This window comes from Martinezella lusitana, from assembly GCF_014207095.1.
Classification (GTDB): domain Bacteria; phylum Pseudomonadota; class Alphaproteobacteria; order Rhizobiales; family Rhizobiaceae; genus Rhizobium; species Rhizobium lusitanum_B.
The window spans coordinates 793,626-848,120 of the sequence record NZ_JACHBG010000001.1 but is presented as its reverse complement, the minus strand read 5'-3'; the positions used below and the strand labels follow the sequence as shown (position 1 = coordinate 848,120).

The window sequence follows — 54,495 nt, the reverse complement described above, 5'->3', positions numbered from 1 at the left end:
GCAATATGAGCCCGCTTGGCCGCATGAGTGAAGCCGACGAAATCGCCAAGGCGGCGCTCTATTTCGCCTCGGATGATTCCGCCAACGTCACGGCCATCGAAATCACCGTCGACGGCGGCGCCATCAACGCTCCATCCGGCGCCAAGATGTTTCGTGTGGCTTAAGCCTGAGCGAAAATCCAATCAGCAAGCGATTTGAATGAGTATCATGGGCCGCCATAGCCATTGCGGGAGGCGGCCCGGCGATCATACGGGTATGACAGAAACCCGATGCCGATCAGACCTGGCGAACCTTTTCGCCGTCGCCGAAGAGACCGGTGCCGTTCTGGTCGATGATCTGCTGTGCCTTGCGGAAGGTCGATTCCACGGCATCGTCCGACGAGGTGAAGACATCGGCACGGATGAAAGTACGCACCAGAATCTCGCCGTTCACGTCCCTCTCGATCCGGCCCATGAGGCGGAACTGGTTACCCTCGCGCTGCGGGGTCGCATGGATCGTGCAGCCGGCATGAACCTGCGGCTCTGCGCTGACCGTAGAGCCGCCAGATTTCTCAGCGCCCGGCTGTGCCGGACCACCGGTGAAGATCGAGATGATATTTGAAAAGAACGAAGCCATGGATCGCCTTTAGCATGAAGGTTGTAGGCTCGCAAAGTCAAATGATCAGGTTTGCCAGGATCTCGTTTTCAGTGATGTCCTCGTAGCCCATGCCGGAGCTTTCGAAATTGGCGATAAGCTGTTTGAAATTATCCGGATTCTTCGTCTCGATGCCAATCAGGATGGAGCCGAAATTGCGGGCGCTCTTCTTCAGATATTCGAAGCGTGAGATGTCATCCTCAGGGCCGAGCATGTTCAAGAAATCACGAAGCGCGCCGGGGCGTTGCGCCAGACGCAGAATGAAATATTTCTTCAGCCCGGCATAGCGCATGGCGCGTTCCTTGACGTCAGGCAGGCGCTCGAAATCGAAATTGCCGCCGGAAACGACGGCAATGACGGTCTTGCCGCGAATGCTGTCTCGATCGAGCTTTTCGAGCGCCGTGATCGCCAGCGCCCCGGCCGGCTCCAGCACTACGCCTTCGACGTTCAGCATATCGGTGATCGTGACGCAGATGGCGTTTTCCTCGATGAGGTGGACCTGCCCCGCCGAAAATTCCTTAAGCGCGGCGAAGTTCAGATCGCCGATCCGGCCGACGGCAGCGCCATCGACGAAATTATCCACCTTGGTCAGCACAACGACATGCCCTGCCTCGATGCTACGGCGCAGGCTCGGAGCACCGGCCGGCTCGGCGAAGGTGAAGGCGTCGCGGGCAACGGTGTCGGCAAAATAGCCGGTGATCCCTGCTGCGAGACCGCCGCCGCCGACGGGCAGCAGGATGCGATCGGCAACGACGCCATCAGGCAATTGTTCGGCGATTTCGGCAGCAACGGTCGCCTGCCCTTCGATGATGTCGGCATGATCGAAGGGCGGCACCATCACGCCATCGATGCTCTCAACATGCTCGCGGGCTGCCTGATAGCATTGATCGAAAAAATCGCCGAAGAGCTTTATCGTGATGAACTCGCCGCCGAAGATGCGGGTTTTGTCGATCTTCTGCTGCGGCGTGGTAACCGGCATGTAGACCACGCCTGGCACGCCGAAATGGCGGCAGACGAAAGCAAAGCCCTGGGCGTGATTACCGGCGGATGCGCAGACGAAGGTCTTTCCCGTGCCGCCCTTTGCAATCACCTTGCGGAAGAAGTTGAAGGCGCCACGGATCTTGTAGGAACGCACCGGCGTCAGATCTTCACGCTTCAGCCAAATATCGGCACCATAGCGGGCGGAAAGGTGCTCGTTCAGCTGTAGCGGCGTTGCGGGAAAAAGGCCACGCATGGCCTCGGTTGCTTCGAGAACAGTCTGTTTGTCCACGGCTTATCCGTCCTTCTTCAATAAGCACCCGCTATGACACAGGAAACATGAGCAAAGAAAGCCTGTTTGTGGTTCTTTCGGACCTGTCGCAGCGATATTGCCGCCGCTTACCGGCAATTAACTATTTATGTCTCTGACAGCGGAATTCCCAAAATCTGCGAGTTGACAGCAAAGCTTCCCCTGCGTCCAATATGACACAGCCATCATGATGATGGTCAGAGGCCCGCCCCAACACCGATCCGTCGGCGCAGGCGGGCTTCGCCTGAGCCTATCCGGCCTCTTCAGGAGCCGCTGTGGCCTCGCAGGACATAAATCCGTGCGCGGCAGGCACATAACTTGGCTTGCCTTGAAAAACATTTCCTTGACTGAATCGCTCAAGTGCTTGAAGGGAAAAAGCACGCGGACGTGGCGAAACTGGTAGACGCAAGGGACTTAAAATCCCTCGACCTTTGGTTGTACGGGTTCGACCCCCGTCGTCCGCACCAAAATCAAGCTCCATCGAAATTGAAACGAAAAAGGCGCAGCTTTCGCCGCGCCTCTCTCATGAGTGCAGAATTCGAATTAAGCCGTGAGCTTGGCGGCGATCTTGGCGACGTGGGCGCCCTGGTATTTTGCTGCTTCGAGTTCGATTTCCGAAGGCTGGCGCGAGCCGTCGCCGTTGGTGATCGTCGAAGCGCCGTAGGGCGAGCCGCCCTTGACTTCTTCCGTGCCCATCTGGCCCTGGAAGGCATAGGGCAGGCCGACGACGACCATACCCTGATGCAAAAAGGTTGGGACGAAGCCAAGAATGGTCGATTCCTGACCGCCGTGCTGGGTCGCGGACGAGGTGAACACCGAGCCGACCTTGCCGACGAGCTTGCCGTTGAACCAGAGGCCACCGGTCTGATCCCAGAAATTGCGCATCTGCGAGGCAACCGTGCCGAAGCGGGTGCCGGCACCGACGATGATCGCATCGTATTCGGCCAGTTCATCCGGCTTTGCGATCGGCGCGTCCTGATCGAGCTTGAAGTAGGAAGCCTTCGCGACTTCTTCCGGTACGAGTTCCGGCACGCGCTTGACGGTGACTTCTGCACCCGTGGACTTTGCGCCTTCTGCGACGGCATAGGCCATCTTTTCGATGTGACCGTAAGCGGAATAGTAGAGAACCAGAACCTTAGCCATGAGAACGTCTCCTGTTTGCTAGACGCGTTAAGTGTTGCATTCGGTTTTATCAGCGATGCGACGGTGGAGCAGCCCCCGTGCTCAGAACGCACTGTTCATTCTGCGTAGACGAAAATTCATTTGCAACATCTTGCGATCGCCGACGACGACATGAAAACTCGCGTTTGCATTCGCTGTAAACAGCGCTACCTATTTGGAACCTTTTTCTGCGATCGCGCCCACGCGCATTTTCCTGGATATCTTCATGTCAAACGAAACCATTGTCACAGCCGCCATGCTGGCCATCGGCGACGAACTGCTCTCTGGCCGGACGAAAGACAAGAATATCGGCCATCTCGCCGATGTACTGCTGCTGGCTGGCATCGACCTGAAGGAAGTTCGCATCGTGGCCGATGAAGAAGATGCCATCGTATCGGCACTCAACGCTCTGCGCAGCCAATATGATTACGTCTTCACCTCGGGCGGCATCGGTCCGACTCATGACGATATTACCGCCGATGCTATCGCCAAGGCGTTCGGCGTGGCCTGCGAGCATGATGCCGAAGCCATGCGGATCATGGGCGAAATGTATGCCCGCCGCGAGATGGAGTTTACAGAAGCTCGTCAGCGCATGGCGCGCATGCCTCTGGGATCGAAGCATATCGCCAATCCGGTCTCGACGGCGCCCGGCTTCAACATCAGCAATGTCTATGTCATGGCCGGCGTGCCGCAGGTTTTCCAGGCGATGCTCGACAACGTCATCCCGACGCTCAGGACCGGCGCGCGCGTTTTGTCCACGGCCATTTCCTGCCCGTATGGCGAGGGCGAGATCGGCACGCCGCTCGGCCTCATCCAGAAGGCGCATCCGGACACCAGCATCGGCTCCTACCCGCGCTATGTCGGCCAGTTCTTCTCGACCGAGATCGTCGTGAGAGGCCGTTCCGCTGAGCTGGTTGAAAATGTCGCAGCCGAAGTACGCGCGATGATCGAAGCCATCCGACAGTCGAAAGCCAAGGAAAATCAGTCCGCTGAGGCATGATGTTCAACGACGGCGTGCATTTGTCGGGGAACAGAAATGAACTCGGCGCATTATTCCGAAGCGGAATGCTGATATAATATAGCGATCCAACCCTTCCGCATGGGAGATCACGTCATGTCGTATAAAACAATTGTGACCGTTCTCGACAATCCCGACAATACGCGCATCGCCGCAGACTTTGCAGCTGATATCGCCAAGGAGCATGGCGCGCGTATTGTCGGCCTGCATGCGGAAGTCGTCTCGACCGTGCCACTCGTGGCGCCGATGGAAATTCCGGATCCTGTAGCCGTGCAGGCGCTTCAGGAAGTCGTCCACAATCAGGCGATCGAGATCGAGCGGCTGTTTCGCTCGAAAATGGAGCAGACCGGCCTCGACTATGAGTGGCACAGCTTCGCCAGTACCGTTGGCTACGGCACCGAGCCATTGGTCGAAACCGCCCGCAGCGCCGATCTGCTGTTAGCAGTGCAACCCAATCCATCGAAATATTCCGACACGCAGGTCGATGTGGAAACGTTCCTGTTCGACAGTGGTCGGCCGGTACTGCTGATCCCCTACATCCTGAAGGAACCAAAGCCGATCCGCCGCATCCTGATCGCCTGGAACGGCTCGAGGGAGGCGGCGCGCGCCACCTTCGATGCGCTGCCTTTCCTGAAGGCGGCGGATTCCGTCGAGATATTGTCGGTCAGTACCTCCGAGAAGGAAACGCACCCGTCGAAGGAAAGCGGCGTGCAGATTGCAGCGGCCCTCACCCGGCACGGCGTGCGCGCCAAATTCGAAACGGCCGCTTGCTCCGGCAAGTCGACGCCGTCGCAAGTGATCGAAAACCGTCTTGCGGATGATAGTATCGATCTTCTCGTCATGGGCGCCTATACGCACTCCTGGCTCTGGCAGATGATCTTCGGCGGCACGACGCGCACCTTGCTACAATCCATGACCGCGATGACGCTTCTGGCGCGCTGATCGAGCGAAGGCTGGGAAATCACAGGTTTCTGGCGGGAATGTACACCGTCTCGTTGGCCTGCGGCTCTTGCCTTTTGACGGTAAATCCAGCAGAAAGCAGCGACCGATGACAGAATTCCCGCCAGGGAACCGTTCGCGCGGTCCATGGAACATGATCCCGAAAAGCCGGTGCTTTTCACTGTTGAGATCCTGTTCAAGTCGATAGCAGCGAATCGCGTTCCGGATTTGGTTCATGGTCCGCGCCCGCCGCGGGGTCTGCTCAGGGTCGCCGGTGCTGCCGGTGCGTCGTTATTCCATGCCCCGGAGCCTTCTGCCATGTCCCTGCCCGATAAAGCCTTTCCCGTATCCTGGGATCAGTTCCATCGCGATGCCCGCGCGCTTGCCTGGCGGCTTGCCGGCCTCAACCGCGAATTCAAGGCGATCGTCTGTATCACCCGCGGCGGTCTGGTGCCGGCCGCCATCATCTCGCGCGAGCTCAACATCCGCCTGATCGATACCGTCTGCATCGCCTCCTACCACGATTATTCGGAGCAGGGTCAAATGAACCTGCTCAAGGGCATTGCCCCGGAACTGGCCGCCGATGGCGGCGAAGGCGTGCTAGTGGTCGACGATCTTACCGATACCGGCAAAACGGCGCTTGAAGTTCGCGCCATGTTGCCGAAGGCACATTTCGCCTGCGTCTATGCCAAGCCGACCGGCGTTCCCACAATCGACACCTTCATCACCGAAGTCAGCCAGGATACCTGGATCTACTTCCCCTGGGACATGGGTTTCACCTATCAGGAGCCGATCGCCAAGGGCCATCGCGGCTGAAGCAGATCGGTTTCGGCGCGAATCACGTTCGATTCCATCCGCCGTTTGAGATCGACATATAAACGAGAAAATAGAGGTGGGCGCTACGGCGCCCACTAGATTTAGTGGGCTCTGGATGCCGAGAACACGTGGAATTCAAGGCATTCGGGCCGAATCATAACGCGCTACAGCACGCTTTTGCGCCACAGCCAATGGCCTGAAGGTCACGGTCACAATTTTGTCGCTTTTTATTCCGGTCGTGATGACATTTGCCGCATTCACCATCGCACCGAAGGCGAACATCTCTCCTCAAGCTCTTGAATCTCTTAGCCTCCTGGCATTTCCCCAATTTCCACAGACCCGCCCACAAGATATTGTGGTTAACAATCCCTATCAAACCAGCCCTTGACGAAATCGGGTCTTTCAAAGTTAATGGACGACGTTGCGGCGGCGACTGAACCAGGCGGGTTAGCGAGGGCTGGTTCTCAATTCGAAATCGGATTTTGGTTCAAGGCGATGCACTTTCATCGGTGGCCGCCGTGAGTGTTTTTGTGCCGGTATCGATGCTGCCAAAAAAGACATGCGGGGACTGGCGGCAATAAGCTGTTAATACTATATTTAGTGTTTGCAGCCACCATCACCACAAGATACAGGAGCACATCTCCGGATGACATCTCCTGTCAGAAAGCGGATCGGAAGCTGGCTGCGCGTTGAAATCGCCATGCCGGAATGAGAATTTCTGCGCCCTGTTTTCACGCAGGCGCATCAACGAATAAGGATCGGGACCATGCGCATCGAACGCCGTTTTACGAAGGCCGGCCAGTCACCCTATGCGGACATAGAATTCCGCAAGGCGACGAGCGAGATCAAGAACCCAGACGGTTCGATCGTATTCCGCCTCGAAAACATCGACGTTCCCGCGCAGTTTTCGCAGGTCGCAGCCGACATTCTCGCGCAGAAGTACTTCCGCAAGGCCGGCGTGCCTGCCAAGCTCAAGAGAGTTGAAGAAAACGACGTTCCCTCCTTCCTGTGGCGCTCCGTTCCCGACGATGCTGCCCTGAAGGATCTGCCCAAGGAACAGCAGAGCGGCTCGGAAACCGATGCCCGCCAGGTTTTCGATCGCCTCGCCGGCACTTGGACCTACTGGGGCTGGAAGGGCGGCTATTTCTCCTCCGAGGAAGATGCGTCCGCCTTCTGCGACGAGCTCGCTTACATGCTCGCTACCCAGCGGGTCGCCCCGAACTCGCCGCAGTGGTTCAACACCGGCATGCACTGGGCCTACGGCATCGATGGCCCCGGCCAGGGCCATTATTACGTCGACCCATTCACCGGCAAGCTTACCAAGTCCAAGTCGGCCTATGAGCATCCGCAACCGCATGCCTGCTTCATCCAGTCCGTCGAAGACGACCTCGTGAACGAAGGCGGCATCATGGACCTCTGGGTTCGCGAAGCCCGCTTGTTCAAATACGGTTCCGGCACCGGCTCGAATTTCTCGATGCTCCGCGCTGAAGGCGAAAAGCTTTCCGGCGGCGGTCGCTCCTCCGGCCTGATGAGCTTCCTCAAGATCGGCGACCGCGCCGCCGGCGCCATCAAGTCGGGCGGCACCACCCGCCGCGCCGCCAAGATGGTGGTCGTTGATATCGACCATCCTGACATCGAGGACTACATCAACTGGAAGGTCAAGGAAGAGCAGAAGGTTGCGGCCCTCGTCACCGGCTCGAAGATCGTCGCCAAGCATCTGAAGGCGATCATGAAGGCGACCGTCAATTGCGAAGGCGATAATGACGATTGCTTCGACCCGGCCAAGAACCCTGCCCTGAAGCGCGAAATCCGCGCCGCCAAGAAGGACCAGGTTCCGGAAAACTACGTTCAGCGCGTTATCCAGTTCGCTCGCCAGGGCTACAAGGATCTCGAATTCAAGACCTACGACACGGACTGGGATTCGGAAGCCTACCTCACCGTATCCGGCCAGAATTCCAACAACTCCGTTTCCATCAAGGACGACTTCCTGCGCGCTGTCGAGAATGATGGCGACTGGAACCTGACCGCCCGCAAGGACGGTAAGGTCATCAAGACACTGAAGGCCCGTGACCTGTGGGAATCCATTTCCTACGCCGCCTGGGCATCGGCCGATCCGGGCCTGCACTTCAACACGACGATGAACGACTGGCATACCAGCCCGGCTGCCGGCGCGATCCGCGCCTCCAACCCGTGCTCGGAATATATGTTCCTCGACGACACGGCCTGCAACCTCGCTTCGCTGAACCTGATGACCTTCAAGGACGCAGCGACGAAGCGCATCAACATTGCCGACTACGAACACGCCGTCCGCCTCTGGACCGTCGTTCTCGAAGTCTCCGTGATGATGGCGCAGTTCCCCTCGCGCCGTATCGCTGAACTCTCCTATGAATACCGCACGCTCGGCCTCGGCTACGCCAATATCGGCGGCCTGCTGATGTCCTCGGGCATCCCCTATGACAGCGACGAAGCCCGCGCCATTGCCGGCTCGCTGACCGCGATCATGACCGGCATCGCTTATGCGACCTCGGCGGAAATGGCTTCCGAACTCGGAACCTTCCCGATGTTCAAACCGAATCGCGAGAGCATGCTGCGCGTCATCCGTAACCATCGCCGCGCCGCTTACGGTGAGACCTCAGGCTATGAAGGCCTTTCGGTCGACCCGGTGGCGCTCATCCATTCCGACAATCCGGACCAGGATCTCGTCGCTCATGCCAAGGCGGCCTGGGACAAGGCGCTGAAACTCGGCGAAAAGCATGGCTACCGCAATGCGCAGGCAACCGTGATCGCACCGACCGGCACGATCGGCCTCGTGATGGATTGCGACACGACCGGCATCGAGCCGGACTTCGCTCTGGTGAAGTTCAAGAAGCTCGCCGGCGGTGGCTACTTCAAGATTATCAACCGCGCCGTTCCGGAAGCGCTGCGCACGCTCGGCTATTCCGAAAGCCAGATCGCCGAGATCGAAGCTTACGCCGTCGGCCATGGCAATCTGAACCAGGCTCCGGCCATCAACCCTGCCTCGTTGAAGGCCAAGGGCTTCACCTCCGAGAAGGTCGATGCCGTCAACGCCGCACTCAAGAGCGCCTTCGACATCAAGTTCGTCTTCAACCAGTGGACGCTCGGCGCAGACTTCCTGAAGGGCACGCTGAAGGTTTCCGACGAGCAGATGGCCGATATGAGCTTCAACCTGCTCGACCATCTCGGCTTCTCGAAGAAGGACATCGAGGCCGCCAACATCCACGTTTGCGGTGCGATGACGCTGGAGGGTGCGCCGTTCCTCAAGAACGAGCATCTCGCCGTCTTCGATTGTGCCAATCCCTGCGGCAAGATCGGCAAGCGTTACCTCTCGGTCGAAAGCCACATCCGCATGATGGCGGCTGCCCAGCCGTTCATCTCGGGCGCCATCTCCAAGACGATCAACATGCCGAACGAGGCGACCGTCGAGGATTGCAAGAACGCCTACATGCTGTCGTGGAAGCTCGGCCTCAAGGCCAACGCGCTTTATCGCGACGGCTCCAAGCTCAGCCAGCCGCTGAATGCTTCGCTGATCGAGGACGACAGCGACGAGGACGCGCTGGAGGAATTCCTGCAGGCTCCGGCTGCTGCACAGGCCGTCACCATCACGGAGAAGATTGTCGAGCGCGTGATCGAAAAGGTTATCCGCACGCAGGAGAAACTGCCGGGCCGCCGCAAGGGTTATACCCAGAAGGCCAAGATCGGCGGACACACCATCTTCCTGCGCACCGGCGAATATGACGACGGCCGTCTCGGCGAAATCTTCCTTGACATGAACAAGGAAGGCTCGGCTCTGCGCGCCTTCATCAACAACTTCGCGATCTCCGTCTCGCTTGGCCTGCAGTATGGCGTGCCGCTTGAGGAATATGTCGACGCCTTCACCTTCACCAAGTTCGAGCCGGCCGGCATCGTCACGGGCAATGACGCCATCAAGAACGCGACGTCGATCCTCGACTATGTGTTCCGCGAACTGGCGATCTCCTATCTCGGCCGTCACGACCTCGCTCATGTCGACACTTCGGATTTCAACAATACGGCGCTCGGCCGCGGCGTTTCCGAAGGCAAGGCAGATGTCGTCTCCAAGGGCCTGACCCGCGGCTACAAGCCGACGCTGGTGCCGACATCCGGCGAACGTCCGGCAGCCGAAGTCAAGGGTTCGGCAACGGCAGCCCCGGCACGCGCGGCATCACTTGCGACCGTCACCGCCTTTGCCGGAAACACGGTCCGCAAGCTGGAGCCGACCAGCGCCGCCTCGACCTCAGAAGTCGTCGCCTTCAAGCGCGATTATGAGGAGCGCGCAAAGGAACTGGCGGAAGAGATCGCCGAGGAGCAGGCAAGCGAAGCCGCCGAATCCACCGGCCTCTTTACCGACAAGGCCGCAAGCGACGCCGCAGCGGCCAAGACGGACGCCAAGAAGCTGGAATCGGAACGCCGCGCCCGCTCCATCATGCAGGGCTACACCGGCAACATGTGCACCGAGTGCCAGAACTTCACGATGGTACGCAACGGCACCTGCGAGAAGTGCGACACTTGCGGCGCCACGAGCGGCTGCAGCTGATTACGGAAGTTCTCAGCCCGATTAAAAACTCTAAATCCCAGGCGTTTCGACGCCTGGGATTTATCTTTTAGAGCAAACGGTGAAACATATCCTGTTCGATAGCTAGATGCTCTGATGTATGCCAAAGCGCGTATGACCTCGACGGCGTCGGTCCACGCATTGTGCCCTCGGTTGATTGGTAAAAGAAGCTGATCATATCCGGCCTGGGTTTATGTTCATGGCTCACCGAATGACCACAGCCAGCATCATCCTCAAGCCTGAAAAATAAACTTATTGCGCGATAATTTTATTGACGGTTATCGCCTGGCGCGCATAGTGTTTTCCCAGGGCTGAGGGAAAATTCAATGAATTTCAAATATATACTGGTTGCCACGATGGCAGCCGGATTATCGTCGTGCACGACAAACTACGCGTATGAACCGATCATTCCCAATCCACCGAACATGGAGATGACGCAAGCGCGATGTCAAATGATGGCCAGCAGTGTCGACCAGGGATATTTTGCCTATGGGAGCACAAGCTATGTAGCAGGCGCGGCAATCGGAAATGCGCTCGGCAATGCCATCCGCGAAGATCAGTTCATGCGGCAATGCATGACCATGAGCGGCTGGCGACGCGTTCCCGGCCCGGGACAGGGCAAGGTCACCAAAGCTCACTCGGCAACTCCCAAATGGACGCCGCCAAAGCCAAGGCCAGCCGCGCTGGGTGGCAAGTTTCCATCTGCACCAAAATAACCAGGAGGCGCAGTTGCACCTTCCGCCATCGACGGCACATGAGGCGGCGCGAGGTGCAACGACTGCTCCGAATTGCCGGTGCGGCCACTCAATTGGAAATGCCCGATTTCAGCCATGAAACCGGCGGGAAATGATCCATTTTCATTGAAATTGTTGCCGCAGCAACATTCAGCCTGCTTCGCCCGCTAAGCCGTTGTGTAGGGCGCGGCCCATCAATGCATTCTATCGCTAAACCCGGCCGGCAGGCGCTGACGATTGGATTCCTTTCGCGTGAGGCACCGTCTTGAAAATAGGCAGTGATATTGCAAGCGTTCAGTATCTGCGGGCCATCGCCGCGATCTCCGTTCTTTGCTTCCATGTCAGCGAGACCTATGGCCTGGAATTCAAGGTCGGAGCAGCAGGTGTCGATGTATTCTTCGTCATCAGCGGCTTCATCATGTGGATCACGACCGCGGGCAAACCGATCGGCCCACGAACATTCATGTGGCGGCGGCTGGCAAGAATAGTGCCGCTCTACTGGATTGCGACCGCGGCGACCTTTTCCGTGGCCGTGTTGAAACCGCAATTCTTCTTCAACACGGATGCAAGCGTCGACAATCTGATCGCCTCGCTGTTTTTCTTGCCCGTCATCAAGGACGAAGCGCTGCATCCCGTCGTCGAACAGGGCTGGACCCTATCCTATGAGATGTTCTTCTACCTCATCTTCTCCATCTCATTGCTTTTGCCGGAATTCCGGCGACTTTGGTTCCTGATCACCGCACTGGTCGCCGCCTCCATCTCACATTACCTGCTGCCCGCCGGCTATGTCAGTGTGTTCACGCAGCCGGTCATTCTGGAATTTTCGGCAGGCGTCATTGTCGGCTACCTGTGGAAGCAGGGATTTCGGCTGTCTTTGGGTGCCTCCATCGGCCTGATGGTCGTCGGTATCCTGTTGCTGGCAAGCGACCCTCTGTCTCATTTCGACCGCGCAGTCCGCTGGGGCGTGCCGGCGGTGCTGCTATTGTCGGGCGCTGTTTTCGCGGAGCGCGAGCGAGCCGCTCCCAAATTGCCATTCCTGCATTTTCTGGGAGATGCGTCCTATTCCATCTACGTTTGGCATGTGCTTACGGGCATCCTGACGACCGCATTGCTTCTGCGTGTCGGGGTGCCGCATGCAGCGCAACCTGCACTGATCGCGGCGGGATCTCTGGCATTCGCCATCATCTGCTATCTGTTCATAGAGCGCCCGATCCTTCGCAGGATGCGGCCTGTTCGACCGCAGCCGGCATAGCGGGGTCAAAGTCGAGGCGATCATGAGAGGATCCGACCGGTATCTCCACTCCCACGCAACACCTTCTCCTGGGGTGTTCCGGCCGTCTCCGGACACTAGGCAAATGACAGAACGCTATGGTCACACACATTCGTGTAGCGCCAGCGTCCAGAGTGAATTTCGGCCGGCAACGTTCTATCCAGAAAGCGCCGGAGCCTCGTCAGGGTCGCAGGCTGTTCGGAAAAAGTGGTCAGGAACAGCTTGTTCTGAAAAATCAGAAACGGAGCGAGCCGGCGATTCGCGATCTGCATATATTTGTAAAAGCCTTCCGTCACCGTCGGCCAATGGACTCCGAGGAAATCGTCAAGCAGGACGACGCCACCCGAGACGAGAAGCTCCTGTGCTATCTCCATATCATTGATGACGTGTGCGACCGTGTGCCCGCCATCGACCGACATCAATCGCACGTTTTTCACACCTAGCCGCTCGCGCGCCGTGGCTGGGGTCAGCGACATGCTGTCCGCCGAGATCGTCGTAACCTTCGAAGCAAAATCCGGAAAGAGTTCCAGCAGATGGCGATTGAATGTGGCGAGCGATCCCTTGCCGCTATGATCGAGGTTCTTCTGCTGGTCCTCGAAAAGATCGATGGCAACACAACGTTCGCTGGCCCGCGACGCCGCGGAAAGCAGGAAGAACAGTTTGCCATGGTGAACGCCGATCTCCAGGATATCGCCTTCCACCTTATCGGCCTCGTGCAATTCCCGAACGAACTTGAGAATATGTGGAATTCTGTCGCCGACCCAACCTTGAATGGCGCTCCATGACCGATTGTGCGCTTCGTCCAGGACGTCGACTTCATTTGCGCTTGCGACCATTTGCATGCGTACTCCCTCCCCGCGCATAGTCCAAAGCTCGATGCAGACGACCTCATCGAAGCGTCGCCGTTGTCTTTCCCAACGCGTCTTGCTCCCATGGAACATGGCGTCCATGCGCACACTATCCCCAGCGCCATAGGGCTGCGCCAGCCGGAAACTGCCCGCATTATACGGATTGAGACGTTCGAGAAGCATCTCCTGCGGGAGTCGGATCCGCGACGATCATTCGCGTCTGCGATCGAGACCTGCCGATCTTACGGCTTCCCGCCTCCAAAAACCTGCGACAGAGCCGGAAACCCGTGGCATAAGGCCCCCAACAATTTCTACCTAGGCCTCGCGTAACCATGATTCGTATCGAGAATATCAGCAAGCAGAACAGCCACCGCATCCTCTTCATTGAGGCATCTGCGGCGCTCAACAGAGGCGAAAGCGTCGGGCTCGTTGGCCCGAACGGAGCGGGCAAGACAACGCTCTTCCGCATGATCACCGGCCAGGAACTGCCCGACGAAGGCCAGGTCTCCGTCGATAAAGGCATTTCCATCGGCTACTTCAATCAGGATGTCGGCGAGATGGAGGGCCGCAGCGCCGTCGCGGAAGTGATGGAAGGCGCTGGCCCCGTCAGCGCCGTTGCCGCGGAACTGCGCGAGCTGGAAGCCGCCATGATCGACCCGGATCAGGCCGACAGGATGGATGAGATCATCGAGCGCTATGGCGAGGTTCAGGCGCGCTACGAAGAACTTGACGGCTATGCGCTCGAGGGCCGCGCACGCGAAGTCCTCGCGGGCCTGAGCTTCAGCCAGGAGATGATGGACGGCGATGTCGGCGCGCTCTCGGGCGGCTGGAAGATGCGCGTGGCGCTGGCCCGCATCCTGCTGATGCGCCCCGATGTCATGCTGCTCGACGAGCCGAGCAACCATCTCGACCTCGAGAGCCTGATCTGGCTGGAAGCCTTCCTGAAGGGTTATGAAGGCGCGCTTCTGATGACCTCGCACGACCGCGAATTCATGAACCGCATCGTCACCAAGATCATTGAGATCGATGCCGGCAACCTGACCAGCTATTCGGGCGATTATGAGTTCTACGAACAGCAGCGCGCGCAGAACGAAAAGCAGCAGCAGGCGCAGTTCGAACGCCAGCAGGCCATGCTTGCCAAGGAAATCAAGTTCATCGAGCGCTTCAAGGCGCGCGCCTCTCATGCATCTCAGGTGCAGAGCCGCGTGAAGAAGCTGGAAAAGATCGATCGCGTCGAGCCGCCCAAGCGCCGACAGACGGTTGCCTTCGAATTCCAGCCAGCACCGCGTTCCGGCGAAGACGTGGCCGTGCTGAAGAACGTTCATAAGAAATACGGCAGCCGCAGCATTTATGAAGGTCTGGACTTCATGGTGCGCCGTCGCGAGCGCTGGTGCATCATGGGCATCAACGGCGCCGGCAAGTCCACCCTGCTCAAGCTGGTGGCAGGTACGGCAGAGCCGGATGAAGGCAGCGTCAACCTCGGTGCCAGCGTGAAACTGGGATATTTCGCCCAGCATGCCATGGACCTGCTCGACGGAGAGCGCACAGTGTTTCAGCAGCTCGAACACGATTTCCCGCAGGCAGGCCAGGGTTCTCTCCGCGCACTCGCCGGCTGCTTCGGCTTTTCCGGTGACGATGTGGAAAAGAAGTGCCGCGTGCTGTCGGGCGGCGAGAAGGCGCGGCTCGTCATGGCGATCATGCTTTTCGACCCGCCGAACCTGCTGGTGCTGGACGAGCCGACCAACCACCTCGATCTCGACACCAAGGAAATGCTCATCCAGGCGCTGTCGCAATATGAGGGCACGATGCTGTTCGTCTCGCACGACCGGCATTTTCTGGCGGCGCTCTCCAACCGCGTTCTGGAGCTGACGCCCGAGGGTATCCACCAATATCCCGGCGGCTACACGGAGTATGTCGAGCGCACCGGCTACGAGGCCCCCGGCCTGAAGAGCTAATAGCCGATTGGGCAACGCTACTGCGTGTCGACCGAAGGTGCGGCGCCGGCATTGATGACGGCAACGGGCGCCGCCCTGCCCCGCACGCGGATTTCGATGCGGCGTCGTGACTCGACGGCGCCGCGCTGGCCGGAGGTGATGGTGTCGCCCGGCAGGATCAGCTGGGCGGCCGACATCGGCAGGATCGTGGCGTCCTTGAGCTTGGGATTGGCCTTGAGCACGTTGGCGACGGCGATGGCGCGAGCAAGCCCAAGCCCGGCATTATCGGCCGGCTGAAGCGCCGATACGGGCAGTTTGCCTGATATCGCGCTGATCAGCGTATCATCGAGATTGGATTTTTCGCGCGATACCGGCTGCTCGTCCGTGTGGCCGATCACTTCGACGATATTGGCGCCATAAAGGTTCAGATTGCTGGCAATCTCATCCGTAATGGTGCCGTCGAGCAATTGCGCAAAGGTGCCGGTGAGTTCGGCGCTTCCGGATTGGAAATAGTTCTTCTTGGCATCGTCGAGATTGATGATGGGCGGCCAGTCGTGCATGCCGTTGCCGCCGCCATTGCCGGCCAGGAGCTTACTGATCTCATCGGACGCTGACGCCAGCGCGACGTCATGCTCCTTTAAAACCGCGGCCACCTTGGCAAGAGACTTCAGATCGTCCGGTGTCGCGCCCTGGTCTGCCATGTTGTCCAGTGTATCTTTCGCCAGCACCAGCTCCCGCCATTGCTTATCCACGACGGCCTTGTCCTCGGCAGAGAGATGGCCGGAAACGACCTTGGATTGGAGAAGCACGAGTTCAGCGGCCTGTTCCGCCCGCTTCTTCTCGAGCACGGCAACCTGTTGTTCGGCTTTTTCAAGCTTCCGTTCGACTTCGTAGCGCTTGCTGCGCTCCGCAGAGATCAAGGCGGCCGCGACGAGCAGCAGGCAGAAGACGAGGAGCAGCATGGATTCGGCCATCGTCAGGCCAAGGATCAGGCCGCGATTGTAGCCCTTATGCTCCAGTTTCGGCGTGCTGTCCGAGCCTCCTGCTACCATAGATGCCACCAGCGTTTTCGCGGCACCGCTTCCCCTGTCGGAGCGACACCGCGATCATCGCCGGCGGCTCGCGACGGCGTCTGTCCCATCGCTTCCGCCATACGTCCGAGCGCCACCTCAATATTTCGCAAAGGCTGCAACTGCGCCTCAGACATCTCCTTGATCGCAGTGATCGCCGGCGCCAGTTCGGCCCGCACGACGTCCTCCGGCGAACGGATTTCCTCCAGCTTCTTGCCGACATTTTCGACGGCCGCGCCGAAGGTGCCGATGATCTCCGAAAGCTGCGAGGTCGTTGTCGTCAGCTGGGCAGCGGCGTCGTTGATGGGGGTCACCGCCTGCTTTGCCAGCATTTCGAGGATCTTGTTGATCTCCTGGCCGTTGCGCTCGGCCTGGCGCGCGATTTCTTCGAATCCCTCCGACAGCATCTGATTGCTGACGCGACGGTAGTGCGAGAATTCGCGTGAAGAAGAATCGAGTTCGGTCCGCACGCGCCGCGTCATCTCCGCAAGCTCGTGGCGTACGCTGCGCTCGATGTCGATCGGGTCGCGGCGCATCTGGTTGAAGAGGATGCGCAGCGTCACGCCGGCAATAGTCGAGGTGACGGCGATGCCGAAATTGCGGACGATGGTCTCGATCGAGGTTTCGCCGGCAAAGAGATAAAGCGATACACCGAGGCTCGACAGGGTGAACAGGAAGCCCATATAGTAGAGATTGTCGCCCGCCTGCTCATTGTGCAGCCGGAACCCGGCGAAGGCGAGCGACACGATGAAGTAGATCGCCATCAGCACGAGCGGAATGCCCGTCACGATCGGTAGCGACAACTCCATGAGCTTCGACGACCAGATGAAGATCATGCCGCCGATGGTGATGGTGGCGAAGAGCACCATCGGCCCATAGTCGCGGATAAGGTATCTCGCCTCGCTGTCGGCCATCAGCGTATCCCCTCCAACCGCACGAAGCCGTCGAAATAACCGTTGTTGTTCTTGATCCACTGCGCCCAGAAGTTCGCCAGATCCTCCATGCTGAACTTCATGTTCGGCCTTTGAAAGGCGAGGATCTTGACCGTGACACCATCCAGTGACGTGCGGAAACGGTCGTTTGCCGGGCTGCGCTGGTACTTCTGATAGGAAGCGCCGTCGCGATAATTCGAGAAGGCGGCGGTGTGCTCGATCATGTCGGAGGCGATGTAGAGGCGCTTCGGTAGCCCATGCGGAGCGCTGGCGAAGACTTCCAGATTGATCTTCTGGATGGCAGCCATGATCGGCGATAGCCGGCCGGATTCGCCCTCGGTCAACTTGCCGGCGATATCGGCGAGCGGCTTCTGGAACCCCTTCTCCCATCGCGCCTGCGCCAGACGCGGGTTGCTGGTCCATTCGTCGACGCTCGCGCCGCTGCCCGGATTGCAGCCGTGGAAGGTCTGGATCAGCTCGCCTTCCTTCTCAGTCAGCGCATAGATATCGATGGCGCCGCCGATCGGCACCTCCGTCACGATCTTCTGGAACTGGTTGCGCAGGTCGAGCGCCGTCGTGTCGGCGATAGGGTCGGTCACATCGAGCAGGATGGCCGTTTCCGCCTTCGGGCCGTCCACAGGGCAAAGCGATGCCTGATCGACGGCGACATTGCCGTTCGCCTTGTAGCGCAGCCAGCCATAGGCGCCGACGATCCCGAGCGACAGGACGGCGAGGCAAACCGTTGCGATGATGAGACCGGCGGATCCGCCGCGCCGGCTACGCCGCTTGCGTCGCGCCAAGGATGCTCTCCGGGAAAAGATTATCGAGCTGATGGTATTTCTCGATGGCGCGCTCGAATTCGTCGCCGATCCGCTTGATCTGCTCCGACAATTCCGTCTGGGCACCCTGGATACGCGAGCCCAAGACCTTGTCATCCCACTCCTCTTCGGTGCGGATCACAGGCGTCAAACGTTCCATCTTATAGGCCGAATTGAAATAAGATGGTTCTGGCTCGGTGCGTGCGGCCCGGTCGGCGTCGCGGTAGGAAGTGAGCAGCACATTGGCGGCGCGCTCTAGGTGGTTTTGATGCTCGGCAAAAAGGCCTGCGGTCCTCGCTCGATGGGCGATGATGGCCGATGTCTCCTGCCGGCGCAGCGAGAGGTCGCGGATGATCTCTTCGATCTTGCCGTTGTGGTCGTTGCGGATCTCGCGAAGATCTTCGATCAGGTCGAGCTTGCGATCGATATAATTGTCTCTCGCCACATCGAGACGCTTCTGCACGCCGGCAAAGCCCGGATAGGGATCGGTAAGGTAGCAGCCGTCAATGAAGGCGACGAGCGAGAACATCAGGCCGATGGCAAAAAGCATCCAGGAGTTCAGCTCCGTCAGCCCGAGCGGTGCGGCCTTCAGGCGCTGGATCACTTCGGCACCGGCTCCGCTCAAAATCGTTGCCGAGACCTCGCGGTAGTGCGCGAGCGCGATATTGATACCCAGCGCGACGGCGACATAGGCGACGAGCCCGAGAAGGCCGAGCAGCTTCAGCGCATACGACCGATGCACCAGGAAACGGACGCAAAAGAAGGAGAATATCAGCGCCATGCCAATATTCAGGAAGGCGAAGGCCGCTGCCTCCGTTACCCCGCCGACCAGGCCCTGCTCGCTGCCCTTGGCAAGGAAGCTGCCGTTCATCACCATTTCGACGAGGACAAGGAAGACGATGAGCGAGACCTTGAAACCCCAGGCCGCTCTGCTGGAAACCTTCGCGGCGCGCTGCAGCTTGTGCGTAGCCTTGAAGCCCACCATCTCATCCTCGGCGGTTTTCAGCTTGCGGCGCAGGCCGTGAAGCTCATCCACGCCGCTTGCCACTTCCGCTTTGAAATCCGAGACGCTGGAGGCATTCGCCTGGCGGATGAGCCCAAACTGCCCTTCGAAATCGAGGTTGCGCAGCCGGCTGTCGAAGGTCTGAAACTGGTCTTCGAGAACCTGGTAGGAACTCTTCTTCTCCGCCTCGACCCAGGCGACGATGCGCTGTTCCGTTTCGTCGAAGGATTGCGCGTCCGGAGCCGGCCGGTTCTGCCGTCCTGCAGCGGCACCCTTCTCTTTAAGGTCGAGAGTGGAGCCGAGCTTCTCGATATCGACGACCGGAAAGACGTCCGTCGAGGCGCGGAAGTCATGGCTGGTCTCCCGAACGCTGTCCCAGAGACGGTTGAGGGCTTCGAAACGCAATGATCTTCCCCGGTGATTTCATCAACTTAGAAAGGACGAGCGACAAACCGATACCGCACCGGTTGTTCTCGGTCCAGAGCGATATCGTCGAGGTTAGGATGCGATTGTGGTAAAGAATAGCCCGAGCACACGGCGATTGGAAAACATGTGCTTGAATGTCGAGCTGTCACGACACATGCCGCATGTCGTTGTGAAACGGCGTTCTAGTTTGCGCTATCTCTCCAGAAGCCTGCTCGATGAAGCCCCTCTCGGTAGATGTCGCGCTGCCATTGCTCCTTAAACGGTACGACGGACACCCAGCGGTCTACGTCGAAATCCGGTGTGGTTTTGTGCACACGCCGAACGAAGAACCCCGCCCTTTCTTCTTCTCCAAGCATCGCCCAGCTCGCGGCAGAGATCCGGTCCGCCAGACGAGCGTCGGCCATTCGGTCGATGTAGTCCAAAGCAGCTTCAAAACGGCCAAGCGTGTAGCTCGCCACGGACGCCGTCCAGAGATAGGTGTCGGGGCTTACCGGATTGAGCGCGATGGCACTTTCGATTTTCTCCAGCGCCAGGTCCGGCCGTGACGAATGAAGCAGCACCTCGGCATGGTCGGCAATGATGCCGGCATGGCCGGGATTGAGGACCTCGGCCAGCTTCAGAGCCTCTATGCTCTCGTCATTTGCTCGCTGAAAGCTCTTCGTCAGGCCAAGCTCGCGATAGCCGTCGGCGATATCGTGCCGAGTGGCGATCGCCCGCATCGCATAATTCTCGGCTTCATCCAGCAGTGCCTTGTCACCACCTGATGTCAGCACCCATTCCTTGGAAAAGGTTCGAGCTACCAAGCTCAAGCCCGGCGCGAAATCTCCACCTCCCCGTAGCGCCGCAACCAGCTCAGATCGCGCCCTCTGCAGGTTCGGGACCGAGAGGCGCTCCAGATAGCGCTTGCCGGCAAGGTAACGCTGATAGGCCATCGGGCTTTTCTCGAAATGAGATTGCACCATTTCCCGGCGTTCGATCTGCCCCGCAACGGAAAGGACGATGTGACGCGTGATCGCCTCCCTTTCCCGCTTCGGCGAGAATTGCCCGACATCAATTCGCTCGGCCCAAAGAACTTCATCCGTGCCGGCATCGACCAGTTGCAAAAACAGCCGAGGCTCATCGGCCCCGCCGCTCGGGCGCATATCCAGAATGTAGGAGCCGTCCCCTTCGTTGAAGGTTGTGGCCGCATTCTGTTCGACCCTGCTGACCTGGACAGAGGTGCAACGATCTCCCATGTCCAGGCTTTCCAATGCGTACAAGCCGACGGTGATACCCTGCAGCAAGGATGAAGCATCGTGGCCTGCGACCGGCCTGTCCCAGGAGGACAGAAGCAAAAGCGGAATCTGCAGTTTCCGGGACGCGGACGTGGCCTTCCTCGCCGGCCGGATGGTGCTCTTGCCGATCGGTCGTAGCATTTTGTCCTGCCGACGCAACCACGAGGCCAAAAGTGCATTTCGCCTTTCGAAAACCTGCCGAAAATGCTCGACCTCACCCGCCGCGTCGAATATCCGCAACAGAATTCGATGCATATCCGGATCTTCCGGATTGCTGCCGAGAAGCAAGGTCGCCACGTCTTTCACCAGAGCGATCTCGTCCCTGCTGTTTGCCTGCTCCGCCGCAACCTTCAGCGCCTCCTTCAACCTCAAGCTCTGCCGGTGCTTCTGCGCGTCCCGCCACTCCGAAAAAATCGCGCTCTGGCAATCGACCCCTTTCAGAAACTCCGCCTTCTGCGCCTCCGCCAGCAACTTTAGCTTCGCAAGCGCCGATCCGGCATCGACGCCCTTGGAAAGCGAGCAATCGACCAACGAAGGCGGTGACACGAGTTCGACGGTGCTTTCAGTGAAGTGGAGAAACGATCTGCCCAGTGCGGCTTGGCGACCCCTTATCCGCGAAACGAGCTTGCGCAGGTTTACTTGCGCGCCGCCATTGTCATCGCGCCCCCACAAAAGCCAGGCAATCGTGCTGCGCGGCGCATGCAGATTGGGGGCCATCATCAGATAGGCCAGGATCAGCAGGCCCTTCTCAGGAAAGGCAACTTCTCGCCCGGCACCATCCAGAAGCTTCAAACCACCAAAGACATGCAGTGAAAACATGATCTTGTTCGCGACCCGCATCAACCGATGTCGGCGGAACAAACCGAGGCCGACTTTCGCTTACGCATTGATTTCATTCCAGTACGAACGAGCATGGCTCAATCTTCATACGATTGCAATGTGCAAGAAGGCTCGGCGATTTTCAATCTCGATCGCAGCGCGGTCGAAAAACCTCTCGCCAAATTGTCGCCATGGCATATTTTGCAGCGCATGCGATCTGACCCGGAGCATCATTCCATGACGCCTTTCCCCTTCAAGAACATCTGCATCTACGGCGCCGGCGCACTCGGCGGTGCAATTGCGGCAAAGCTTGCTTCATCGCTTGAGCAGGCACAGGTTTCCGTCGTTGCGCGCGGGGCACATCTGGCGGCAATCCGCTCGAGCGGCATCCATCTTTGGGAAGCAGAGGCGGAACAACCGCTCGTGGCGCGGATGGCAGCGACGGACGATGCAGGCGAATTGCCGCCACAGGATCTGGTCATCACCGGGCTCAAGGGGCACCAGCTTGCAGCAGCCGTACCCGGAATTGCCAAACTCCTGCATGCCCGCACCCGCGTCGTGATGATCCTCAACGGTGTACCCTGGTGGTATTTCCACAGGGACCGAAAGAGCGGCCATGCCGAATATCAGATGGAGGAGCTGGATCCGAACGACGATCTCTGGCGGCTGATCGGCCCGGAACGGGTGATCGGCTGCGTCGCCTATCAGGGCTCGGAAGTCATCGGCCCTGGCGAGATCAAGCTTGCCAACAACGGCTATTTTATCCTGGGCGAACCATCCGGCGAGACGACGACAGATATCGAAGCCATCGCGGCATTGCTGCAGAAGGCCGGGGTCAAGATCTCGGTCTCCGCGAACATTCGCGACGATATCTGGAGCAAGCTGATGGGCAACGCATCGTTCAATCCGATCAGCGCACTGACCAGAGCCTTGATGTCGGAGATCATGGACGATCCTGCGCTCGCATCCATGGTCGGCCAGGTCATGAGCGAGGTTAAAGCAGTTGCCGAGGCTTTGGGGGCGCATGTGGCGATGTCGGTCGAGGAGCGGCTGGATCGTTCGCGGCAGATCGGGCCGGTACGCACCTCCATGCTGCAGGATCTGCTGGCCGGCAAGGCATTGGAAATAACACCGCTCGTCGGCGTAGTCGTTTCTCTCGGCAAGCTGACAGGCGTGGCGACACCCGTTTCCGCAACGATCCTCGCCTTGGTGACGCAGCTCGACCGCACGAACCAGCAGGCGGTCGGCTAGCCCCACCTCCCGTCTTTATCGGTACAGCAAGCGCCTATACGCACGCGGTTCCCGGCCGCTCCGCTCTTTATATCGCGCTTACTTTCTCGCCTTCCGCGGGGAATGGATTTCCTATGCCACCAGGAATTACGCTTGCGTGGACATATGGAGACCATTGCCATGATTGAGACGCACGCAACCAACCTGGCCGAATCCATTCGGATCCTGGTTCATAGCAGCGACGAGAAACACCATCGCAGAGCCGCATCGGCGAAGGTCGCAAAGATCCAACCAAAGCGACAGTTTCCTGATCGCGAGATTCGCGAGAAGCGCACATTCTGGGCGATGCTCGCCTTCGGACTGCTGCTCGGCGGTCTCGAGCTCTTCATCGTGCTGCACTATCTCTGAGCGTCGAGACATGGGCAGGCAAGGCTTGCAGAAGCGTATCGGCGGCGCGATTACCGCCCTCGTTACGCCTTTTCGTGACGGTGCACTCGACACCGTCGATCTCATGGCACATGTGGAATGGCAGTCGCTGAGCGGCATAGATGGGCTGCTGGCCTGCTCGCTGACCGGCGAAGGGCCGACGCTGACCGATGCAGAGCGAATGCGGATCATTGAGATCTGCGTCGAACTTTCCGAAGGCAAGACGCCGGTCATCGTTGCAACCGGCACGAATGACACGGCAACGACGATCGAAGAGACGCTGCAGGCGCAGCAGCTCGGTGCCGACGCCGCCTTCGTGACCGTGCCCTATTACTCGAAGCCGACGCAGAAGGGTGTTCTTCATCACTTCGAGCAAATAGCCGCGCAGACCGACATGGCGCTTATCATCCATAACCAGCCATCGCACACGGCAATCGATCTCGCTCCCGCAACAGTCGAACGACTTGCCGAAATTCCCGGCATTGTCGGGATCGCGGATGGAAGCGGCGATATCGAGCGCATAGACCTCTGGCGCGCCTTTCTGCCGCAACAGGTCGGCCTCTACACGTCAAGCGACACAGGCGCGCTCGGCTTCACAGCGGCGGGCGGGAATGGCTGCTTTTCCACTGCCGCCAATGTCGCTCCTCGTCTCTTTCATTCGATGCAACACTCTGCCGCCTGCGGCAACCTCGACGTAGCACATTCGATCGACAGGCGCTTGCGACCGCTCTTCAAAACGCTCGCGCGCGAGAGTGAGCCCGCCACCGTAAAGCACGCCCTCGCCGCCATGAGAGACATGGAACCGGACGTGCGTCTGCCGCTGGTCGGCATCGCGCCCGAGACTGCAGCGGAGATCCAGACCGTCATTGCTCCTTTTCAGGTCGACGGCAGCGGTCGGCTAGCTTCCCGTCAAGCTTTCCGGCTCGGCTTGTAAAATCCGATCTATCCCTATGAGATTTTTATATTTTCTCGATTTCGGACAAATGGAAATCCTAGCAACTCACCCATAGATTCAACAGCGTAGCACCGGAAGACGTCTCTCAGACCGCGGTGCTGGTGACACTGGAAAGGAACTATGATGTCACGCCATACGCATGCCGGCCTATCCGCCGATCCCCTCCAACGTCCTCGCGCCATCACTTTTGCCAGGGGTGAGCGGCACCTCTCTTCCGACACGCTGTTGCATGGCCTTGCCGCCGTCGCCCCGCGTCTCGGACTTGTCTTTTTCATCGCCGGCGCTCTGCAGCTCGTGCTGCATCTGGCCGGACGTTGAGCAGAATTGAAGAGATCCAAGAGGAAAAACACGATGGCAAACGCCCTGCACAGTCAACGCCGCACATTTCATAATCGCCTTGCCTCTACTCCGGCCCGCTTCATGATCGGCCGTGACCGTCGTGGCAGCTGGATCGTCCAGGACCGAGAGGGACTGGTCGGCGGTCTCTTCCGCAACGAGGCAGCCGCCCTGCACTTCGCTGCAGAAGAATGCAACCACAACCCGGCCGACATCTGCCATGCGCCCGAAGGCGCAGTCCTCGATCTGGATGGCTTCGCCCCCACCTCGTCAAATCTGCACTGAACCGCCCTTGGCAGGCTTCGACACCAGAGCGTGATGTCGTCCGAGAACTGCCTACACTTTCGGCATCACGCTTTATCCGACCGAACGCTTCCTTAACCCGCTTTCGAGTAAGCTTTCGGGCGAGATACGCAAAGAACAGAAGCACAATGTCGAAGCCTGCCTTCCGCTACAGCCACTACGATCTCAAGGAACAGCGCGCCGGAACGGTGATCGAGATCACGCTCTCGGCAATCGCCAATGTCAGGCTGATGAACGGCTCGAACTTCGAGCGTTTCACCGAAACCCTCAAGCACCAATTCCTCGGCGGCGTCGCCAAGAAGTCACCGATCCGGCTGTCCATTCCGGAATCGGGCCATTGGCATCTGGTCGTCGATATGGAGGGGCACAAGAGCCTGGCGGAATCGAGCGTGAAGATGGTCAATCAGACATCTGCGCCGCGCATGCAGAAAGCACCACAGGACGTCACCGCCGAGTGATGTAGAGATCAGCGCTCGCCGCGCTCCTTGCGCAGCTTCGCCCACCAATCCAACCGCTTGCGGATATCGCGCTCGAAGCCACGTTCCGGCGGATCATAAAAGGTCTGGCGACCCATCTTTTCCGGGAAATAGTTCTGGCCTGAAAACGCATCCGGCTCGTCGTGATCGTAGCGATAGCCGTCACCATATCCCTCGGTGCGCATCAGCTTCGTCGGCGCATTGAGGATGTGCTTGGGCGGCAGGAGCGAACCATTCTGCTTGGCGGCCTGCGTCGCTGCCTTGAACGCGGTGTAGACCGCATTGGACTTCGGCGCGGTGGCGAGATAGACGCAGGCCTGCGCCAGCGCCAGTTCTCCCTCGGGCGAGCCGAGATAATCATAGGCATCCTTGGCTGCGTTGCAGATCACAAGCGCCTGCGGATCGGCGAGCCCGATATCCTCCACCGCCATACGCACCAGCCGGCGTCCGAGATAAAGCGGGTCCTCACCGGCATCGAACATGCGGGCGAGATAATAGAGCGCGGCGTCCGGGTCGGAACCGCGAACCGACTTGTGCAGCGCCGATATCAGATTGTAGTGCCCGTCCTGCGCCTTGTCGTAGACCGGAGCGCGGCGTTGCACGATCTTGACCAGCATGTCGGGATCGAAACGCTCATCCCTGCGTGCGGCACGCCAGACTTCTTCCGCAAGCGTCAGCACCGAACGGCCATCACCATCGGCCATACGGATCAGGCTGGCACGGGCATCGTCAGTCAGCGGCAGCGGCTTTGCCTCTACCGCCTCTGCGCGGCGCAACAACTCCTCCAGACTTTCCTCATCATGCGAGCGGAACGTCAGGACACGAGCGCGGGAGAGAAGAGCGGCGTTGAGCTCGAAAGACGGGTTCTCCGTCGTCGCCCCCACCAGAATGACGGTGCCGTCTTCCATGACGGGCAGGAAGCTATCCTGCTGCGCCCGATTGAAGCGATGAATCTCGTCGACGAAAAGCAGGGTCTGACGGCCATCCATGCGACGCAAACGAGCCGCCTCGAAAACCTTCTTCAGATCGGCAACTCCGGAAAAGATCGCCGAAATCTGCTCGAAGGCGAGACCTGCCTCACCCGAAAGCAGACGGGCCACCGTGGTCTTTCCCGTTCCGGGAGGTCCCCAGAAGATCATCGACCCGAGCGAGCCCGCCTCTATCATCCGGCGCAGAACACCATCCTCGCCAGTCAGATGTTCCTGGCCGGTGACTTCAGCCAGGGTTTGCGGCCGCAAGCGGTCGGCCAGAGGCCGCTTGTTGGCGACCTCCTCCGGTATTCGCGGTGCAAACAGGTCGTTGCTCATCGGAAGAACTGCCGGATGCGCTGGCCGTCACGTTCGATCTCGACGCGCCAGAAGCTCGGCTTCGAAGTGACCGTCTTCTCTAGAACCTCCGTCGTGTTGATGGCGACGCCATTGATGGAAATGACGATGTCGCGCGCCGCAAACCCGAGGCGATCAGCCGGCGAGTTCGGCTTCAGGCTCTCGATCACCACACCGCTCGAATCGGGCGGCATATGGAGATCATCGGCGACGCGCGGCGAGAGATTGGCAACGGTCGCGCCGGCGAAGGGATTGTTGCCCTCGATCACCCTTTCGTCGCGTGGGGTCGATTCCGGCGCCGCCGCAAGCGTCATGGTGGCCTGATGTTCCTTACCGCTATCAAGCACCGTCAATGTAACGGTGGCGCCGAGCCCTGCCGTTGTCAGACGGTAACCGAGTGCATCCGGATGTTCGACCGGAATATTATTGAGCGCGGTAATGACCTCGCCCGGCTTCAGGCCGGCCTTGGCTGCCGGACCGCCGTCGACGACCTTGGTCACCAATGCGCCACGCACCTTGTCCAGGCCAAGCGCCTCGGCGACATCCGATGTCACCGGCTCGAACGAGGCCCCGATATAGGGACGCTCAAAGGCTTTGTCGCCGCGATCGGCAGCGGCGAGGAAAACCTTGACCAGATTGGCGGGAATAGCGAAGCCGATGCCGTTCGAGCCGCCGCCCTGCGAGAAGATGGCCGTGTTGAGGGCGATCAGCTCGCCACCCATGTTGACCAGCGCGCCGCCGGAATTGCCGGGGTTGATCGACGCATCGGTCTGGATGAAGAAACCGACCTCGTTCTTCACCTGGTTTCGCGCGAGAGCCGAAACGATGCCGCTCGTAACAGTCTGCCCGACGCCGAACGGGTTACCGATCGCAAGCACCAGATCGCCGACCTCGACCGCATCGGAATTGGCAAGCGGCAGAATCGGGAAACTCTCGTTCTTCGACTGAATCTTCAGAACGGCCAGATCAACGCGATCGTCCTTCAAGACGACCTTGCACGGAAACTCCCGGCCGTCGGACAGTGCAATCTTGATATCGTCCGCGCCGTCGATGACGTGGTTGTTAGTAATGACGGTGCCATTGGCTTCGACGATGACGCCCGATCCCAGCGACGACTGCTTCTCAGTGCGATTCGGCATGCGCTGGCCGAAAAACTGCTCGAAGAAGGGATCACCGGCAAAAGGCGACTGACGCTGCACCACGCGCTCGGCATAGACGTTCACCACGGCACCGGAGGTCTGCTTGACCAGCGGCGCAAAGGAAAGCTGCATCTGCACCTGGCTTTGCGGCAGCGTTTTCGCCGTCTGCGCCTCGGCGGAAAGCGGCATCGCCATGATGAGGGCAATCATCGAAACGGCGGTGCGCTTCAGGAGGACTTGCATGGAAACTTCCTTCTTTAATGCTCTTGAAACAACGTTGTAGCGCCCGACGCTAGAAAGAAAAGAGGGCGGAAGCATGAAGCATAAATGGACGTTTGCGGCGATAAAAAACAGGTTCGCTGAACAAAAACATGCTGTCATGCATTTCGCGTTGGGAATCGTCAAAAGGGAAGCAGACATGCGATTGAACAATCTTGCCGCCACCGTCCTCCTGATCTCTTTCGGTATAGCCGGCACCTCACAGGCCGCCAGCTTCGATTGCGAGGCGCAGAACCTGAAACCCGACGAAAAGACGATATGCGACGTCAGGGCGCTCAACGATGCCGACGTGAAGATGGTGACGACGTTCGACCTGCTCTCCGGCCTTCTCGCCATGGGCTCGCGCGGCACACTGCAGGATCAGCAGACGGAGTGGTTGAAGAAGCGGCAGTCCTGCAGCGCTGACGTGGGTTGTCTCAAATCTTCCTACGAGGAGCGCCTGAAGCAGCTGAACGAGGCCTACAAGCAGATCAACCGACCGCTGTAAGGATTTGGTTTGCAAAGGCTTGGAGACTTTACCGGAGATATCCCCTCTCCCCGCCTGCGGGGAGAGGGCTAGGGTGAGGGGCGAGCGCGCCTAGGCCAATTCTGCCGTCGCGGCAAATCTCCAAGAGGCCCCTCATCCGTCCTCTCACGGCCGAGCTCCGCTCGACCGTGAGAGTCCACCTTCTCCCCGCTTCGCAGGGCGAAGGGGCTTGGTTATTTGCCGCCCAAATCGCGCACCGCGCCGCGGTCCGCGCTCGTGGCGAAGGCCGCATAGGCCTTGAGCGCCGTGGTCACATTACGCTTGCGCGGCTCGGCCGGATGCCAGCCCTTGGCATTCTGTGCTTCGCGGCGAGCGGCAAGTTCCTTGTCATCGACGCGTAGGCTGATAGTGCGGTTCGGGATGTCGATGTCGATCATGTCGCCTTGGCGGACCAGGCCGATCGTGCCGCCGTTTGCAGCTTCCGGCGAAGCGTGGCCGATCGACAGACCTGAAGTGCCGCCTGAGAAGCGACCGTCGGTGATGAGCGCGCAAGCCTTGCCGAGGCCCTTAGACTTCAGATAGCTCGTCGGATAGAGCATTTCCTGCATGCCGGGGCCGCCCTTCGGGCCTTCATAGCGGATGACGACGACGTCGCCAGCCACAACCTCGTTGCCGAGGATGCCCTTGACGGCAGCGTCCTGGCTTTCGAAAACCTTGGCCGGACCGGAGAACTTCAGGATCGATTCATCGACGCCTGCCGTCTTTACGATGCAACCATCGAGCGCCAGATTGCCCTTGAGGACGGCGAGGCCGCCATCCTTGGAGAAGGGATGCTGGGCATCGCGGATGACGCCATTTTCACGATCGAGATCAAGCTCTTCCCAGCGTGCGCTCTGGCTGAAGGCAACCTGTGTCGGAACACCGCCGGGAGCGGCGCTGAAGAGTTCCAGAGCTGCCTTGTTGTCAGTAACGGCGATATCCCATTGCGCCAGCGCTTCGCCCAGCGTCGGGGCGTGGACGGTCGGCAGATCGGCGTTCAATAGTCCGGCACGGTTCAGCTCACCGAGGATCGCCATAATGCCGCCGGCGCGATGCACGTCTTCCATATGAACGTCGGCCTTGGCAGGCGCCACCTTCGAAAGGCAGGGGACGCGCCGCGACAGGCGATCGATGTCATCCATGGTGAAATCGACTTCGCCCTCATGGGCAGCCGCGAGAATATGCAGCACAGTATTGGTCGAGCCGCCCATGGCGATATCGAGCGCCATGGCATTCTCGAACGCACCCTTGCTGGCGATCGTCCGCGGCAGAGCCGTCACATCGTCCTGTTCGTAATAGCGTCTTGCCAAAGCGACGATCCGGCGGCCAGCCTCCAGGAAGAGTTCCTTGCGGTCCGAGTGAGTGGCAAGCGTCGAGCCGTTGCCCGGCAGCGACAGACCGAGGGCTTCGGTCAGGCAGTTCATCGAATTGGCCGTAAACATGCCCGAGCACGAGCCGCAGGTCGGACAGGCGGAGCGCTCGATGACCTGAACATCTTCATCGCTGATCTTGTCGTCGGCAGCAGCAACCATGGCGTCGACGAGGTCGAGAGCGACCTTCTTGCCATGCAGCACGACCTTGCCGGCCTCCATCGGCCCGCCGGATACGAAGATCGTCGGGATGTTGAGGCGCAGCGAAGCCATCAGCATGCCGGGAGTGATCTTGTCGCAATTCGAAATGCAGACCATGGCGTCGGCGCAATGGGCGTTGACCATGTATTCGACGCTATCGGCGATGAGTTCGCGCGACGGCAGCGAATAGAGCATGCCGTCGTGGCCCATGGCGATGCCGTCGTCGACGGCGATAGTGTTGAATTCCTTGGCAACGCCGCCGGCCGCTTCGATTTCGCGCGCAACGAGCTGGCCGAGATCCTTGAGGTGGACGTGACCGGGCACGAACTGCGTAAAGGAGTTGACCACCGCAATAATGGGCTTGCCGAAATCGCTGTCCTTCATGCCCGTCGCGCGCCAAAGGCCGCGCGCACCGGCCATGTTGCGGCCGTGGGTGGTGGTTCTGGAACGATAAGCTGGCATGGTGTCTTCCTCGTCATCCTGGAATTTGTGCGGCGTCGGCAGGAGCCCAAGGTTTCGGGCCGAAGGGGACGCCGGCAACTCCGCTTTTTGGAATTGTCCTAATCCAATCGTGCAATACTGTCACTATCAACTCGAGCGAATCCGGTACGCCGCCGGGCAAGGGCTGCGTCCTATCAAACAAATCGCTCGACTAGACTTGGGACGGAAACGGCCCGATCACAAGCGCACACAAAAAGTTGCTTTCACTTCCAAAGAAATGCCAGCCTAAGAGTGTAACAAAATCCGTGCCTGCCGCGTATCGCTGATATCGAAGCCGCTACCGCATAGAGGAATTGTTCCATGGCCTCCTACCGTCCGCCGAAAATCACCTCATCCGAGATCACCCCCCGCTCCGTCTACCTGAAGCGCCGCGAGTTCCTGACGGCCGCGGCGGCCGGTATCGGCATGGCAGCGATTGGTGATAAGGCGGCGATGGCTGAAGCGCTGACGGCGACCAAGAGCAATTATACGGTCAATGAGAAACTGACTCCGATCAAGGATGTCACTACCTACAACAACTTCTATGAATTCGGCCTCGACAAGGCCGACCCGGCCAACCTCTCCGGCAAGTTCAAGCCGCGGCCATGGACGATCAAGGTCGACGGCATGGTCAACAAGCCCGGCACGTTCGACATCGATGCGCTGATCAAGGAGTTTCCGCCGGAAGAGCGCGTCTATCGCATGCGCTGCGTCGAAGCCTGGTCGATGGTCATTCCCTGGGACGGCTTCCAGCTTTCGGCTCTGCTCGACAAGGTGGAGCCGCAGGGCAGTGCCAAATACGTGGCTTTCGAGACCGTGGTACGGCCGGAGGAGATGCCGGGCCAATCCGGCCTGCTGCAATCGCTCGACTGGCCCTATGTCGAGGGCTTGCGGCTGGATGAGGCACGCAACCCGCTGACGCTGCTGGCCGTCGGCCTCTATGGCGAAACCCTGCCGAACCAGAATGGCGCGCCGATCCGGCTCGTCGTGCCGTGGAAATACGGTTTCAAAGGCATCAAGTCGATCGTTCGTATTACCCTCACCGACAAGCAGCCGTTGAACACATGGCAGGTGACCAACAGCCAGGAATACGGCTTCTATGCCAACGTCAATCCGGCCGTCGATCATCCGCGCTGGAGCCAGGCGACAGAGCGTCGCATCGGCGAAGGCGGGTTCTTCAGCTCCAACCGCCACCCCACCCTGCCCTTCAACGGCTATGCCGATCAGGTCGCCAGCCTCTATAGCGGCATGGATCTCAGGGTGAATTTCTGATGGCCCTCTCCTTCGCTCTCCCCAAGCGTTGGCAATCCGCCTCCGTCTGGGCGCTCTACATTGTCGGCCTTCTGCCGGCTGCATGGGAATTCTATCTCGGCGCGACGGACCAGCTCGGCGCCGATGCGGTGAAAACCTTCGAGCTTTTTCTTGGATTATGGGCGATCCGTTTCCTGCTGTTGACGCTTGCAGTTACGCCGCTTCGCGACCTCTTCGGCTGGAACTATCTGCGCTATCGCCGCGCGCTCGGCCTGCTCTGTTTCTACTACGCGCTGATGCATCTGACCGTCTACATGGTCCTCGACCAGGCGCTGGACGTACAGGCTGTGATCGACGACGTGCTGAAGCGGCCCTTCATCATGTTCGGCATGGCGGGGCTCGTCATGCTGCTGGCGCTTGCCGTGACCTCGAACAACTTCTCGATCCGGCAACTCGGCAAGACATGGATCTGGCTGCACCGTCTGGTCTATATCATCGCCGCCTGTGGCGCCCTGCACTTCGCCCTGTCGACCAAGGTACTGTCGCTCGAGCAGTTCATCTATATCGGCCTGCTGATCGCGATGATCCTCTACCGGTCTTATCGGCCAATCATGATGGAGAGGCGGCGAGCTGCGCGCAGGCCAGTTGCAGCCTCAAGTTCCAGAGCGGCCTGAAGGCGGCCGCCCTGATCTTTTCAAACCTTCAGGTCAGTCAGCCGCGCTGGCGATTTTCGGCTGCCCCTTCTCCTGCACCTCGACGGTCACCGTGAGGCCGGCGATCAGCTTCGTGCCGTCGGGCACCTTGTCGAGCGCGATGCGCACCGGCACGCGCTGAGCCAACCGCACCCAGCTGAAGGTCGGCGTGATGTTGGCAAGGAGGCTGCCGGAGGTTCGTTCGCGATCCTCGATGCCGTAAGCGATGCTTTCGACGTGGCCGGTCAGCTTTTCGGCCTGGCCCATCAGATGAATGGCAACCTCATCGCCGACATGAATGCGCGGCAGCTTGGTTTCCTCGAAATAGCCCTCGACGCGCAGGGAGTCGGTGTCGATCAGCGCGACCTTAGCGGTGCCGGCGGCGACGTAATCGCCCGGACGCAGGCTGAGGTTCGAAATCGTGCCGTTGACGGTGGCGCGAACCTCAGAGCGATCGAGGTTCAGCTGAGCGAGTTCGCGATTGGCCGTTGCCTGGCGCAGAGAGGCTTCGGCCTGCTCCTCGGCGGTCTGCGCCTGTTCCTTCTTCTGCATGGAGGCAGCGTCGCCAAGGCGTCCCTGCCGGTCGTTCTCGCGGCGAGCCTGTTCGAGAGCGGCCTTGCTGCTTGCAAGTGCCGCATCCGCCTGCTCGAGCGCAATGGCGAAGCGATCGCGATCGACGCGAAAGAGAACTTCGCCCTTCTTGACGGTCTGGTTGTCCTTGACGAGGACGTCGCTGACGAGGCCAGAGACATCAGGTGCAATGCCGACGACATCAGCCCTCAAGCGCGCATCGCGCGTCCAGGGTTCATCCATATAGTGGCCCCACAGCTGACGGCCGACATAGACGGCAGCAACGACGAAGATGAGAGTGACGGCCACACGGCCGATGAGTTTGAACGCGTTCATGTGAAGTACCAACGAGAGACAGAGGAAATGGCGCCGAGCAAAAGGACGTAAAGCGCGAGATCGAAAAGACCGCGATGCCAGACCAGAGTGTAGGCTCCGATCCATGCGAGCAGGCGTCGAAGGATGATGACGGCGAACAGCGTCACGAGCATGAGAACGAGAAGGCGTGGGATGTAGACGCCATAAAGATCGAATTCTGCGGGCATGATATTACTCGGCGGCAATGGGAAGTGGTTGAGTGGTGTCGGATACGGGCGGTCGCCAGCTCGCCGGCGGCTCGGCATGAGGGAAAAGTGCGCGGCGAAGGCCAACGAGAGCATCGAGGCTCGCGCGGCCGGCGTGCCGCTTTTCCTGCGCCACCGCCTGCAGGCTGCGGTCGATCGAGACGCGCAATTCGTCGGACGGGTCGATGGCGCTCTTGGCCTTCAGCCGTGAGCGATAGAAATCCGAAACGCCGATCAGGACTTCGCTTACGGATGCGGCAGCCGCTGATTTCAACTGGCCACGCTCCTTCTGCAGCATCAGAACGTTGAAGCCGAGGCGGACGTCGGCATAGCCGTCGACTTTCTTCAGCTCGCGGTCCTCGATGCTTGCGAGGCGCGGCACGAGCTGGCCCAGGCGATCGAGGATGCGGCCGGACAGGCGCTCATGATCGGCGCGGCGAATACCGGCGGCGGTGTCGGCAAGATCGGTCCAGCCAGCCCGCACCAGCCGCCAGGCGGCAAGTTCGGCGCCGAACGGACGCGTCAGCAGGGTCCAGACCAAGGCGAAACCGACGCCCGCCAGAGCTGCGACCGCACTATTGGCGAAAGCGCCAAAATCAGCGGTATAACGATCCTGCAATGCGATGAAGGTCGCACCGTTCACCGCCAGCAGCATGGCGAGCATATTGGTCTGCGGCCGCGGGATCAGCAGGCCCATGACGAGGAAGGGTGGAGCGAAGGCCAGCACGAGCATCTCGAAGCCGGAGATCGACGGCAATATGCCGAAGATGTAGATGCTAGCGATAACAAGGCTCACTGCGCACCAGACGAACATCGAGGTGATGAATGGCGCCGGCCGATCGAGCGCGGCGAAAAACGAGCAGGCGACGGCGGCCATGGTGACGAAACCGGCGCCATCCTGCCATCCGGAATAGATCCAGAAGAGGCAGGCAACGGCGATGCCGACGACGACCACGCTGGCCGAGAAGGCCAACAGCGCATAGTCATAGTGTCTGATGTGACCCACGACATTGCGGTGACGGAAAGCGGGTCGCCATGTGCCGACCTGCTGCCCACACGCGATCTGGTCGCGCAGCGTCAGGCAATCCTGCCAGAGATCGACGATCTCCTTCAGGCGATCCAGCGCGCTCGACCGGACAAGATCGTCCCAGCCGAGATCAATGTCGTTCTGCTGCAGTTCCTCAATCTTTTTCGACAGGGTATTGGCGGTATCGTCAGCCTTGCCGCGACCGCCCTGCCCGAGCCAATCGGCAACATCGTTCAGGACCGCAACCAGTTCCTGCGGCAAAGGCTTTTCGCCGGCCTTCAGCGCATGCAGACGATCGGCGAGAGACGAGAAGAGCGGCAGCAGCATTAAGAGACGGCCGCGCAGCTCGCGGGAATGCCTGACGATGTCACGGCTACCCGCATCATACTTGAGCTGGCTGATGACGAGATCGAGACCCGTGACATCGGAAGCCAGCTTCTGGCGCTTCAGCGGCGTAGCGGGAGACGCGCCCTCGCCGCGCAGGATTTCATCGGCCCAGGTGCCGGCATCATCCAGCCAGGAACCGATGCGCTGACCGAGGGTCGTGCCGACGCTGCTCGGAAAGACGATGGCGCTGACGATGCTGGCGCTGGCGATACCGATGATGATCTCCTCGGAACGGGAAAGCGCGACATCGAATACCGTTTCAGGCGCGCCGACGGTCGGAAGCGCAATCAACGGCAGCGAATAACCGGCGAGCATGAAGACATAGCTGCGCGAGGTACGATCCAGCATGGAGATGAAAAGCAACGTGCCGGTCCAGAGAGCGACGACGACGGAGAGCAGCTCCGGCGCATTGACGAAGAGCGGCACGAGGATCACCGATGCGGTAGCACCAATCAGCGTGCCGAGCGCACGATAGAGCCCTTTGGAACTGGTCGCGCCGGCAAGTGGGTTGGCGACGACATAAACGGCAGCCATCGCCCAATAAGGGCGCGGCAGATCCAGCGACAGCGCGATGAACAGCGCCAAGATCGCCGCGATGAAGGCCTTGACCGAAAACAGCCAATCGCGCCAGGACGGAATGCTCATTGGACCTTCTCCGACTCCTGTTCTGCGGCGACGGCCTTCCACGTCTCGAATTCTTCGAAGGCCTTCAGAACGCGGACGGCAGCTTCAAGATCAGCCGGATCGACTTTGCCAAGGATATTTCCACGCAATTCGTCGAGGGCGTCTTCCATGCGAGCTGCCAGCACCTCGCCTTCCGGCGTCAGCCATAGGCCCTTGGCACGACGATCCGTCGGATCATCCTTGCGAATGACCAGATCCATGCTTTCGAGCTGATCGAGCAGCCGGACCAGAGACGGGCCTTCGATACCGACATAGTTGGCAAGAGCCACCTGCCGCACACCGCCTCCCAATCGGCCAATCCAAAGCAGCGGCGCAGCCGCGGCCTCCGATATGCCATAGGAACTCAGCGCGAGATCAACGACACGACGCCATTGGCGGCCAGTCGTCAGCAGATTGGCGGTGAAGATGCGTTGCAGGGCGATTAACCGTTTCATAGGAACTTATTAGCACCAAACTAATTAGCATTCAAATTATTATGATGCGAAGCGCCATCTGAAACGGGAAAGGCAGCTATGCGCGAAATGATTGGCGGCAAGCCAAATTTGGCGCGATCACAGGTGCTCTGCGGCCGCGCGCCCGTCGGTGGCAGAGCCTCCCGTCATTCGACGGCGCCGAAATAGGAGCAGATCATCCTGACCAGTTCCTGTTTCAACTCTGGCGAATGCAACGTATCTCTTCGCGCACCGCTGTGGATCACGCCCTCAACGACACCGGATAGAAGCTGTGCGAGGACATCGTCCGATGCGCTCGAAACGTCTCCGCGATTGACCGCGACGAAACGCTTGTAATGGCGCTGATACTCCTCGAGGAACGCTTCATGCGCGGATCTAGATCCCTCCGTTCCCGGGACCTCATCCAGAAGCACCCTGTGCAGTTGTGGGTTCACGCCGTGAGCATCGATCATGCCCTGAACGAGAGTCTCGACATTATATCGTAACGGCATGCCAACGACCGTCGCCCGCCGCAGAACGGCTAGGACATCAGCGAAATGCCTCCGCCTTATGCCTTCGACCAAAGAAAGCTTGTCCGGAAAATACTGATAGAGCGAACCAATGCTGATCCCGGCGACAACAGCAACGGTGTTCGTCGTAAATCCTGCCCATCCACGAGCGGCCAAAACGCGAGCACCCGATTCGATGATCGCCTCCACCGTTGCCCGCGACCGCGCTTGGCTCGGCTCTTTGCGCATCAGCGAACGTGGCTTTCTAATGCGAGTAGACATGCATCCCTCACTTCCGGAAAATATGAACAGATTACTCGCATTTCTCCGGCCAAAGAAAGGGCAAAGGTCCATGAGTGAAATGTCTGTGCTGCGAACGCTTTTCCGTTATCAAGCCTGGGCGAATGAGGATTTGCTCGACGCCATCGACCGCCTCGATCCTGAACAGCATGGCAGGGAGCGTCTCGCCTGCATGCGTCTAATGAATCACTCGCTGATCGTCGCCCGGATATTCGCCGCACATCTTGCTGGGCGCGAGCACGGATACCAAGATGACAATTCACCTGAACCACCCACCCTGCCCGACCTTCTTGCAGCGCTTACGGCATCAGACCAATGGTATCTGCGATATATCGAAACGATCAGCGCGCCACTTCTTTCAGAAGCTCTGCCGTTCACGTTCACTGATGGAGACCGGGGCTGCATGACGCGTGAGGAGATGCTTCTCCATGTCGTCACGCATGGAGGTTACCACAGAGGCGAGATCGGCCGCATCCTGGCGCAGCTTTCCGTGACGCCACCCTGGGACACGCTTGCGGTTCATCTTCACCGCGCCGATCCGTCACGCCGGCTCTCGGCGGCTGCGGAATGACGCGCAGCCGACGTCAAGCAAAGCGTTCCCGCTTCGACAGCGCCCAATCCAGCGCGAGAGCTGCCGCGATACCGATTGCATATGCCAGAATGTTCCAGGGCGAGAATACTCGCCCCAGCAACAAGGCTCCGGCCGTGGTCAATCGAAATGCATCCAACGCGGGCATGTGCCAAAGCCTGGAAAATTCGACAAGCGCGGCGACGATCATCGCCGCTGAGGTGGTCGTGATACGGCGCGCGCCGGGCAAGGCCGTGGCCAGCAGCCAGTAGACCATGGCTCCCCACAATATCGAACCACCATATTTGACGATCTCGAACGGCAAATGAACGGCATATCCGAACCGCCTGAGCACGAGGCCAAAAGCGATGGTCAGCAGGCACGCCAGAAACGGAGATATTCTTCTGCGTATCATGTCCCGCCTCACACCTAGAGCGTCGTGCTTCCTTTCGGAAGCACAAAGACGCTCTATCTCCTTGAATCTACGCATCAAGCTTTCCGAAAATCGATGCCGATTTTCGGGCCGATGTTGTAGTACCACCCTCTACAGATAATCGGCGTATCGCCCCAGCGTGCAATACCGCCTCTCTCACAACAGCGGGAACGAGCGACTGCTTCTACGCTGCAAACAAAAAGGCCGGACGATCGCTCATCCGGCCTTCAATGTTTTACCCGAAGCTCGCCTTAAGCGGCTGCAGCTTCTTCCTCGGCAGCAACGCGAGCCTTGTCGGCTGCGCCCTTGGCAGAGGTATCGCGATCGACGAACTCGACAACTGCGAGAGCGGCATTGTCGCCCTGGCGGAAGCCGGCCTTCATGATACGCAGGTAGCCGCCGTTGCGGGTGGCGTAACGCGTTGCAATCGCGTCGAACAGCTTCGAAACGACAGCTACGTCGCGGATCTGCGAGATGGCCTGACGACGAGCGTGCAGGTCGCCGCGCTTGCCGAGGGTTACCAGCTTCTCGACGATCGGACGAATTTCCTTCGCCTTCGGGAGCGTGGTGACGATCTGCTCATGGGTGATGAGCGAAGCTGCCATGTTGGCGAACATCGCCTTACGGTGGCTAGCGGTTCTATTCAGCTTGCGGCCGGCTTTACCGTGGCGCATTGCTATTCTCCTTCACTTGCAAGCATCCGTAGCCTGCAGTTTGTTGGTTAGTATTGGTCTTCGTAGCGCTTGGCGAGATCTTCGATGTTCTCGGGCGGCCATGCCGGCACTTCCATGCCGAGGTGCAGGCCCATGGAAGCGAGAACTTCCTTGATTTCGTTCAGCGACTTGCGACCAAAATTCGGCGTGCGGAGCATTTCTGCTTCGGTCTTCTGAATGAGGTCGCCGATGTAGACGATGTTGTCGTTCTTCAGGCAGTTTGCCGAACGAACGGACAGTTCGAGCTCGTCCACCTTCTTGAGGAGCGCCGGGTTGAAAGCGAGTTCGGTAACTGCTTCCTCTTCGGTTTCCTTCTGCGGCTCGTCGAAGTTGACGAACACGCCAAGCTGATCCTGAAGGATGCGGGCCGCAAAAGCGACTGCATCTTCACCGCTGATCGAACCGTCGGTTTCGATCGACATGCTCAGCTTGTCGTAGTCGAGAACCTGTCCTTCGCGGGTATTTTCTACCTTGTAGGACACCTTCTTGACCGGCGAATAAAGGCTGTCGACCGGGATGAGACCGATCGGAGCATCTTCCGCACGATTACGCTCGGCCGGGACATAGCCCTTGCCGTTATTGACGGTGAATTCCATGCGGATTTCGGCGCCCTCGTCGAGCGTGCAGATGACATGCTCGGGGTTGAGGATTTCGATATCGCCGACCGTCTGAATGTCGCCAGCCGTTACAACGCCTGGGCCCTGCTTGCGCACGACCATGCGCTTGCTGTCATCGCCGTCCATCTTGATGGCGATTTCCTTGATGTTCAGCACGATGTCCGTCACGTCTTCCCGGACGCCCGGGATAGAGGAGAACTCATGCAGCACGCCGTCTATCTGCACCGCCGTTACAGCGGCACCGCGCAGAGAAGACAGCAGAACGCGGCGCAGCGCGTTGCCGAGGGTAAGACCGAAGCCACGCTCCAGCGGTTCGGCCACGAGCGTTGCCTTGGTGCGGCCGCTCGAGGTGAACTCGACCTTGTTGGGCTTGATCAGTTCCTGCCAGTTTTTCTGAATCATATTTTTGCCTTCCGTTCGTTGTCACCATCCAATCGTGACAACCGAGCTTGAGTAACACCAAGCCAGGCGCATCTACCCCGGCCGGTGTCGTGAGTGGCGATGATCAGACGCGACGCTTCTTGCGCGGGCGGCAACCATTGTGCGGGATCGGGGTCACATCGCGGATCGACGTGATCATGAAACCAGCAGCCTGGAGCGCGCGCAGAGCGGATTCACGACCGGAGCCCGGACCGCAAACTTCAACTTCCAGCGACTTCATGCCGTGTTCCTGAGCCTTCTTGGCGCAGTCTTCAGCAGCGATCTGGGCAGCGAACGGGGTCGACTTGCGCGAACCCTTGAAGCCCTTAGCACCAGCGGACGACCAGGCAATCGCGTTGCCCTGTGCGTCGGTGATGGTGATCATCGTGTTGTTGAAGGTCGAATTGACGTGTGCGACGCCCGACGTGATATTTTTACGCTCGCGACGACGAACGCGTACGGCTTCCTTGGCCATGTTAGTCCTTTCTTGGATCTCTGCACCGCCGTAATGCCAGCGGCTACACCGAAACGACACTCATTGAGCGCCGCTTCAAACTCAAAAGAGGCCGGCGGACCGCCAGCCTCCCACCTCCGGCTTCCCGGAAATTACTTCTTCTTACCAGCGATCGCCTTTGCCGGGCCCTTGCGGGTACGAGCATTGGTGTGGGTGCGCTGACCGCGAACCGGCAGGCCGCGACGATGACGCAGGCCACGGTAAGAACCCAGGTCCATCAGACGCTTGATGTTCATCGCGGTTTCGCGACGCAGATCACCTTCGACCTGATAGTCACGGTCGATGGTTTCGCGGATCTGCAGAACCTCAGCATCCGTCAACTGGTTGACGCGACGCTCGGCCGGGATACCGACCTTCTCGCAGATTTCCTGTGCAAACTTCGGTCCGATCCCGTGAATGTAACGAAGCGCAATAACTACGCGCTTTGCAGTCGGGATGTTGACGCCAGCGATACGAGCCACGCCTGTTCTCCTTGCATTCCTTTTGCCTTGGCAAAGGGTCTTGTTATGCAGCCCGGGAGCTGCTTGTTCGATGTGAGTCCGTAACATGTCAAAACGACCGTGCCGGACTTCCCCGTTGGAAATCCGCGCCGATCGCATAGCATGTCGCGAGTTGGCGCGGTGTTTAGCGGAATCAGTGCAAAAAAGCAACCGCTCCAGCCAGTTTATTTTAGGCTACTCAAAGCTTAGCCAGGATAGCTTCGATACTATCAGTCACATGCTCGATATCGGCCATGCCGTCGATGCTCTGCAACTTGCCCTTGGCATAATAGTATCCGATCAGCGGCGAGGTCTCCTTGTAGTAGACTTGGAGGCGCGTCGCCATCGTCTCGGCATTGTCGTCAGGCCGACGCTTGAAATGCGTCGAACCGCATTTGTCGCAGACACCCGCCGTTGCCGGAACCTTGTCAGTGTCGTGATAGACGCTGCCGCAGTTCGAGCAGGAATAACGGCCGGAGACGCGGCGAATCAGTTCAGCGTCATCAACCTTCAGCTCGATGACGACGGAAAGCTCCAACCCCTTTGCGTTGAGCATCTGCTCGGTGGCATCAGCCTGTACCAAGGTACGCGGAAAGCCGTCGAGGATGAACCCCCTGGCGCAATCCGGCTGATCAATGCGCTCAGAGACGATCGCATTGACGATCTCGTCGGAGACGAGCTTGCCAGCATCCATGACGGCCTTGGCGCGCTTGCCAACTTCCGTACCAGCCTGAACGGCCGCACGCAGCATATCACCTGTGGAGAGCTGAGGAATGCCGTGCTTCTCCACGATACGCTGGGCCTGGGTCCCCTTACCTGCACCCGGTGGCCCTAAAAGTATGAGTCTCATCGCCCCCTCTTTCCTCCACGCAACTTCGATTTCTTGATCAGGCCTTCATATTGCTGTGCGATCAGGTGACCCTGAATCTGCGCCACCGTATCCAGCGTTACGCTAACCACGATCAGAAGCGAAGTGCCACCCAGAGACAAGGGAATACCGGTCTGGGACACGAGAATTTCGGGCAGGATGCAGACGAAGACGAGATAGATCGCGCCGATGACCGTAATGCGGGTCAGCACATAATCAATATATTCGGCGGTGCGCTCACCCGGACGGATGCCTGGAATGAAGCCGCCATGCTTCTTCAGATTGTCGGCCGTGTCCTTCGGATTGAAGACCAGCGCAGTGTAGAAGAAGGCGAAGAAAGCAATCAGCGCCGCGTAGAACACCATGTAGACGGGTTGGCCATGACCCAACGCCGCGACGATCGAGGTGACCCAGGTCGGAAGCGCGGTGTTGTTGCCGAGACCGGCGACCGTTGCCGGCAGCAGGAGCAGCGACGATGCGAAGATCGCCGGGATAACGCCCGAGGTGTTGAGCTTCAGCGGCAGGTGCGACGTGTCGCCCTGGAACATGCGGGTGCCGACCTGACGCTTCGGATACTGGATCAGAAGGCGACGCTGGGCGCGCTCTACGAAGACGATGAGAGCGATGACCAGAACGGCGACCACCAGAACGGCGAGAATCAGACCCGTCGACAGAGCACCGGTACGGCCGAGTTCGAGCGTGCCTGCAAGAGCGGTCGGCAGACCGGCGGCAATGCCGGCGAAAATGATCAGCGAAATACCGTTGCCGATGCCGCGCGAGGTCACCTGCTCGCCGAGCCACATCAGGAACATCGTGCCGCCGAGCAGCGTAATGACGGTGGAAATGCGGAAGAACCAGCCCGGATCGACCACAACGCCGTTGCCATGCTCAAGGCCGATCGCAATGCCGTAGGCCTGCAACGCGCCGAGCAGCACCGTACCGTAGCGGGTGTACTGGTTGATGATCTTACGGCCCTGCTCGCCTTCCTTCTTCAGGTTTTCGAGCGACGGGACGACCGACGTCATCAGCTGAACGATGATCGAGGCCGAAATATAAGGCATGATACCGAGCGCGAAAATCGCCATGCGCTGTACAGCGCCGCCCGAGAACATGTTGAAGAGGCCGAGAATGCCGCCCGACTGGTTATGGAAAGCCTGGGCATAGGCAGCAGGATTCAAACCTGGAAGCGGAATATGTGTACCGAGCCGATAAACGAGGAGAGCGCCGAGCGTAAACCACAGGCGCTTCTTGAGATCCTCGGCCTTGGCAAAGGTCGAAAAATTGAGATTGGACGCCAATTGTTCCGCTGCAGAAGCCATGCAAATCTCCGCATTACCAATTCCGGCATAATCGGCCGGGTCCGGAATCAGTAAATAAATTGTTCAAAAGCCGGGCTTTGGACGGATTGCGATGCAATCGGACGCCTCACCCTTGGTTCCCGTTATAGACCGGAAAGACACTGCCGCATCGTTCAGGTTCGTGAGGCTCACATATGGGAGCAAAATCGCCCGAAGTGAAGCACCTCGGGCGATTATTGATCATATTATTCTGCGACAGATGCGAGCAGCTTGACGGAACCGCCGGCCTTCTCGATCTTTTCAACAGCAGACTTGGAAGCGCCTGCAACTTCAAGCGTTACCTTCGCCTTCAGTTCGCCGTCCGAGAGAACCCGAACGCCGTCCTTGACGCGGCGAATCACGCCAGCAGCCTTGAGGGCAGCAGCATCAATGGTGTTCTTGGCATCGAGCTTGCCGGCATCGACGGCAGCCTGGATGCGCTCCAGCGATACGACAACGTAGTCAGCAGCGAAGATGTTGGTGAAGCCGCGCTTCGGCAGGCGACGGTAGATGGGCATCTGACCGCCTTCAAAGCCGTTGATCGCAACGCCCGAACGGGACTTCTGACCCTTTACACCACGGCCACCGGTCTTACCGGAGCCGGAGCCGATGCCGCGGCCGAGGCGCTTGCGGCTGTGGGTCGAGCCTTCGTTATCCTTGATCTCATTCAGTTTCATAGCGAATTACCTCCGGCTCACTTCTCGTCGACGATGCGAACGAGATGCTGGACAGCACGGATCATGCCACGAACAGCCGGGGTATCTTCCAGCGTGCGGCGACGGTGCATCTTGTTCAGTCCGAGACCGATCAGCGTCTTCTGCTGAACATCCGGACGGCGGATCGGGCTGCCAACCTGCTCGACCGTAACGGTCGCCTTAGCTTCAGCCTTCTTGGTCGTCTTGGCCATAGGTCAAACTCCCTTATTCTTCGGAGGCGTTGCCCGAAGCGGCGCGACGAGCCTGCAGGGTAGCATACTTGATGCCACGCTGAGCTGCGATGTCCTTCGGGTGAACCTGGTGCTTCAGGGCGTCGAACGTGGCGCGAACCATGTTGTATGGGTTCGACGAACCGGTCGACTTGGCAACGACGTCATGAACGCCGAGCGTTTCGAAAACGGCACGCATCGGACCGCCGGCGATGATACCGGTACCGACCTTGGCCGAGCGCAGCAGAACCTTGCCGGCGCCATGACGGCCATGAACGTCGTGATGCAGCGTACGGCCGTCACGCAGCGGTACGAAGATCATGTCGCGCTTGGCGCTTTCGGTTGCCTTGCGGATCGCTTCCGGCACTTCGCGTGCCTTGCCGTGACCAAAGCCGACGCGGCCCTTCTGGTCGCCGACGACGACGAGAGCGGCGAAACCGAAACGGCGGCCACCCTTCACAACCTTGGCGACGCGGTTGATCGCGACCAGCTTGTCGACGAATTCGCTATCGCGCTCTTCACGGCTCTGGCGGTCTTCCCGCGGAGCCCTCTTTTCCTGTGCCATTGTCCTCTTCCTTTTTCTTTTCCGGGTGCAACGGGCAAACAAAACGAAGACCGCATCAACCTCCGAAGGGAGATTTGCGGTCCGGTGAAATCCGGCCGGCGCCTGTTGGCTACCGGCCGGAAACTTGATCAGAAGGTCAGGCCGCCTTCGCGAGCCGCTTCGGCGAGAGCCTTGATGCGGCCGTGATAGATGAAGGCGCCGCGATCGAACACGACTTCCTTCACGCCTGCCTTGGATGCGCGCTCAGCAACGAGCTTGCCAACCAGAGCTGCGGCGGCGGTATCGGCACCGGTCTTCAGAGAACCGCGCAGATCCTTGTCGAGCGTGGAGGCAGCCGCGAGGGTCTTGCCAGCCACATCATCAATGACCTGGGCGTAGATGTTCTTCGACGAGCGATGAACCGACAGGCGCGGACGGCCGTTGGCCACCGACTTGATTTGACGGCGCACGCGGTTGGCGCGACGCGCAAGTGCTTCTTTCCTGCTAGCCATTTCGCGTGATCCTTACTTCTTCTTGCCTTCTTTGCGGATGATCCGCTCTTCGGCATACTTAACACCCTTGCCCTTGTAAGGCTCGGGACCGCGGTATTCGCGGATTTCAGCTGCAACTTGGCCGACCTGCTGCTTGTTGATGCCGGTGACGACGATTTCCGTCGGCTTCGGCACAGCGATCGTGATGCCCTGCGGCGGCTCATAAACCACGTCGTGGCTGAAGCCGAGCGCCAGCTGCAGGTTCTTGCCCTGCATGGTCGCACGATAGCCGACGCCGTTGATTTCGAGCTTACGCTCGTAGCCGTCCTTAACACCCTTCAGGATGTTCTCGATCATCGTGCGGGACATGCCCCACTTTGAACGAGCGCCCTTGGAGTCGTTAAGCGGCGTTACGACAATTGCATTGTTTTCCAGCTTGAGACCGATTTCGTCGTTAGCGACGAAAAACAGCTCGCCCTTGGGGCCCTTGGCAGTCACTTTTTGGCCATCAACCGTGGCCGTGATCCCTGCAGGTACCTGAACGGGCTTCTTACCGATACGAGACATTTTTCAAACCTGTCTGTTTCGAAGGAGATCCCTGTCCGATCTTAGAAGACCGAGCAGAGAACCTCGCCACCAACATTCTGTTCACGAGCCTGGTGATCAGCCATCACACCCTTCGGAGTCGAAAGGATAGTGATGCCGAGACCGTTCGCGACCTGCGGAATGGACTTAACCGAGACATAAACTCGGCGGCCCGGCTTAGACACGCGGCCGATCTCACGGATCACCGACGAGCCTTCGTAGTACTTCAGCTCGATGTTGAGCTCAGACTTGCCGTTGCCGAAATCGACGACGGAGTAGCCACGGATGTAGCCTTCAGCCTGCAGAACATCGAGAACGCGCGCACGGAGCTTGGACGCAGGCGTCGAAACCGACGACTTGCGGCGCGAAGCACCATTGCGGATGCGGGTGAGCATATCGCCCAAAGGATCAGTCATGGTCATCTAATCTGCTCCTTACCAGCTCGACTTGACAATGCCCGGCACCTTGCCGAGGTTGCCCAGTTCACGCAGCGCGATACGCGACATGCGCAGTTTGCGGTAATAGGCGCGCGGACGGCCCGATACTTCGCAACGGTTGCGAATGCGAGTCTTCGATCCATCGCGCGGGAGCGATGCCAGCTTCAGGGTAGCCTTGAACCGGTCTTCGATCGAGAGAGACTGGTTCATGATGATTGCCTTCAGGGCAGCGCGCTTCGCAGCCTGGTTGGCAACCGTATTGCGGCGGCGCTTGTTCTTTTCAACTGCGCTTGTCTTCGCCATATCAGGTTTCCTTTTCTACGCTCGTCGTTACGGTTACTGACGGAACGGGAAGTTGAACTCTTTCAGAAGAGCCCGTGCTTCGTCGTCCGTGTTTGCCGTCGTGCAAACGATGATGTCCATGCCCCACATCTGATCAACCTTGTCGTAGTTGATCTCTGGGAACACAATGTGCTCCTTGATGCCCATGGCGAAATTGCCACGACCGTCAAAGCTCTTCGGGTTCAGGCCGCGGAAGTCGCGAACGCGCGGAAGCGCGATGTTGACCAGGCGATCCAGGAACTCGTACATGCGGGCGCCGCGCAGGGTGACCTTCGCGCCGATCGGCATGTTTTCGCGGACCTTGAAGCCAGCGATGGAGTTGCGTGCGCGCGTGATGACCGGCTTCTGACCAGCGATCGCTGCGAGATCGGCAGCAGCAACAGTCGGCTTCTTCGAATCAGCCGTTGCTTCGCCGACGCCCATGTTGATCACGATCTTGTCCAGCTTCGGGATCTGCATCTCGTTGGCGTAGGAGAACTTCTCCAGCATGGCCGCACGGATGCGAGCAACGTATTCCTTCTTGAGCCGCGGCTCGTACTTTGCCTCAGCCATCGATCACTTCTCCAGAGGTCTTGGCCACACGGACCTTCTTACCATCCACAACCTTGAAACCGACGCGGGTCGGCTTGCCGTCCTTGTCGACGACAGCAATGTTGGACAGGTGAAGCGGGGCTTCCTTGCTGATGATGCCGGCTTCCTGGCTCTGCGTCTGGCGCTGATGGCGCTTTACGACGTTGACGCCACGAACGACCGCACGGTCTTCCTTCGGCAGCACTTGAATAACTTCGCCGGTGCGGCCCTTGTCCTTACCGGTCAATACGACGACCTTGTCGCCTTTACGGATCTTCTGCATCGCTCCGCTCCTTACAGTACTTCTGGAGCCAGCGAGATGATCTTCATGTGGTTCTTGGCGCGAAGTTCGCGCGGAACCGGTCCGAAGATACGGGTGCCGATCGGCTCTTTCTTGTTGTCGATGAGGACTGCTGCGTTGGTATCGAAGCGGATGACGCTGCCATCCGGACGACGGATGTCCTTGGCGGTACGAACGACAACCGCCTTCATCACATCACCCTTCTTCACACGGCCGCGCGGAATAGCTTCCTTGATCGAAACGACGATGACGTCGCCGATAGAAGCGTACTTGCGCTTCGAGCCGCCCAGCACCTTGATGCACATGACACGACGTGCGCCGGAATTATCCGCCACGTCGAGGTTTGTTTGCATCTGAATCATGTCAGGTCGCCTTCTTGTTGTTACCGGAATGGTTGGGTCAACCGACCCCCTACCCCGGCTTATGAACTAGTGTCTTGTCTGATTTCAAAGCTTCGGGAACCGCATGCGGTCGCCGTCGCCGGTCATCAATAAAGCAAAAGAACGCCCGTACGCGAGCGTCCTGCTTCCAAGCTCGTGCTTCATACAGATATTTCGCCCAAGCGCAAGGGCCTGAGCGAGATTCTGTTACTTGGACTGGGCGGAAATGACCGTCCAGCTCTTGTCCTTGGAAATCGGCGCGCATTCCTCGATGGAAACGACGTCGCCGACCTTGTACTGATTGTTCTCGTCGTGAGCCTTGTACTTCTTGGAACGACGAACAGTCTTCTGGAGCAGCGGGTGAGCGAATCGACGCTCAACGCGAACTACTACAGTCTTCTCGTTCTTGTCGCTGACCACGACGCCCTGCAGAATGCGCTTCGGCATGTTATTTTTCCTTTAGGCCTTTGCTTCTGCCGCCTTCTGGCGGGCAATGGTTTTTACGCGAGCGATGTCCTTACGGACTTCGTTGATGCGCGAGGACTTTTCAAGCTGGCCGGTCGCCTTCTGAAAGCGCAGGTTGAACTGCTCCTTCTTCAGCTTGGCAAGCTCGTCCTTGAGTTGGTCGGCGCTCAGGGCGCGAACATCTGCGGCTTTCATGAGCTTCTTCCTTACTCTGCAATGCGCTGAACGAAGCGCGTCTTGACCGAGAGCTTGGCAGCGCCGAGGCGAAGAGCCTCACGAGCGATTTCTTCGCTCACACCGTCGATCTCGAACATCATGCGGCCGGGCTTGACCTTGCATGCCCAGTATTCCACGGAACCCTTACCTTTACCCATACGGACTTCGGTAGGCTTTGCGGTTACCGGAACATCCGGGAACACGCGGATCCACACACGGCCGGCACGCTTCATGTGGCGCGTGATCGCGCGACGAGCTGCTTCGATCTCACGAGCGTTAACGCGGTTAGGCTCCTGCGACTTCAAACCGAATTCGCCGAACGCCAGGTCAGAACCACCCTTGGCAACGCCCTTGATGCGGCCCTTGAATTGCTTGCGGTACTTCGTACGCTTTGGCTGCAACATTTTCTTATTCTCCGAACTTATCTGCCACGTACGCTATCAAGCGTTGTCGCGGCGACGGTCTCTATCGCGATCGCGGCTAGCCGGACCCTGGGCGTCGCCCTCGAGCGCACGGCGTTCGGAGGCCATCGGATCGTGCTCAAGGATTTCGCCCTTGAAGATCCAAACCTTGATGCCGCAGATGCCGAAAGCGGTTTCTGCTTCAGCCGTACCGTAATCGATGTCGGCGCGCAGCGTGTGCAGCGGCACACGGCCTTCGCGGTACCATTCCGTACGAGCGATTTCAGCACCGCCAAGACGGCCGGCGCAGGTGATCTTGATGCCTTCGGCGCCAAGACGCATCGCGGACTGAACGGCGCGCTTCATGGCGCGACGGAAAGCAACACGGCGCTCAAGCTGCTGAGCGATCGACTGGGCAACCAGCGTCGCGTCGATTTCCGGCTTGCGTACTTCAACGATGTTGAGGTGCGTTTCGGAGTTCGTCATGTCCGACAGCTTCTTGCGGAGCTTATCGATGTCTGCACCCTTCTTGCCGATGATCAAACCCGGGCGAGCCGAGTGGATCGTGACGCGGCACTTCTTGTGCGGACGTTCGATGACGACCTTCGAGATACCAGCCTGCTTCAGTTCGTTCATGACGAACTTACGCATCTTCAGGTCTTCGTGAAGAAGCTGACCGTACTCGGCATTGTCCGCAAACCAGCGGCTATCCCAAGTGCGGTTGATGCCAAGACGAAAACCGATTGGATTGATTTTCTGACCCATTATGCGGCCTCCTCTTGAGCTTCAACTTCACGAACGACGATCGTCAGGTGGGCGAACGGACGCTCGATACGAGACGCACGGCCACGGCCACGAGCGTGGAAACGCTTCATGACGATCGACTTGCCAACGTAAGCTTCCGCTACGACCAGCGAGTCAACGTCGAGATCGTGGTTGTTTTCTGCGTTGGCGATCGCAGATTCGAGCGTCTTCTTCACAGCGCCAGCAATGCGCTTGCGCGAGAATTCCAGCTCTGCGAGCGCGCGGTCAACCTTCTTGCCGCGGATCTGTGCCGCAACCAGGTTGAGCTTCTGCGGGCTGACACGGAGCGTGCGCGCAACTGCCTGCGCCTCATTGTCCTTCAGCCGGCGTTCGGTTTTTGCCTTGCCCATTGTTACTTCCTCTTCGCCTTCTTGTCCGCACCGTGACCATAATAGGTACGGGTCGGGGCGAACTCGCCGAACTTGTGTCCGACCATGTCTTCATTGACGCTGACCGGAATATGCTTGCTGCCGTTGTAAACACCAAAGGTGAGACCAACGAACTGCGGCATGATGGTGGAGCGACGGCTCCACATCTTGATTACTTCGTTACGTCCGCCTTCACGCACCTTCTCAGCCTTCTTGAGAAGATAGCCGTCAACAAACGGACCTTTCCATACTGAACGAGCCACTTGAGACTTCCTCTCTTACTTCTTGCGCTGATGGCGCGAGCGCATGATCATCTTGTCGGTCGACTTGTTCGACCGCGTACGCTTGCCCTTGGTCGGCTTGCCCCATGGGGTCACCGGATGGCGACCACCAGAGGTGCGGCCTTCACCACCGCCGTGCGGATGGTCGACCGGGTTCATGACGACGCCGCGGTTATGCGGCTTCTTGCCACGCCAACGCGAACGACCGGCCTTACCGTCGTTGATGTTGGCATGATCCGGGTTCGAAACCGCACCGATCGTTGCAAGGCAGGTGCCGTGTACGAGGCGCTGTTCGCCGGAGTTGAGGCGAAGGATCGCCATACCCTGGTCGCGACCAACGAGCTGCGCGTAGGAACCGGCGGAGCGAGCGATCTGACCACCCTTGCCCGGCTTCATTTCCACGTTATGGATGATGGAGCCGACCGGGATGAACTGCAGCGGCATGGTGTTGCCGGGCTTTACGTCGACAGCCTTTTCCGAAGCAATGACCTTGTCGCCGGAAGCGAGGCGCTGCGGAGCGAGGATGTAGGCCAGTTCGCCGTCCGTGTACTTCACCAGAGCGATGTAAGCGGTACGGTTCGGGTCGTATTCGATACGCTCGACGGTTGCTTCAACGTCGAACTTGCGACGCTTGAAGTCGACCAGACGATAGCTGCGCTTATGACCGCCACCCTGGAAACGCACGGTGATGCGACCGGTGTTGTTACGTCCGCCCTTGGAGGTCAGGCCTTCCGTCAGCGTCTTGACCGGCTTGCCCTTGTAGAGCGAGGAGCGATCGACGATGACCAGCTGACGCTGGCTCGGGGTCGTCGGATTGAATGTTTTCAATGCCATTTTCTTATTCCTCAGAGACCGGTGGAGACGTCGATCGACTGGCCTTCGGCGAGTGTCACGATAGCCTTCTTCACGTCCTTCTGCTTGCCGACGAGACCTTTGAACCGCTTGGTCTTGCCCAGGCGCAGCAGGGTGTTAACGGCCGTAACCTTGACGCCGAACAGCGCTTCGACGGCAGCCTTGATTTCAGGCTTCGTCGCGGTCTTGGCAACGTTGAAAACAACCTGGTTATTGTCCGAAAGCAGGGTGGACTTTTCGGTGATCGCAGGAGAAACGATCACATCGTAATGGCGAAGATCCGTCACTTGAATCGCTCCTCTAGAGCTTCAACTGCGGCCTTGGACAGGACGAGCTTGCCACGGCGCAGGATGTCGTAAACGTTGATGCCCTGAACCGGCAGAACATCGATGTTCGGGATGTTCTGGGCTGCGAGCTTGAAGTTGTTGTCCAATTCGGCACCGCCGATGAACAGCGCGTTGGTCAGGCCGAGCGTCTCGAAAGTGCTGGCCAGAGCCTTGGTCTTCGCATCAGCTGCAATCAGGCTGTCGATGACGATGACGTCTTCGGACTTCAGCTTGGCAGACAGAGCGTGACGCAGGCCGAGGGCGCGAACCTTCTTCGGCAGATCGTGCTCGTGGCTGCGGGTAACCGGGCCGTGAGCCTTACCACCGCCGCGGAACTGCGGAGCGCGAGCCGAATGGTGACGAGCCCGGCCCGTACCCTTCTGCTTGTACATCTTGGCGCCGGTGCGGGCTACGTCCGCGCGGCCCTTGGCCTGATGCGTGCCCTGCTGCTTTTTGGCAAGCTGCCAGCGAATGACGCGGGCGAGAATGTCTTCACGCGGCTCCAGGCCGAAAATCGCGTCAGAAAGGGAAACCTTCCCAGCGTCTTTGCCCTCGAGGGTCTTGACGTTCAATTCCATTGGTTTGGCTCCCTTACTTCGCGGCCGACTTGACGGCATCGCGCACGATGATCCAGGCGCCCTTGGAGCCGGGAACCGCGCCCTTGACGAGGATCAGACCGCGATCTTCATCGGTCGAAACCACTTCAAGGTTCTGCGTCGTCACGCGCGTCTGGCCCATGTGACCAGCCATCTTCTTGTTCTTGAACACCTTGCCGGGGTCCTGGCGCGAACCGGTCGAACCGTGCGAGCGGTGCGAAACCGACACACCGTGCGTAGCACGCAGACCGCCGAAGCCGTGACGCTTCATAGCGCCGGCAAAACCCTTACCGATCGTCGTGCCGGTCACGTCGACGAGCTGACCCGCCGTGAAGTGAGCAGCCTTAAGCTCGGTGCCGACTTCAAGCAGGTTGTCGTCCGTAACACGGAATTCAACGAGCTTGGCCTTCGGCTCAACGCTTGCGACGGCGAAATGACCGCGCAGGGCCTTCGTCGTGTTCTTAACTTTAGCCTGGCCGGCACCCAGCTGAACTGCGGTGTAGCCATTCTTTTCAACTGTGCGCTGGGCTACGACCTGGCAGCCATCCAAACGCAATACGGTTACCGGGACATGCTCGCCGGCGTCGTTATAGACGCGGGTCATTCCCACCTTCTGTGCAATCACACCTGAACGCATCGGTTCAATCCTTCTCACTCAGCTCGAGAACCAGGTCTCAGAGCTTGATCTCAACATCGACACCGGCGGCGAGATCGAGCTTCATCAGCGCGTCTACCGTCTGCGGGGTCGGGTCAACGATGTCGAGGAGGCGCTTATGCGTGCGCATCTCGAACTGCTCGCGGCTCTTCTTGTCGATGTGTGGGGACCGGTTAACCGTGAACTTCTCGATACGGGTCGGAAGCGGAACGGGGCCCCGGACGCTAGCACCGGTGCGCTTCGCCGTCGACACGATCTCGCGCGTGGAAGCATCGAGAATCCGGTGATCGAACGCCTTCAGGCGAATGCGGATATTTTGGCCGTTCATTCGACGTTATCCTTGTGTTTTGTTATCTCGCGTGCCGTTAAAAAAACAGGCACGGATTGTTCTTTTTCCTAAGGCGGACCACCGGTTTCAAAGATCGAGAGGGACGCCGGCTGCGGCATCCCCATCCACTCTGCTAGACCTTTCGGTCCACCTTATTGTTAATTTCACTGCCCGCTTCGTCATCCGAAGCAGAGCGCAAATCACGCTCGCGCGCCATTTGCAACATTTCCATGTCATAAGCAAGCGGCTACTGCCGCTTGCATCATAATATTGTCATCGAATCGGCCACTCGGGTGGAGTGGCCGGCTTCGAATTACTCGACGATGGATGCAACGATGCCAGCGCCGACGGTACGGCCGCCTTCGCGGATAGCGAAGCGAAGCTTTTCTTCCATCGCGATCGGAACGATCAGCTCAACAGCAACCGTGACGTTGTCGCCTGGCATAACCATTTCCGTGCCTTCCGGAAGCGTCACGATGCCCGTCACGTCCGTCGTGCGGAAGTAGAACTGCGGGCGGTAGTTCGTGAAGAACGGCGTATGACGGCCGCCTTCTTCCTTCGTCAGGATGTAGGCTTCGGCCATGAACTTCTTGTGCGGCTTGACAGAGCCCGGCTTGCACAGGATCTGACCACGCTCAACGCCGTCACGGTTAACACCGCGAACCAGGGCGCCGATGTTGTCGCCAGCCTGGCCCTGATCGAGCAGCTTGCGGAACATTTCAACGCCGGTAACCGTCGTCTTCGACGTCGGACGAATGCCGACGATTTCGACTTCTTCACCAACCTTGACGATACCACGCTCAACGCGGCCCGTCACAACCGTACCACGGCCCGAGATCGAGAACACGTCTTCGATCGGCATCAGGAACGGCTGGTCGATCGGACGCTCCGGCGTCGGGATGTAGGCGTCAACCTGAGCCATCAGCTCGCGGATCGCGTCTTCGCCGATCTTCTTGTCGCTGTCTTCAAGAGCAGCAAGTGCCGAACCCTTGACAACCGGGATGTCGTCGCCCGGGAAGTCGTAGGACGACAGAAGTTCGCGAACTTCAAGCTCGACCAGCTCGAGAAGTTCAGCGTCGTCAACCTGGTCGACCTTGTTCAGGAACACGACGATGGCCGGAACGCCAACCTGACGAGCAAGCAGGATGTGCTCGCGGGTCTGCGGCATCGGGCCGTCGGCTGCCGAGCAAACCAGGATCGCGCCGTCCATCTGTGCCGCACCCGTGATCATGTTCTTGACATAGTCAGCGTGGCCGGGGCAGTCGACGTGAGCGTAGTGACGGTTCGGCGTCTCATACTCAACGTGCGCCGTCGAGATCGTGATACCACGAGCCTTCTCTTCCGGAGCGGCGTCGATCTGGTCATACGCCTTGAACTCACCGAAGTACTTCGTGATCGCTGCCGTCAGTGACGTCTTGCCGTGGTCAACGTGCCCAATCGTACCAATGTTGACGTGCGGCTTATTGCGCTCAAACTTACTCTTTGCCATTTTCGGCTCTCCATTTTTCCTGTCCCCGAAGGGATCAATTCTTGTTATCGGTCAATTGGTATTCCGGTCACTTCTGACCGGAATACTTTGCCTGGATTTCCTGTGCGACGTTCGACGGAACCGGCGCGTAATGATCGAAGGTCATCGTGTACTGTGCACGACCCTGAGACATCGAACGCA

At 59.2% G+C, this 54,495-nt stretch carries 66 protein-coding genes and 1 tRNA gene (2 of these 67 running past the window's edge); 19 read left to right on the top strand and 48 right to left on the bottom strand.

Annotated features, from left to right (window positions below; all coding sequences use genetic code 11):
• Positions 1–164, top strand: partial view of an SDR family oxidoreductase gene (locus GGD46_RS04135; protein ID WP_184702019.1) — the 3' end only. The gene continues 613 nt to the left of window position 1, outside the view; only the last 164 of its 777 coding nucleotides appear in the window; its start codon lies beyond the left edge, outside the window; the stop codon is at positions 162–164.
• 112 nt (positions 165–276) lie between these two features.
• On the opposite strand, the gene GGD46_RS04130 is transcribed toward GGD46_RS04135, so the two are convergent.
• Positions 277–615, bottom strand: a complete 339-nt coding sequence (locus tag GGD46_RS04130) for an HlyU family transcriptional regulator (protein WP_184702017.1) — start codon at positions 613–615, stop codon at positions 277–279.
• 37 nt (positions 616–652) lie between these two features.
• Complete coding sequence (ilvA, locus tag GGD46_RS04125) at positions 653–1,903, bottom strand: threonine ammonia-lyase (RefSeq protein ID WP_184702015.1); 1,251 nt, start codon at positions 1,901–1,903, stop codon at positions 653–655.
• Positions 1,904–2,302: 399 nt separating this feature from the next.
• Here ilvA and GGD46_RS04120 point away from each other — a divergent pair.
• Positions 2,303–2,388, top strand: a tRNA-Leu gene (locus tag GGD46_RS04120).
• Between the two features lie 76 nt (positions 2,389–2,464).
• On the opposite strand, the gene wrbA is transcribed toward GGD46_RS04120, so the two are convergent.
• On the bottom strand, positions 2,465–3,064 hold the full coding sequence (wrbA, locus tag GGD46_RS04115; protein WP_184702013.1) for an NAD(P)H:quinone oxidoreductase type IV: 600 nt from the start codon (positions 3,062–3,064) through the stop codon (positions 2,465–2,467).
• 244 nt (positions 3,065–3,308) lie between these two features.
• Here wrbA and GGD46_RS04110 point away from each other — a divergent pair, with 244 nt between their 5' ends.
• The 3 genes from GGD46_RS04110 (at position 3,309) to gpt (ending at position 5,855) form a co-directional block, all read left to right on the top strand.
• On the top strand, positions 3,309–4,082 hold the full coding sequence (locus GGD46_RS04110) for a competence/damage-inducible protein A (RefSeq protein WP_184702011.1): 774 nt from the start codon (positions 3,309–3,311) through the stop codon (positions 4,080–4,082).
• 114 nt (positions 4,083–4,196) lie between these two features.
• A complete protein-coding gene (locus GGD46_RS04105; RefSeq protein WP_184702009.1) occupies positions 4,197–5,042 on the top strand; it encodes a universal stress protein in 846 nt (281 codons plus the stop codon).
• Between the two features lie 315 nt (positions 5,043–5,357).
• Positions 5,358–5,855 carry a xanthine phosphoribosyltransferase gene (gene gpt / locus GGD46_RS04100; protein WP_184702007.1) on the top strand — a complete coding sequence of 166 codons (498 nt, stop codon included), beginning with the start codon at positions 5,358–5,360 and terminating at the stop codon, positions 5,853–5,855.
• Positions 5,856–5,990: 135 nt separating this feature from the next.
• Here the strand turns inward: gpt and GGD46_RS04095 are convergent, their stop codons facing one another.
• Entirely contained in the window at positions 5,991–6,137 is a 147-nt protein-coding gene (locus GGD46_RS04095) for a hypothetical protein (protein WP_184702005.1), read from the bottom strand.
• 484 nt (positions 6,138–6,621) lie between these two features.
• On the opposite strand from GGD46_RS04095, the gene GGD46_RS04090 reads away from it, so the two are divergent.
• The 3 genes from GGD46_RS04090 to GGD46_RS04080 all read left to right on the top strand — a co-directional run bounded on the left by GGD46_RS04090 (position 6,622) and on the right by GGD46_RS04080 (position 12,432).
• On the top strand, positions 6,622–10,428 hold the full coding sequence (locus GGD46_RS04090; protein ID WP_184702003.1) for a vitamin B12-dependent ribonucleotide reductase: 3,807 nt from the start codon (positions 6,622–6,624) through the stop codon (positions 10,426–10,428).
• 344 nt (positions 10,429–10,772) lie between these two features.
• Positions 10,773–11,162, top strand: coding sequence for a hypothetical protein (locus GGD46_RS04085; RefSeq protein WP_184702001.1), 390 nt, complete (start codon positions 10,773–10,775; stop codon positions 11,160–11,162).
• A 283-nt stretch (positions 11,163–11,445) separates the two neighbouring features.
• Positions 11,446–12,432: an acyltransferase family protein gene (locus GGD46_RS04080; RefSeq protein WP_246806193.1), complete on the top strand. Its 987-nt coding sequence runs from the start codon at positions 11,446–11,448 to the stop codon at positions 12,430–12,432.
• A gap of 95 nt (positions 12,433–12,527) precedes the next feature.
• On the opposite strand, the gene GGD46_RS04075 is transcribed toward GGD46_RS04080, so the two are convergent.
• A complete protein-coding gene (locus tag GGD46_RS04075) occupies positions 12,528–13,481 on the bottom strand; it encodes a class I SAM-dependent methyltransferase (protein WP_246806192.1) in 954 nt (317 codons plus the stop codon).
• A gap of 149 nt (positions 13,482–13,630) precedes the next feature.
• Here GGD46_RS04075 and GGD46_RS04070 point away from each other — a divergent pair, with 149 nt between their 5' ends.
• The gene (locus GGD46_RS04070; protein WP_184701999.1) at positions 13,631–15,253 is read left to right on the top strand and encodes an ABC-F family ATP-binding cassette domain-containing protein; all 1,623 of its coding nucleotides are present in this window, start codon (positions 13,631–13,633) and stop codon (positions 15,251–15,253) included.
• 17 nt (positions 15,254–15,270) lie between these two features.
• On the opposite strand, the gene GGD46_RS04065 is transcribed toward GGD46_RS04070, so the two are convergent.
• The 5 genes from GGD46_RS04065 to GGD46_RS04045 all read right to left on the bottom strand — a co-directional run bounded on the left by GGD46_RS04065 (position 15,271) and on the right by GGD46_RS04045 (position 21,574).
• Positions 15,271–16,284 (bottom strand): OmpA family protein, encoded by a 1,014-nt coding sequence (locus GGD46_RS04065; RefSeq protein WP_184701997.1) that lies wholly within the window; start codon positions 16,282–16,284, stop codon positions 15,271–15,273.
• A complete protein-coding gene (locus tag GGD46_RS04060; protein WP_184701995.1) occupies positions 16,278–17,216 on the bottom strand; it encodes a hypothetical protein in 939 nt (312 codons plus the stop codon). Before GGD46_RS04060 ends, GGD46_RS04065 begins: the two co-directional genes overlap by 7 nt.
• On the bottom strand, positions 17,216–18,034 hold the full coding sequence (locus GGD46_RS04055) for a hypothetical protein (RefSeq protein WP_184701993.1): 819 nt from the start codon (positions 18,032–18,034) through the stop codon (positions 17,216–17,218). The genes GGD46_RS04060 and GGD46_RS04055 overlap by 1 nt, the downstream gene beginning before the upstream one ends.
• On the bottom strand, positions 18,012–19,460 hold the full coding sequence (locus GGD46_RS04050) for a hypothetical protein (RefSeq protein ID WP_184701992.1): 1,449 nt from the start codon (positions 19,458–19,460) through the stop codon (positions 18,012–18,014). The genes GGD46_RS04055 and GGD46_RS04050 overlap by 23 nt, the downstream gene beginning before the upstream one ends.
• A 203-nt stretch (positions 19,461–19,663) precedes the next feature.
• Complete coding sequence (locus GGD46_RS04045) at positions 19,664–21,574, bottom strand: hypothetical protein (RefSeq protein ID WP_184701990.1); 1,911 nt, start codon at positions 21,572–21,574, stop codon at positions 19,664–19,666.
• Positions 21,575–21,811: 237 nt separating this feature from the next.
• Here GGD46_RS04045 and GGD46_RS04040 point away from each other — a divergent pair, with 237 nt between their 5' ends.
• The 6 genes from GGD46_RS04040 to GGD46_RS04015 all read left to right on the top strand — a co-directional run bounded on the left by GGD46_RS04040 (position 21,812) and on the right by GGD46_RS04015 (position 25,282).
• Entirely contained in the window at positions 21,812–22,825 is a 1,014-nt protein-coding gene (locus GGD46_RS04040; RefSeq protein ID WP_184701988.1) for a ketopantoate reductase family protein, read from the top strand.
• Between the two features lie 159 nt (positions 22,826–22,984).
• Positions 22,985–23,212, top strand: a complete 228-nt coding sequence (locus tag GGD46_RS04035; protein ID WP_184701986.1) for a hypothetical protein — start codon at positions 22,985–22,987, stop codon at positions 23,210–23,212.
• Between the two features lie 10 nt (positions 23,213–23,222).
• A complete protein-coding gene (dapA, locus tag GGD46_RS04030) occupies positions 23,223–24,164 on the top strand; it encodes a 4-hydroxy-tetrahydrodipicolinate synthase (protein ID WP_184701985.1) in 942 nt (313 codons plus the stop codon).
• Between the two features lie 141 nt (positions 24,165–24,305).
• Positions 24,306–24,503 (top strand): hypothetical protein, encoded by a 198-nt coding sequence (locus GGD46_RS04025; protein ID WP_184701983.1) that lies wholly within the window; start codon positions 24,306–24,308, stop codon positions 24,501–24,503.
• Positions 24,504–24,536: 33 nt separating this feature from the next.
• Positions 24,537–24,806, top strand: a complete 270-nt coding sequence (locus GGD46_RS04020) for a hypothetical protein (protein ID WP_184701981.1) — start codon at positions 24,537–24,539, stop codon at positions 24,804–24,806.
• A gap of 146 nt (positions 24,807–24,952) precedes the next feature.
• On the top strand, positions 24,953–25,282 hold the full coding sequence (locus tag GGD46_RS04015) for a DUF1883 domain-containing protein (RefSeq protein WP_184701979.1): 330 nt from the start codon (positions 24,953–24,955) through the stop codon (positions 25,280–25,282).
• An 8-nt stretch (positions 25,283–25,290) separates the two neighbouring features.
• Here GGD46_RS04015 and GGD46_RS04010 read toward each other — a convergent pair whose 3' ends face one another.
• On the bottom strand, positions 25,291–26,607 hold the full coding sequence (locus GGD46_RS04010) for a replication-associated recombination protein A (protein WP_184701977.1): 1,317 nt from the start codon (positions 26,605–26,607) through the stop codon (positions 25,291–25,293).
• Entirely contained in the window at positions 26,604–28,007 is a 1,404-nt protein-coding gene (locus GGD46_RS04005; protein WP_184701975.1) for a DegQ family serine endoprotease, read from the bottom strand. The genes GGD46_RS04010 and GGD46_RS04005 overlap by 4 nt, the downstream gene beginning before the upstream one ends.
• Before the next feature lie 175 nt (positions 28,008–28,182).
• Between GGD46_RS04005 and GGD46_RS04000 the strand changes: the two genes are divergently transcribed.
• The gene (locus GGD46_RS04000; protein WP_184701973.1) at positions 28,183–28,530 is read left to right on the top strand and encodes a lysozyme inhibitor LprI family protein; all 348 of its coding nucleotides are present in this window, start codon (positions 28,183–28,185) and stop codon (positions 28,528–28,530) included.
• Positions 28,531–28,742: 212 nt separating this feature from the next.
• Here GGD46_RS04000 and ilvD read toward each other — a convergent pair whose 3' ends face one another.
• Positions 28,743–30,581 carry a dihydroxy-acid dehydratase gene (gene ilvD / locus GGD46_RS03995; RefSeq protein WP_184701971.1) on the bottom strand — a complete coding sequence of 613 codons (1,839 nt, stop codon included), beginning with the start codon at positions 30,579–30,581 and terminating at the stop codon, positions 28,743–28,745.
• A 339-nt stretch (positions 30,582–30,920) separates the two neighbouring features.
• On the opposite strand from ilvD, the gene msrP reads away from it, so the two are divergent.
• Positions 30,921–31,871 carry a protein-methionine-sulfoxide reductase catalytic subunit MsrP gene (msrP, locus tag GGD46_RS03990; protein WP_184701969.1) on the top strand — a complete coding sequence of 317 codons (951 nt, stop codon included), beginning with the start codon at positions 30,921–30,923 and terminating at the stop codon, positions 31,869–31,871.
• Complete coding sequence (gene msrQ / locus GGD46_RS03985; protein ID WP_409527659.1) at positions 31,871–32,524, top strand: protein-methionine-sulfoxide reductase heme-binding subunit MsrQ; 654 nt, start codon at positions 31,871–31,873, stop codon at positions 32,522–32,524. The genes msrP and msrQ overlap by 1 nt, the downstream gene beginning before the upstream one ends.
• Positions 32,525–32,557: 33 nt before the next feature.
• On the opposite strand, the gene GGD46_RS03980 is transcribed toward msrQ, so the two are convergent.
• From GGD46_RS03980 to GGD46_RS03960, 5 genes are all read right to left on the bottom strand, one after another.
• On the bottom strand, positions 32,558–33,448 hold the full coding sequence (locus GGD46_RS03980; protein ID WP_184701967.1) for an HlyD family secretion protein: 891 nt from the start codon (positions 33,446–33,448) through the stop codon (positions 32,558–32,560).
• Positions 33,445–33,654, bottom strand: a complete 210-nt coding sequence (locus GGD46_RS03975) for a DUF1656 domain-containing protein (protein ID WP_028753951.1) — start codon at positions 33,652–33,654, stop codon at positions 33,445–33,447. The genes GGD46_RS03980 and GGD46_RS03975 overlap by 4 nt, the downstream gene beginning before the upstream one ends.
• A 4-nt stretch (positions 33,655–33,658) precedes the next feature.
• Complete coding sequence (locus GGD46_RS03970) at positions 33,659–35,731, bottom strand: FUSC family protein (RefSeq protein ID WP_184701965.1); 2,073 nt, start codon at positions 35,729–35,731, stop codon at positions 33,659–33,661.
• Positions 35,728–36,204 (bottom strand): MarR family winged helix-turn-helix transcriptional regulator, encoded by a 477-nt coding sequence (locus tag GGD46_RS03965; RefSeq protein ID WP_184701963.1) that lies wholly within the window; start codon positions 36,202–36,204, stop codon positions 35,728–35,730. The genes GGD46_RS03970 and GGD46_RS03965 overlap by 4 nt, the downstream gene beginning before the upstream one ends.
• A gap of 164 nt (positions 36,205–36,368) precedes the next feature.
• Positions 36,369–36,992, bottom strand: coding sequence for a TetR/AcrR family transcriptional regulator (locus tag GGD46_RS03960; RefSeq protein WP_184701962.1), 624 nt, complete (start codon positions 36,990–36,992; stop codon positions 36,369–36,371).
• Between the two features lie 70 nt (positions 36,993–37,062).
• Between GGD46_RS03960 and GGD46_RS03955 the strand changes: the two genes are divergently transcribed.
• Entirely contained in the window at positions 37,063–37,581 is a 519-nt protein-coding gene (locus GGD46_RS03955) for a DinB family protein (protein ID WP_184701960.1), read from the top strand.
• A 13-nt stretch (positions 37,582–37,594) separates the two neighbouring features.
• Here the strand turns inward: GGD46_RS03955 and GGD46_RS03950 are convergent, their stop codons facing one another.
• From GGD46_RS03950 to fusA, 30 genes are all read right to left on the bottom strand, one after another.
• Complete coding sequence (locus tag GGD46_RS03950; RefSeq protein ID WP_184701958.1) at positions 37,595–37,993, bottom strand: DUF2809 domain-containing protein; 399 nt, start codon at positions 37,991–37,993, stop codon at positions 37,595–37,597.
• 269 nt (positions 37,994–38,262) lie between these two features.
• Positions 38,263–38,685 (bottom strand): 50S ribosomal protein L17, encoded by a 423-nt coding sequence (gene rplQ, locus GGD46_RS03945; protein WP_184701956.1) that lies wholly within the window; start codon positions 38,683–38,685, stop codon positions 38,263–38,265.
• Positions 38,686–38,732: 47 nt separating this feature from the next.
• Positions 38,733–39,743, bottom strand: a complete 1,011-nt coding sequence (locus tag GGD46_RS03940; RefSeq protein WP_037152076.1) for a DNA-directed RNA polymerase subunit alpha — start codon at positions 39,741–39,743, stop codon at positions 38,733–38,735.
• Between the two features lie 103 nt (positions 39,744–39,846).
• Positions 39,847–40,236 (bottom strand): 30S ribosomal protein S11, encoded by a 390-nt coding sequence (gene rpsK, locus GGD46_RS03935; RefSeq protein ID WP_004118426.1) that lies wholly within the window; start codon positions 40,234–40,236, stop codon positions 39,847–39,849.
• Between the two features lie 131 nt (positions 40,237–40,367).
• Complete coding sequence (rpsM, locus tag GGD46_RS03930; RefSeq protein ID WP_004118424.1) at positions 40,368–40,736, bottom strand: 30S ribosomal protein S13; 369 nt, start codon at positions 40,734–40,736, stop codon at positions 40,368–40,370.
• 217 nt (positions 40,737–40,953) lie between these two features.
• Positions 40,954–41,604, bottom strand: a complete 651-nt coding sequence (locus GGD46_RS03925; RefSeq protein ID WP_184701954.1) for an adenylate kinase — start codon at positions 41,602–41,604, stop codon at positions 40,954–40,956.
• Positions 41,601–42,941 carry a preprotein translocase subunit SecY gene (gene secY / locus GGD46_RS03920; protein ID WP_184701952.1) on the bottom strand — a complete coding sequence of 447 codons (1,341 nt, stop codon included), beginning with the start codon at positions 42,939–42,941 and terminating at the stop codon, positions 41,601–41,603. The genes GGD46_RS03925 and secY overlap by 4 nt, the downstream gene beginning before the upstream one ends.
• Positions 42,942–43,165: 224 nt before the next feature.
• Complete coding sequence (gene rplO / locus GGD46_RS03915) at positions 43,166–43,636, bottom strand: 50S ribosomal protein L15 (protein ID WP_092844941.1); 471 nt, start codon at positions 43,634–43,636, stop codon at positions 43,166–43,168.
• A 17-nt stretch (positions 43,637–43,653) separates the two neighbouring features.
• Positions 43,654–43,866 carry a 50S ribosomal protein L30 gene (gene rpmD / locus GGD46_RS03910; protein ID WP_004118415.1) on the bottom strand — a complete coding sequence of 71 codons (213 nt, stop codon included), beginning with the start codon at positions 43,864–43,866 and terminating at the stop codon, positions 43,654–43,656.
• A 13-nt stretch (positions 43,867–43,879) separates the two neighbouring features.
• Positions 43,880–44,449 (bottom strand): 30S ribosomal protein S5, encoded by a 570-nt coding sequence (gene rpsE, locus GGD46_RS03905; protein WP_004118414.1) that lies wholly within the window; start codon positions 44,447–44,449, stop codon positions 43,880–43,882.
• 128 nt (positions 44,450–44,577) lie between these two features.
• Positions 44,578–44,940: a 50S ribosomal protein L18 gene (rplR, locus tag GGD46_RS03900; protein WP_004118412.1), complete on the bottom strand. Its 363-nt coding sequence runs from the start codon at positions 44,938–44,940 to the stop codon at positions 44,578–44,580.
• Positions 44,941–44,952: 12 nt separating this feature from the next.
• A complete protein-coding gene (gene rplF, locus GGD46_RS03895; RefSeq protein WP_184701950.1) occupies positions 44,953–45,486 on the bottom strand; it encodes a 50S ribosomal protein L6 in 534 nt (177 codons plus the stop codon).
• Between the two features lie 41 nt (positions 45,487–45,527).
• Positions 45,528–45,926: a 30S ribosomal protein S8 gene (gene rpsH / locus GGD46_RS03890; RefSeq protein WP_104822788.1), complete on the bottom strand. Its 399-nt coding sequence runs from the start codon at positions 45,924–45,926 to the stop codon at positions 45,528–45,530.
• A gap of 12 nt (positions 45,927–45,938) precedes the next feature.
• Positions 45,939–46,244 carry a 30S ribosomal protein S14 gene (gene rpsN, locus GGD46_RS03885; protein WP_004118406.1) on the bottom strand — a complete coding sequence of 102 codons (306 nt, stop codon included), beginning with the start codon at positions 46,242–46,244 and terminating at the stop codon, positions 45,939–45,941.
• Between the two features lie 33 nt (positions 46,245–46,277).
• Positions 46,278–46,835 carry a 50S ribosomal protein L5 gene (gene rplE / locus GGD46_RS03880; RefSeq protein ID WP_184701948.1) on the bottom strand — a complete coding sequence of 186 codons (558 nt, stop codon included), beginning with the start codon at positions 46,833–46,835 and terminating at the stop codon, positions 46,278–46,280.
• On the bottom strand, positions 46,828–47,136 hold the full coding sequence (rplX, locus tag GGD46_RS03875) for a 50S ribosomal protein L24 (protein ID WP_184701946.1): 309 nt from the start codon (positions 47,134–47,136) through the stop codon (positions 46,828–46,830). The genes rplE and rplX overlap by 8 nt, the downstream gene beginning before the upstream one ends.
• An 11-nt stretch (positions 47,137–47,147) precedes the next feature.
• Positions 47,148–47,516, bottom strand: coding sequence for a 50S ribosomal protein L14 (gene rplN / locus GGD46_RS03870; RefSeq protein ID WP_003573790.1), 369 nt, complete (start codon positions 47,514–47,516; stop codon positions 47,148–47,150).
• 225 nt (positions 47,517–47,741) lie between these two features.
• Positions 47,742–47,981 carry a 30S ribosomal protein S17 gene (gene rpsQ / locus GGD46_RS03865; RefSeq protein ID WP_184701944.1) on the bottom strand — a complete coding sequence of 80 codons (240 nt, stop codon included), beginning with the start codon at positions 47,979–47,981 and terminating at the stop codon, positions 47,742–47,744.
• A gap of 12 nt (positions 47,982–47,993) precedes the next feature.
• A complete protein-coding gene (gene rpmC / locus GGD46_RS03860; RefSeq protein WP_007690763.1) occupies positions 47,994–48,194 on the bottom strand; it encodes a 50S ribosomal protein L29 in 201 nt (66 codons plus the stop codon).
• Positions 48,195–48,205: 11 nt separating this feature from the next.
• A complete protein-coding gene (rplP, locus tag GGD46_RS03855; RefSeq protein ID WP_184701942.1) occupies positions 48,206–48,619 on the bottom strand; it encodes a 50S ribosomal protein L16 in 414 nt (137 codons plus the stop codon).
• A gap of 36 nt (positions 48,620–48,655) precedes the next feature.
• On the bottom strand, positions 48,656–49,381 hold the full coding sequence (gene rpsC, locus GGD46_RS03850; protein WP_004118393.1) for a 30S ribosomal protein S3: 726 nt from the start codon (positions 49,379–49,381) through the stop codon (positions 48,656–48,658).
• Positions 49,381–49,770, bottom strand: a complete 390-nt coding sequence (gene rplV / locus GGD46_RS03845) for a 50S ribosomal protein L22 (protein ID WP_184701940.1) — start codon at positions 49,768–49,770, stop codon at positions 49,381–49,383. Before rplV ends, rpsC begins: the two co-directional genes overlap by 1 nt.
• Positions 49,771–49,772: 2 nt before the next feature.
• Positions 49,773–50,051, bottom strand: coding sequence for a 30S ribosomal protein S19 (gene rpsS / locus GGD46_RS03840; protein WP_037199970.1), 279 nt, complete (start codon positions 50,049–50,051; stop codon positions 49,773–49,775).
• A 15-nt stretch (positions 50,052–50,066) separates the two neighbouring features.
• A complete protein-coding gene (gene rplB / locus GGD46_RS03835; RefSeq protein WP_184701938.1) occupies positions 50,067–50,903 on the bottom strand; it encodes a 50S ribosomal protein L2 in 837 nt (278 codons plus the stop codon).
• Between the two features lie 11 nt (positions 50,904–50,914).
• Positions 50,915–51,208, bottom strand: coding sequence for a 50S ribosomal protein L23 (locus tag GGD46_RS03830; protein WP_007690755.1), 294 nt, complete (start codon positions 51,206–51,208; stop codon positions 50,915–50,917).
• Positions 51,205–51,825: a 50S ribosomal protein L4 gene (gene rplD, locus GGD46_RS03825; protein WP_184701936.1), complete on the bottom strand. Its 621-nt coding sequence runs from the start codon at positions 51,823–51,825 to the stop codon at positions 51,205–51,207. The genes GGD46_RS03830 and rplD overlap by 4 nt, the downstream gene beginning before the upstream one ends.
• Positions 51,826–51,838: 13 nt before the next feature.
• Positions 51,839–52,480 carry a 50S ribosomal protein L3 gene (gene rplC / locus GGD46_RS03820; RefSeq protein WP_004118384.1) on the bottom strand — a complete coding sequence of 214 codons (642 nt, stop codon included), beginning with the start codon at positions 52,478–52,480 and terminating at the stop codon, positions 51,839–51,841.
• Between the two features lie 37 nt (positions 52,481–52,517).
• Positions 52,518–52,826 (bottom strand): 30S ribosomal protein S10, encoded by a 309-nt coding sequence (rpsJ, locus tag GGD46_RS03815; protein ID WP_003547547.1) that lies wholly within the window; start codon positions 52,824–52,826, stop codon positions 52,518–52,520.
• Between the two features lie 313 nt (positions 52,827–53,139).
• Positions 53,140–54,315, bottom strand: a complete 1,176-nt coding sequence (tuf, locus tag GGD46_RS03810; RefSeq protein WP_015339584.1) for an elongation factor Tu — start codon at positions 54,313–54,315, stop codon at positions 53,140–53,142.
• Between the two features lie 67 nt (positions 54,316–54,382).
• Positions 54,383–54,495 carry the final stretch of an elongation factor G gene (fusA, locus tag GGD46_RS03805; RefSeq protein ID WP_184701934.1) on the bottom strand. 1,987 nt of this gene lie beyond the right edge of the window, so 113 of the gene's 2,100 nt are visible here — the last part of the coding sequence; the start codon falls outside the window, past its right edge; its stop codon occupies positions 54,383–54,385.

Coding starts and splice junctions, on each gene's coding strand:
- ilvD (WP_184701971.1), bottom strand. CDS start 30,581: ATGCCAGCTTATCGTTCCAGAACCACCACCCACGGCCGCAACATGGCC.
- rplP (WP_184701942.1), bottom strand. CDS start 48,619: ATGTTGCAGCCAAAGCGTACGAAGTACCGCAAGCAATTCAAGGGCCGC.
- rpsN (WP_004118406.1), bottom strand. CDS start 46,244: ATGGCGAAGACAAGCGCAGTTGAAAAGAACAAGCGCCGCCGCAATACG.
- GGD46_RS04005 (WP_184701975.1), bottom strand. CDS start 28,007: ATGCAAGTCCTCCTGAAGCGCACCGCCGTTTCGATGATTGCCCTCATC.
- gpt (WP_184702007.1), top strand. CDS start 5,358: ATGTCCCTGCCCGATAAAGCCTTTCCCGTATCCTGGGATCAGTTCCAT.
- rplN (WP_003573790.1), bottom strand. CDS start 47,516: ATGATTCAGATGCAAACAAACCTCGACGTGGCGGATAATTCCGGCGCA.
- rpmD (WP_004118415.1), bottom strand. CDS start 43,866: ATGGCCAAGACGACCAAGAAGGCTGAAGCTAAGGCGACCGTTACGGTC.
- GGD46_RS04000 (WP_184701973.1), top strand. CDS start 28,183: ATGCGATTGAACAATCTTGCCGCCACCGTCCTCCTGATCTCTTTCGGT.
- GGD46_RS03980 (WP_184701967.1), bottom strand. CDS start 33,448: ATGAACGCGTTCAAACTCATCGGCCGTGTGGCCGTCACTCTCATCTTC.
- rplC (WP_004118384.1), bottom strand. CDS start 52,480: ATGCGTTCAGGTGTGATTGCACAGAAGGTGGGAATGACCCGCGTCTAT.
- GGD46_RS04020 (WP_184701981.1), top strand. CDS start 24,537: ATGGCAAACGCCCTGCACAGTCAACGCCGCACATTTCATAATCGCCTT.
- GGD46_RS04025 (WP_184701983.1), top strand. CDS start 24,306: ATGATGTCACGCCATACGCATGCCGGCCTATCCGCCGATCCCCTCCAA.
- tuf (WP_015339584.1), bottom strand. CDS start 54,315: ATGGCAAAGAGTAAGTTTGAGCGCAATAAGCCGCACGTCAACATTGGT.
- GGD46_RS04015 (WP_184701979.1), top strand. CDS start 24,953: ATGTCGAAGCCTGCCTTCCGCTACAGCCACTACGATCTCAAGGAACAG.
- msrQ (WP_409527659.1), top strand. CDS start 31,871: ATGGCCCTCTCCTTCGCTCTCCCCAAGCGTTGGCAATCCGCCTCCGTC.
- rpsE (WP_004118414.1), bottom strand. CDS start 44,449: ATGGCACAGGAAAAGAGGGCTCCGCGGGAAGACCGCCAGAGCCGTGAA.
- GGD46_RS03975 (WP_028753951.1), bottom strand. CDS start 33,654: ATGCCCGCAGAATTCGATCTTTATGGCGTCTACATCCCACGCCTTCTC.
- GGD46_RS04075 (WP_246806192.1), bottom strand. CDS start 13,481: ATGCTTCTCGAACGTCTCAATCCGTATAATGCGGGCAGTTTCCGGCTG.
- GGD46_RS04065 (WP_184701997.1), bottom strand. CDS start 16,284: ATGGTAGCAGGAGGCTCGGACAGCACGCCGAAACTGGAGCATAAGGGC.
- GGD46_RS03970 (WP_184701965.1), bottom strand. CDS start 35,731: ATGAGCATTCCGTCCTGGCGCGATTGGCTGTTTTCGGTCAAGGCCTTC.
- rpsQ (WP_184701944.1), bottom strand. CDS start 47,981: ATGCCGAAGCGCATTCTGCAGGGCGTCGTGGTCAGCGACAAGAACGAG.
- GGD46_RS04105 (WP_184702009.1), top strand. CDS start 4,197: ATGTCGTATAAAACAATTGTGACCGTTCTCGACAATCCCGACAATACG.
- rplQ (WP_184701956.1), bottom strand. CDS start 38,685: ATGCGCCACGGTAAAGCCGGCCGCAAGCTGAATAGAACCGCTAGCCAC.
- rplX (WP_184701946.1), bottom strand. CDS start 47,136: ATGCAGAAGATCCGTAAAGGCGACAAGGTCGTCGTATTGACCGGTAAG.
- GGD46_RS04130 (WP_184702017.1), bottom strand. CDS start 615: ATGGCTTCGTTCTTTTCAAATATCATCTCGATCTTCACCGGTGGTCCG.
- GGD46_RS03965 (WP_184701963.1), bottom strand. CDS start 36,204: ATGAAACGGTTAATCGCCCTGCAACGCATCTTCACCGCCAATCTGCTG.
- GGD46_RS04040 (WP_184701988.1), top strand. CDS start 21,812: ATGACGCCTTTCCCCTTCAAGAACATCTGCATCTACGGCGCCGGCGCA.
- rplV (WP_184701940.1), bottom strand. CDS start 49,770: ATGGGCAAGGCAAAAACCGAACGCCGGCTGAAGGACAATGAGGCGCAG.
- GGD46_RS04035 (WP_184701986.1), top strand. CDS start 22,985: ATGATTGAGACGCACGCAACCAACCTGGCCGAATCCATTCGGATCCTG.
- rplD (WP_184701936.1), bottom strand. CDS start 51,825: ATGGAATTGAACGTCAAGACCCTCGAGGGCAAAGACGCTGGGAAGGTT.
- GGD46_RS03940 (WP_037152076.1), bottom strand. CDS start 39,743: ATGATTCAGAAAAACTGGCAGGAACTGATCAAGCCCAACAAGGTCGAG.
- rpsH (WP_104822788.1), bottom strand. CDS start 45,926: ATGACCATGACTGATCCTTTGGGCGATATGCTCACCCGCATCCGCAAT.
- rplB (WP_184701938.1), bottom strand. CDS start 50,903: ATGGCATTGAAAACATTCAATCCGACGACCCCGAGCCAGCGTCAGCTG.
- GGD46_RS04070 (WP_184701999.1), top strand. CDS start 13,631: ATGATTCGTATCGAGAATATCAGCAAGCAGAACAGCCACCGCATCCTC.
- dapA (WP_184701985.1), top strand. CDS start 23,223: ATGGGCAGGCAAGGCTTGCAGAAGCGTATCGGCGGCGCGATTACCGCC.
- GGD46_RS03950 (WP_184701958.1), bottom strand. CDS start 37,993: ATGATACGCAGAAGAATATCTCCGTTTCTGGCGTGCCTGCTGACCATC.
- GGD46_RS04045 (WP_184701990.1), bottom strand. CDS start 21,574: ATGTTTTCACTGCATGTCTTTGGTGGTTTGAAGCTTCTGGATGGTGCC.
- GGD46_RS04010 (WP_184701977.1), bottom strand. CDS start 26,607: ATGAGCAACGACCTGTTTGCACCGCGAATACCGGAGGAGGTCGCCAAC.
- rplF (WP_184701950.1), bottom strand. CDS start 45,486: ATGTCTCGTATCGGTAAGAAGCCCGTTCAGGTACCTGCAGGGATCACG.
- rpsC (WP_004118393.1), bottom strand. CDS start 49,381: ATGGGTCAGAAAATCAATCCAATCGGTTTTCGTCTTGGCATCAACCGC.
- GGD46_RS03925 (WP_184701954.1), bottom strand. CDS start 41,604: ATGAGACTCATACTTTTAGGGCCACCGGGTGCAGGTAAGGGGACCCAG.
- rpsK (WP_004118426.1), bottom strand. CDS start 40,236: ATGGCCAAGGAAGCCGTACGCGTTCGTCGTCGCGAGCGTAAAAATATC.
- wrbA (WP_184702013.1), bottom strand. CDS start 3,064: ATGGCTAAGGTTCTGGTTCTCTACTATTCCGCTTACGGTCACATCGAA.
- GGD46_RS03955 (WP_184701960.1), top strand. CDS start 37,063: ATGAGTGAAATGTCTGTGCTGCGAACGCTTTTCCGTTATCAAGCCTGG.
- GGD46_RS04090 (WP_184702003.1), top strand. CDS start 6,622: ATGCGCATCGAACGCCGTTTTACGAAGGCCGGCCAGTCACCCTATGCG.
- rplE (WP_184701948.1), bottom strand. CDS start 46,835: ATGGCTGAGGCAAAGTACGAGCCGCGGCTCAAGAAGGAATACGTTGCT.
- GGD46_RS04060 (WP_184701995.1), bottom strand. CDS start 17,216: ATGGCCGACAGCGAGGCGAGATACCTTATCCGCGACTATGGGCCGATG.
- secY (WP_184701952.1), bottom strand. CDS start 42,941: ATGGCTTCTGCAGCGGAACAATTGGCGTCCAATCTCAATTTTTCGACC.
- GGD46_RS04095 (WP_184702005.1), bottom strand. CDS start 6,137: ATGTTCGCCTTCGGTGCGATGGTGAATGCGGCAAATGTCATCACGACC.
- msrP (WP_184701969.1), top strand. CDS start 30,921: ATGGCCTCCTACCGTCCGCCGAAAATCACCTCATCCGAGATCACCCCC.
- GGD46_RS04110 (WP_184702011.1), top strand. CDS start 3,309: ATGTCAAACGAAACCATTGTCACAGCCGCCATGCTGGCCATCGGCGAC.
- rplO (WP_092844941.1), bottom strand. CDS start 43,636: ATGAAACTGAATGAGATCAAGGATAACGAAGGCTCGACCCACAGCCGC.
- GGD46_RS04085 (WP_184702001.1), top strand. CDS start 10,773: ATGAATTTCAAATATATACTGGTTGCCACGATGGCAGCCGGATTATCG.
- rpmC (WP_007690763.1), bottom strand. CDS start 48,194: ATGAAAGCCGCAGATGTTCGCGCCCTGAGCGCCGACCAACTCAAGGAC.
- GGD46_RS03960 (WP_184701962.1), bottom strand. CDS start 36,992: ATGTCTACTCGCATTAGAAAGCCACGTTCGCTGATGCGCAAAGAGCCG.
- rplR (WP_004118412.1), bottom strand. CDS start 44,940: ATGGCTAGCAGGAAAGAAGCACTTGCGCGTCGCGCCAACCGCGTGCGC.
- rpsJ (WP_003547547.1), bottom strand. CDS start 52,826: ATGAACGGCCAAAATATCCGCATTCGCCTGAAGGCGTTCGATCACCGG.